Source organism: Paenibacillus sp. M-152 (genome assembly GCF_003856555.1).
Lineage (GTDB): Bacteria > Bacillota > Bacilli > Paenibacillales > Paenibacillaceae > Paenibacillus > Paenibacillus polymyxa_C.
On sequence record NZ_CP034141.1, the window covers coordinates 4369972 to 4427642 of the forward strand.

General features: G+C 46.4%; 42 protein-coding genes and 2 riboswitches (1 of these 44 running past the window's edge). Of the genes, 9 read left to right on the forward strand and 33 right to left on the reverse strand.

Annotated features, from left to right (window positions below; all coding sequences use genetic code 11):
- A protein-coding gene (locus EGM68_RS19030) for a hypothetical protein (RefSeq protein ID WP_025365581.1) crosses the window boundary here: on the reverse strand, positions 1–1895 show its 5' portion. It extends 274 nt beyond the left edge of the window; the window shows 1895 of its 2169 coding nt (coding positions 1–1895); it begins with the start codon at positions 1893–1895; its stop codon lies off the left edge, out of view.
- 625 nt (positions 1896–2520) lie between these two features.
- Between EGM68_RS19030 and EGM68_RS19035 the strand changes: the two genes are divergently transcribed.
- On the forward strand, positions 2521–4623 hold the full coding sequence (locus EGM68_RS19035; RefSeq protein WP_025676113.1) for a vWA domain-containing protein: 2103 nt from the start codon (positions 2521–2523) through the stop codon (positions 4621–4623).
- Between the two features lie 40 nt (positions 4624–4663).
- Here EGM68_RS19035 and EGM68_RS19040 read toward each other — a convergent pair whose 3' ends face one another.
- From EGM68_RS19040 to gcvH, 16 genes are all read right to left on the reverse strand, one after another.
- Positions 4664–5575 carry a serine/threonine protein kinase gene (locus EGM68_RS19040; protein ID WP_025676114.1) on the reverse strand — a complete coding sequence of 304 codons (912 nt, stop codon included), beginning with the start codon at positions 5573–5575 and terminating at the stop codon, positions 4664–4666.
- Positions 5576–5751: 176 nt separating this feature from the next.
- Complete coding sequence (locus tag EGM68_RS19045) at positions 5752–7005, reverse strand: L-lactate MFS transporter (protein ID WP_025676115.1); 1254 nt, start codon at positions 7003–7005, stop codon at positions 5752–5754.
- A gap of 189 nt (positions 7006–7194) precedes the next feature.
- On the reverse strand, positions 7195–7959 hold the full coding sequence (locus tag EGM68_RS19050; RefSeq protein ID WP_013372559.1) for a LytR/AlgR family response regulator transcription factor: 765 nt from the start codon (positions 7957–7959) through the stop codon (positions 7195–7197).
- Positions 7956–9617: a sensor histidine kinase gene (locus EGM68_RS19055; RefSeq protein WP_013372560.1), complete on the reverse strand. Its 1662-nt coding sequence runs from the start codon at positions 9615–9617 to the stop codon at positions 7956–7958. The genes EGM68_RS19050 and EGM68_RS19055 overlap by 4 nt, the downstream gene beginning before the upstream one ends.
- A 45-nt stretch (positions 9618–9662) precedes the next feature.
- Positions 9663–9911 carry a hypothetical protein gene (locus tag EGM68_RS19060; RefSeq protein ID WP_013372561.1) on the reverse strand — a complete coding sequence of 83 codons (249 nt, stop codon included), beginning with the start codon at positions 9909–9911 and terminating at the stop codon, positions 9663–9665.
- A gap of 42 nt (positions 9912–9953) precedes the next feature.
- Positions 9954–10940, reverse strand: a complete 987-nt coding sequence (locus EGM68_RS19065; RefSeq protein WP_025676116.1) for a S66 family peptidase — start codon at positions 10938–10940, stop codon at positions 9954–9956.
- Positions 10941–11122: 182 nt separating this feature from the next.
- Positions 11123–12619 (reverse strand): methyl-accepting chemotaxis protein, encoded by a 1497-nt coding sequence (locus EGM68_RS19070; protein WP_129549818.1) that lies wholly within the window; start codon positions 12617–12619, stop codon positions 11123–11125.
- A 208-nt stretch (positions 12620–12827) separates the two neighbouring features.
- The gene (locus EGM68_RS19075; protein ID WP_013372564.1) at positions 12828–13469 is read right to left on the reverse strand and encodes a 50S ribosomal protein L25; all 642 of its coding nucleotides are present in this window, start codon (positions 13467–13469) and stop codon (positions 12828–12830) included.
- Positions 13470–13705: 236 nt separating this feature from the next.
- Positions 13706–16237 (reverse strand): type I pullulanase, encoded by a 2532-nt coding sequence (gene pulA / locus EGM68_RS19080; RefSeq protein ID WP_129549819.1) that lies wholly within the window; start codon positions 16235–16237, stop codon positions 13706–13708.
- Positions 16238–16546: 309 nt separating this feature from the next.
- Positions 16547–18202 carry a thiol reductant ABC exporter subunit CydC gene (cydC, locus tag EGM68_RS19085; RefSeq protein WP_129549820.1) on the reverse strand — a complete coding sequence of 552 codons (1656 nt, stop codon included), beginning with the start codon at positions 18200–18202 and terminating at the stop codon, positions 16547–16549.
- Entirely contained in the window at positions 18195–20348 is a 2154-nt protein-coding gene (locus EGM68_RS19090; protein WP_129549821.1) for a DUF454 family protein, read from the reverse strand. Before EGM68_RS19090 ends, cydC begins: the two co-directional genes overlap by 8 nt.
- 208 nt (positions 20349–20556) lie before the next feature.
- Positions 20557–21702 (reverse strand): mannitol-1-phosphate 5-dehydrogenase, encoded by a 1146-nt coding sequence (locus EGM68_RS19095; protein WP_129549822.1) that lies wholly within the window; start codon positions 21700–21702, stop codon positions 20557–20559.
- Positions 21699–22133, reverse strand: coding sequence for a PTS mannitol transporter subunit IIA (locus tag EGM68_RS19100; RefSeq protein WP_013372570.1), 435 nt, complete (start codon positions 22131–22133; stop codon positions 21699–21701). Before EGM68_RS19100 ends, EGM68_RS19095 begins: the two co-directional genes overlap by 4 nt.
- Positions 22130–24208 carry a BglG family transcription antiterminator gene (locus EGM68_RS19105; RefSeq protein ID WP_129549823.1) on the reverse strand — a complete coding sequence of 693 codons (2079 nt, stop codon included), beginning with the start codon at positions 24206–24208 and terminating at the stop codon, positions 22130–22132. The genes EGM68_RS19100 and EGM68_RS19105 overlap by 4 nt, the downstream gene beginning before the upstream one ends.
- An 83-nt stretch (positions 24209–24291) precedes the next feature.
- On the reverse strand, positions 24292–25770 hold the full coding sequence (locus EGM68_RS19110) for a PTS mannitol transporter subunit IIBC (RefSeq protein WP_129549824.1): 1479 nt from the start codon (positions 25768–25770) through the stop codon (positions 24292–24294).
- 425 nt (positions 25771–26195) lie between these two features.
- Positions 26196–26594, reverse strand: coding sequence for a glycine cleavage system protein GcvH (gene gcvH, locus EGM68_RS19115; RefSeq protein WP_040103084.1), 399 nt, complete (start codon positions 26592–26594; stop codon positions 26196–26198).
- A 300-nt stretch (positions 26595–26894) separates the two neighbouring features.
- Positions 26895–27087, forward strand: a riboswitch (glycine riboswitch).
- A riboswitch (glycine riboswitch) is annotated at positions 27088–27184 on the forward strand.
- Positions 27185–27263: 79 nt separating this feature from the next.
- On the opposite strand from gcvH, the gene gcvT reads away from it, so the two are divergent.
- The 3 genes from gcvT (at position 27264) to gcvPB (ending at position 31336) form a co-directional block, all read left to right on the forward strand.
- Complete coding sequence (gene gcvT, locus EGM68_RS19120) at positions 27264–28364, forward strand: glycine cleavage system aminomethyltransferase GcvT (RefSeq protein WP_129549825.1); 1101 nt, start codon at positions 27264–27266, stop codon at positions 28362–28364.
- A gap of 123 nt (positions 28365–28487) precedes the next feature.
- A complete protein-coding gene (gene gcvPA, locus EGM68_RS19125) occupies positions 28488–29843 on the forward strand; it encodes an aminomethyl-transferring glycine dehydrogenase subunit GcvPA (RefSeq protein ID WP_058830101.1) in 1356 nt (451 codons plus the stop codon).
- Positions 29840–31336 (forward strand): aminomethyl-transferring glycine dehydrogenase subunit GcvPB, encoded by a 1497-nt coding sequence (gene gcvPB / locus EGM68_RS19130; RefSeq protein ID WP_090738516.1) that lies wholly within the window; start codon positions 29840–29842, stop codon positions 31334–31336. Before gcvPA ends, gcvPB begins: the two co-directional genes overlap by 4 nt.
- 128 nt (positions 31337–31464) lie before the next feature.
- On the opposite strand, the gene ptsP is transcribed toward gcvPB, so the two are convergent.
- The 10 genes from ptsP to EGM68_RS19180 all read right to left on the reverse strand — a co-directional run bounded on the left by ptsP (position 31465) and on the right by EGM68_RS19180 (position 44360).
- Complete coding sequence (gene ptsP / locus EGM68_RS19135; RefSeq protein ID WP_129549826.1) at positions 31465–33177, reverse strand: phosphoenolpyruvate--protein phosphotransferase; 1713 nt, start codon at positions 33175–33177, stop codon at positions 31465–31467.
- Complete coding sequence (locus tag EGM68_RS19140) at positions 33170–33445, reverse strand: HPr family phosphocarrier protein (RefSeq protein ID WP_013372579.1); 276 nt, start codon at positions 33443–33445, stop codon at positions 33170–33172. The genes ptsP and EGM68_RS19140 overlap by 8 nt, the downstream gene beginning before the upstream one ends.
- Positions 33446–33555: 110 nt before the next feature.
- Positions 33556–35601 (reverse strand): glucose-specific PTS transporter subunit IIBC, encoded by a 2046-nt coding sequence (gene ptsG, locus EGM68_RS19145; RefSeq protein WP_013372580.1) that lies wholly within the window; start codon positions 35599–35601, stop codon positions 33556–33558.
- Between the two features lie 239 nt (positions 35602–35840).
- Complete coding sequence (gene glcT, locus EGM68_RS19150; protein WP_013372581.1) at positions 35841–36713, reverse strand: glucose PTS transporter transcription antiterminator GlcT; 873 nt, start codon at positions 36711–36713, stop codon at positions 35841–35843.
- 192 nt (positions 36714–36905) lie between these two features.
- Positions 36906–38441 carry a flotillin lipid rafts scaffold protein FloT gene (locus EGM68_RS19155; RefSeq protein WP_025676129.1) on the reverse strand — a complete coding sequence of 512 codons (1536 nt, stop codon included), beginning with the start codon at positions 38439–38441 and terminating at the stop codon, positions 36906–36908.
- A gap of 48 nt (positions 38442–38489) precedes the next feature.
- Complete coding sequence (locus tag EGM68_RS19160) at positions 38490–39008, reverse strand: NfeD family membrane protein (protein ID WP_013372583.1); 519 nt, start codon at positions 39006–39008, stop codon at positions 38490–38492.
- Between the two features lie 172 nt (positions 39009–39180).
- Positions 39181–40344 (reverse strand): iron-containing alcohol dehydrogenase, encoded by a 1164-nt coding sequence (locus tag EGM68_RS19165; protein WP_025676130.1) that lies wholly within the window; start codon positions 40342–40344, stop codon positions 39181–39183.
- Between the two features lie 185 nt (positions 40345–40529).
- Complete coding sequence (locus EGM68_RS19170) at positions 40530–42173, reverse strand: UDP-glucose--hexose-1-phosphate uridylyltransferase (RefSeq protein ID WP_013372585.1); 1644 nt, start codon at positions 42171–42173, stop codon at positions 40530–40532.
- Positions 42174–42190: 17 nt separating this feature from the next.
- Positions 42191–43180 (reverse strand): UDP-glucose 4-epimerase GalE, encoded by a 990-nt coding sequence (galE, locus tag EGM68_RS19175; RefSeq protein WP_013372586.1) that lies wholly within the window; start codon positions 43178–43180, stop codon positions 42191–42193.
- A gap of 1 nt (position 43181) precedes the next feature.
- The gene (locus tag EGM68_RS19180) at positions 43182–44360 is read right to left on the reverse strand and encodes a galactokinase (RefSeq protein WP_040103840.1); all 1179 of its coding nucleotides are present in this window, start codon (positions 44358–44360) and stop codon (positions 43182–43184) included.
- 220 nt (positions 44361–44580) lie between these two features.
- Between EGM68_RS19180 and EGM68_RS19185 the strand changes: the two genes are divergently transcribed.
- Entirely contained in the window at positions 44581–45447 is an 867-nt protein-coding gene (locus tag EGM68_RS19185) for an AraC family transcriptional regulator (RefSeq protein WP_013372588.1), read from the forward strand.
- A gap of 206 nt (positions 45448–45653) precedes the next feature.
- Here the strand turns inward: EGM68_RS19185 and mgrA are convergent, their stop codons facing one another.
- From mgrA to EGM68_RS19205, 4 genes are all read right to left on the reverse strand, one after another.
- Complete coding sequence (gene mgrA / locus EGM68_RS19190; RefSeq protein ID WP_013372590.1) at positions 45654–46673, reverse strand: L-glyceraldehyde 3-phosphate reductase; 1020 nt, start codon at positions 46671–46673, stop codon at positions 45654–45656.
- Positions 46674–46758: 85 nt separating this feature from the next.
- On the reverse strand, positions 46759–47499 hold the full coding sequence (locus EGM68_RS19195) for an NAD-dependent protein deacylase (protein WP_013372591.1): 741 nt from the start codon (positions 47497–47499) through the stop codon (positions 46759–46761).
- Positions 47496–48266, reverse strand: coding sequence for an HAD family hydrolase (locus EGM68_RS19200; protein WP_013372592.1), 771 nt, complete (start codon positions 48264–48266; stop codon positions 47496–47498). Before EGM68_RS19200 ends, EGM68_RS19195 begins: the two co-directional genes overlap by 4 nt.
- Positions 48267–48280: 14 nt before the next feature.
- Complete coding sequence (locus EGM68_RS19205) at positions 48281–49087, reverse strand: alpha/beta fold hydrolase (protein ID WP_129549827.1); 807 nt, start codon at positions 49085–49087, stop codon at positions 48281–48283.
- A gap of 314 nt (positions 49088–49401) precedes the next feature.
- On the opposite strand from EGM68_RS19205, the gene EGM68_RS19210 reads away from it, so the two are divergent.
- The 3 genes from EGM68_RS19210 (at position 49402) to ilvD (ending at position 52889) form a co-directional block, all read left to right on the forward strand.
- On the forward strand, positions 49402–50436 hold the full coding sequence (locus EGM68_RS19210) for an acyltransferase family protein (RefSeq protein ID WP_129549828.1): 1035 nt from the start codon (positions 49402–49404) through the stop codon (positions 50434–50436).
- Between the two features lie 174 nt (positions 50437–50610).
- Positions 50611–50859, forward strand: coding sequence for a KGG domain-containing protein (locus tag EGM68_RS19215; protein WP_013372595.1), 249 nt, complete (start codon positions 50611–50613; stop codon positions 50857–50859).
- Positions 50860–51200: 341 nt separating this feature from the next.
- Positions 51201–52889, forward strand: coding sequence for a dihydroxy-acid dehydratase (ilvD, locus tag EGM68_RS19220; protein WP_016324645.1), 1689 nt, complete (start codon positions 51201–51203; stop codon positions 52887–52889).
- A gap of 85 nt (positions 52890–52974) precedes the next feature.
- Here the strand turns inward: ilvD and EGM68_RS19225 are convergent, their stop codons facing one another.
- Positions 52975–54423 (reverse strand): polysaccharide deacetylase family protein, encoded by a 1449-nt coding sequence (locus tag EGM68_RS19225; protein WP_013372598.1) that lies wholly within the window; start codon positions 54421–54423, stop codon positions 52975–52977.
- Between the two features lie 178 nt (positions 54424–54601).
- Between EGM68_RS19225 and EGM68_RS19230 the strand changes: the two genes are divergently transcribed.
- Positions 54602–55756 carry an AI-2E family transporter gene (locus EGM68_RS19230; RefSeq protein ID WP_129549829.1) on the forward strand — a complete coding sequence of 385 codons (1155 nt, stop codon included), beginning with the start codon at positions 54602–54604 and terminating at the stop codon, positions 55754–55756.
- Here EGM68_RS19230 and EGM68_RS19235 read toward each other — a convergent pair.
- Positions 55744–57513: a peptidoglycan D,D-transpeptidase FtsI family protein gene (locus EGM68_RS19235; protein ID WP_129549830.1), complete on the reverse strand. Its 1770-nt coding sequence runs from the start codon at positions 57511–57513 to the stop codon at positions 55744–55746. The genes EGM68_RS19230 and EGM68_RS19235 overlap by 13 nt on opposite strands.
- Between the last annotated feature and the right edge of the window lie 158 nt (positions 57514–57671).

Sequence of the window (57671 nt, forward strand, 5' to 3'; positions counted from 1 at the left end):
AGCGTTTTGTAGATGGAGTCAAAGCCGTCCTCGGACATCGCCATGCTTCTTGCCTTGTAGACAGTAATCCGGCGGATATCCTTATCCTGAATCTGAGCATTCTCAGACGAGAATACAAAGCCAAAGTTTTTACGGTTGATGGCATCCTTGATCGTGTTGGTGAACCCAGTGATTTCCTTGGCCATCGTCGTCACCGTGCGCAGACTGTTGTCTCCAGCTTCAATGTCAAAGCGTACACCAGGGAAGTTTTTATTGACCGTTTTGAACGTCTCACGCAGGTATTCAGGACATTGATAAGAAGCGACCAAGCCAGCAGCCACGTAGGCAGCGCCTACATATACGCCCTCGATCCACAGCTTGAGAATATCTTCTTTTTCCTTGGAAAGTTGCACACCGTCTTCGGTCTGTAGCATTTTGCTATCAATAATGACACCCGATTTATCCTTCGGAATAATGGTAAAGTTCGGTACACAAGGAATCGCAAATTCGCTATATTCTCTGCGCACAAGACTGGCGCATTTATCGACATACTTGTCGATGCCTGCTGTCGCCATACTGTTGAAGGTCGTCTCTTCACCGGATTCAAAGTTAAAGAACATTTGAATTTTGTAATCCTTCACGACTTGCAGCAGCATCGAGAGCGATTCCATTGAATTTCCGCCCTGTTTTACGACCTTCTCGTTGCCCTTAAAGCGTTCACGAGACACCTTCACCTTACCGGCTGCTTCCAGCTCAATAGATGGAACGATCCCGAACCAGATGGTGTCGCTGAATTCATTTTTGGCATTTACGGTATTCAGGTACGTTTCCAGACGTGGAATATTGCTGCTTTTCACCAGCATGTCCAGTTTGTTATTCGCCACCAGCATTGTCGGCAGCATTCCTTTGCTCTTCGTCGCATATTGGTCGAAGAACATTTTGACACCGAGGATTTTTTCTACCAGCGGCTTAACCGCCTTTACGAAATCATCCTTGGCATTTTTATAGAACTCCAGATACGTATTGTAGTTCTGAACTTCAACCGCTGTGTCAACCTTGGTCTGAACAGCTGGAAGTGGCACAAACGTGCGAACCACCAAGTCCTTCACATAGTCAGAAGGCGTATCTGTGATAGAGTTATAATCTTCTTCGAATACTTGGGAGAGATCACCAGTGCTGTTCTCATCCAACAGCATCAGCTCAGTACTTTCGCTCTTCGGCGCTTCAATAATTTTCAGTTCGCCGCTTTCCCCAATGGAGAGCATACCCACCTGGATCAACTCACCGGCGTTTTCCTCTTGGGCGCCACCGAGCAGAAGACGGGTTTTGATGTCCTCAATTGCCAGCGGCAGCATAGCCATAACGTTGTTATAGTTCTGGCTCGCTTCCTCGAACATGGCATTCAGCTTGTCACCCATGTCGAGTTTCTTCGGATCGCCATCATCCAGCTTGTCGTATTCACCGTACATATAGTGAATTTCTTTGCGGACTTGACGAATATCGTCCATAACCTTTTTCGGTGAAATCATATCCAGCAGATTTTCAAATTTGAAATCTACATTGGTGATTCCTTGACTGCGCTTAGTATCAATGAGCGTAAACAACATTTTCAGAAAATCATTACTTTGATTGATACGAATTTCAGAAATGCTATCCTCATCAATTCCCTCAGGCTTTTTAAGGGTGTAGACGACCTTTTGATTGGCCGCGTTAAAAAATGAATATACGGTCGGTGAAAACTTATCCAAAAATTCGTCAAAGCTACGCACCAGAAGGTGCTGATTAATTTCCTTGATCTTCTCATCGCTCAAGCTGTCGATACCCTTCACATCACCTACAATGGTGATCAGATCCAGCTTTTCCGGGTTAATCTCTTCAAAAAGCATTGTCCGGTTGGTTTGATAAATGATTTCCATCGTTGTCGGCAAATGAATAAAGTATGAGTTATAGGTCCATTGCTCCATATACGGACACGGGATGTCCAATTGAAACGGACGAATATTCATTTTTAGTTCATTTGCCTCCTCCCCCCTACTTAACATTTAAATTCGTCAAAGGATTGAGCATATACCACATTTACGGTACAGGCATATAACCTCGAAAATCGGTCCGAAGCGCTATTCGGCTTTTAACGGCAAGGCATTCAAATGAGAGAAAATTCAAAATCAAAAGTCATATAACACAGAAATTTCAAATTTATGATTTCGTATTCCTAACTTCAATCCCAATTTTTGCCGTTGATACGAAAGCTATCATACAAAGCACCCTTCAGTTTTGTCAATTTCTGTAGTCTCAGATTGAAACAGGGCATTTTGACTCATTTTATGCGTAAGTATGTAATTTTTATGATATGTTAGACCTGTTTCTTCAGGGAAATATTCACAAATGGAATCCAATGACCGATAGAAGTTCATTGGATATTTCTGAGAAGCGTAAAAGTATCAAATTCATGGCTAATGTGAGGTTTTTCAGCTGTTTTGATCCTTTATCCCTTATATCCCAAGGATTAGGAGAGTTGGTACGCCCACATTGGTCTCGCCGATGGAGGAGCTTATGTTCAGAATAAGGAAACTAGGAATTATCACTTTCATGACTTTTGTACTATTTTTTCAAACGGGCTTAAACGGGGTCATTTGCACTGTAAATCAGGCTAATGCAGCATCTTTGGGGACTGCTTCGATCGAGGGTTACGATGCTGTTTTTGTACTGGATACCAGCTATTCCATGAGAGACACGGATCCCGAGGGTATTGCCGCCGAAGTCATCAGTATGTTTATGGACTTGAGTGATGCAGACCGTACACGTGTGGGTTTCGTCGCCTACAACCATCACGTTGTCGCCTCAAAACCACTGACTTCGATTGGCGTGGCAGCGCAAAAATCGCAAATCCAGCAGGAAATCAGAATGTTGAACCGTTCTGGTTATACAGATTTGGGACTTGGACTGCGTAAAGGCTCGGAACTGCTAGCCGCAGGAGCAACCCAAGGGCGTCAGCCTTTTATGATTTTATTGTCAGATGGAGAGACTGATTTTGGTGCCTCTTCTGGTTCTCGGTCCAAGGGTGACTCGAATAACGATGTATCCTCTGTCATCAAATCTGCACAGACCAAGGGATACCCGGTGTATACGATTGGTCTGAATCATGATGGCACGGTAAACCGGCAAGAACTCGAACGGATCGCTTCTCAAACGGGAGGAGCTTCTTTTATTACCAGTAGTGCTGAGGATCTGCCCGAAATTCTGAACCGCATTTTTGCCAGTCAAATTCGTTCCAAGCTCGTTCCAGTTGCTGCAATTACAACCACTGGCGAGATGCAAGAATTAGCTGTGACCCTACCGGACTCTAGTATGGAGGAAGCCAATCTGGTGCTTTTGTCGGAGCATCCCCTGCTGGAAACCCAGCTATACTCCAATTCAGAAAATATCCGCAGATACAAGTCAAGCCGATATGCGATTTTGAAAATTGAGCATCCACAAGCAGGTAAAGTGAAGTTGAAATTACGAGGCATACGCGGAGATTTGGTTAAAATCAATCTACTTGGCAGCTATCGACTGGAAGCTGAAGCTACTATAGGGGGAACGCAAACAACAGCAACTCATGGCGACAAGCCTATGCAATTGCTGAAGGGTCAAGCGACATCGTTTCAAGCTCAGCTCGTGTTACCGGATGGCCAAAAGCTTACAGATGAAGCTGTATACACATCTCTCCAAGCCCATATTATAGTTACCCCTGTAAAGGGCGGTACAGCTAAAAAGGTGCCTATGACCTATAAGTCAGGAGCCTTTTATACCGAATATGCGTTCCCCCAAACGGGTGATTATACATGGCAGCTATCCCTGGATAGTCCGCAGTGGTACCGTAAGGGAACTGTACATAAGGTTCACGCCACCAATGCAGCACCACAAGCTTTAAAAGACCTGACGATTCGCCTGGTTAAAGAAGACGGTGATTCCCGTCGAAGTTTATCAGACTTTATTGTTGATCCCAATCATGACAAGCTGAACTATAAGCTGGATTCAGGAGCTTCTGACGATACGATTAATGCCGAGATTAACGGTAATGATCTGCTGCTATCCGAGCTTCACACAGGTGACACGAAGCTAAAGATTACCGCTACCGATCCAGAAGGTGCATCCAGTAGCGCTACACTGACCGTTTCAGTCCAATCCCGGTATACAGCCATTAAATGGACGGTAGCCATCAGCATTGTGATAGCTGCTCTTCTGTATTGGTTCTTGCAACCGAAGCCGCAGTTTGCTGGAAGAATCGAAGGTTATTTTCTCGCTACAGCGAGTGGGCAGGAGATTCCGGTAAAATCTTGGCCGCTTACCTCCTTTCCGGGTCATAAGGTCAGCTTGCAGGAGTTATTCCGTACGCTTGACGTTCACGAACCATTACCAGAAGCGGAACGAATCCTATTTTCCGCAGGTAAAAAAGGGACTCTGATCGTGAAACATGATACACGCTGCGCCCTGCAGCATGGAAAAATCAGATTGATCCGCAACAAAAAAGCGGTCATGGCGTATGGTGACAAACTATATATCACATTTGAGGATGGTGTCACTGAAATTGAGCTGCGCTATAAAGCGATTAAGCCGAATACTTCAGTCTACACCGACCATATTCAAGCTCCGACAGGATAACATCGTCGGAATAAAAAAAGAGAAGCGCCGTCTCTTACGGTTAACGAACCGTAAGAGTAGGGCGCTTCCCTTTTTTTATCCAATATTCCGCACGTAGGGCGGCTTTAAACCATCGAAGTGAGCGGCAACGCTTGGTAGCCTGTACTTCCAGACCGCGCCTAATAACATACGGCAGTAGTGAAATCCCTGCATTTTCGATCCGAATCCGTTCGGTCCGATCTGCAAATAATCTGCCTGGCACATCCGGTGGAGGTGATCCTTTTTGGCAATAATACAGCGTGGCGGCCAAGCTATAAATATCCGACACAGGCCCCTGCCGCGAACGGTTAGAGTAAAATTCCAGCGGAGAATAGCCTGCCGTGGTGAAGATCGGATGCTCCTTGCCTTCAAAATGCACAGCAGAGCCAAAATCAATCAGCTTGATGTTGCCATGTTCCCCAATCATAATATTGCCTGGCTTAATGTCCCGATGAATAATTCCTTTGTTGTGAATATACTCCAAGGCATCAATTAAAGGCAGCAACGTTTGGTACAGAAAAGCAGGATCAGACGTTGGCACAGCCTCTTCTTGCATCATTCGATCCAGCGTTTTGCCTGCACAGTATTCCATGACCAGATAAGCAGTTCCATTTTCCTCAAAATGATCTATATAACCGACAATTCCCGGATGACTTAACTCCTTTAACATTTGCCCTTCACGCAAAAAATAATGCATAAATTCCACGTATTTGTATTGCATCGTAGCGCTACAAGTGACCGTTTTTCGATCTGTCCCCCGTAAAGCCAGTGCATTCGGAAAAAATTCCTTCACAATGACCTTTTCTCGGTTATCCAACAGCCTTGCCGTATACACGATGGCCAGCTCACTGCGGGACAAGGCGCTTCGAATTTGATATGTATTTCGCAGCTTCGTATTGCGGGCAAGCAGACTCCCGCTTGTATCCACGATCATGACTCGTCCTCCTGTCAGGTTCTTAGCTTATGTCTTTTGTATATATCGGCTTATTACACATCTTTTTATTATAGCGTAAAATAGGTTATTGGAAAAACAAATAACCTGCCATAATCTCCCTTAGAGAATGATGACAGGTCTTTTGGCATTCATCTGGTCCTATTTTCTCAAATCGTTTAACCTAATTTTGTACCTGGCTTCATGCTGCGTACACCGTTGGCATTTTTCTTCCGTTCACTGCGCAGTTTGCCTTTACCTTGTTCTGGGGTGCGAATGGTGAGGGCAATCAGGAACGATACGACGCATAGCACAGCAATTGTGGTAAATGTTGCGATAAATCCGCCGAGCAAGGCAGCGATAAATGACCCCGCCAGCGCACCAAGGCCAAAGCCCTGATACACAATACCATAGTTTTTGCTTTGGTTCTTCAGACCGAAGAAATCAGCTACGATGGCAGGAAAGACTGTAATATTGCCGCCGAAGCAAAAAGCAATCCCTGCTACACAGGCAAAGAACAAACCAAAATTCAGGGGTACCAGACTCAGTACTGTAACTGCAACTGCTGTTGCTAAAAGTGCACCTGCTACCACTTTCAGACGACCTACCTTATCGGATAGCGCACCTAATATAATCCGACCCGCCGTGTTAAAAATAGCGACCATAGCGACCGCATTAGCGGCTGTTGCTACATCCAAACCAGCCATCCGTACGCCGATATCTTTGACCACTCCGATCAAGTAGAGACCACTCATACAAGCGGTAAAGAACATGACGAACAGTAGGTATGCCTGCTTGGTGCGCAGCATTTCTTTAACGGTGTAGTCCCGCTGTACAGCCCCATTTTGTACCGAAGGCTTATTCATGACTACTGCTTCTTTCACCAGGAAAGAACCCCCGACGATCATGATCAGCACGATCATTCCCCAATACAGAAACGCTTGCGATACGCCAACAGACTGAATCAGCGAACCATTAATATACTTGAATATCAGACTGCCTGTTCCGTAGGCCCCAACTGAAATACCGGAAATAAGTCCTTTTTTCTCAGGAAACCATTTAATCAGATTCGACAGTGATGTAATATATGCCGTTCCATCCGCAAAACCTACGATAATACCCGCCAAAATGTACAGTAAGGATAACGAAGTTACCTGTGAACTGAGCATGAGCCCTGCCCCTAACACGACACCTGCACACAAAATCAGACGACGTAGTCCCCATTTATCCTGTAGCTTGCCTGCAAATAACGTAGCAAACGCCAGTGCAAAACTGGTAATTGAAAATGTAATAGCGACCGAACTGAGGTTCCAGCCAAAGCGGTCCACCAATGGTTGATTAAATAAACTCCATGTGTAAATGGTACCTAAGCCCATCTGGACAATAATCGTTCCAAGTACGACCAGCAGGCGATTTCCGCTGTTTGATTTCATATTGATCTCCTCTTTTCATTCCGGCTCTACAGCATCCATTTGTTATAATGATAACCGTGAATCCAGTACGCTTTGCGTCTGTGAAAGAGCAAGTCTGTAAGGATCCTGTCTACACGGTTATTATAACCCTGCATGTCAGCCAGAAATCGTTTGAGGAATGAAATGCACATATAGCGGAATGAAATGCCTTTAAAGTCGCATAATTTGCCGGAATTCCTTGGCCTTACTGCGACTCACCGGAATTTCTGCTTCTAGTCCACGCAAGCGCAGGAGATACGTATGATTGAACCAAGGTACAATCTCACGGATCTGCGACAGATTCACCGTGTACGATCGGTGACAACGGAAAAAGTCCTGCTGCGGCAGCCGGGCATGAAATTCCGAAATGCTCATCGGCATCGTATATTCTTCGTGCCTTGTAAAGACACGAGTTACCTTTTCCTGCGCACACGCATAGTAAATATCGTTCGCATCCGTTACGATAATTTTGTCATTTTTCAGCAGATTAATACGTCCTGGAGCAGCAACGGTACTGGTTTCAGCAGCTCGGGGTTGCCCAGCCTGAACAGGCTCCTGTATTTGAGCGTTTCGCTGCTCATAAGCATTTTCGAGCTTATGTAGCATGGATGCGATCCGTTTTTCATCATATGGCTTGAGAATGTAGTCGAACGCCTCCAGTTCAAAAGCCTGCGCCGCATGTTCTTTATAGGCGGTCGTAAAAATAATATAGGGCTTTTTAGCAAATTTGCTAATGTTCTGTGCCAACAGCATCCCGTCCAATGAAGGAATGTTAATGTCCAGAAAGATCGCATCCGTTTCCTGATCTTGCAGAAACCGGAACACATCCAGCCCATCCTCAAAACTATCGGTCACCTCAATGCTGCTATGAGTCTGAATAAGATACTCCAGCTCTTCACGTGCTGGAAGTTCGTCTTCTACAATTATGGCCTTCATGACTTCTCCTTTGGTATGTCAAAATAAACTTCGGTGCCTGGATCATGTTTAAGAATAATTACTCCTTCACCATACATAAGCTTGAGTCTTCTGTGCACATTGTACAAGCCGATCTGTTTAGCTGGAACTTGATCATGATATAGGTTATCCACAACATCGTCCCGTATACCCACCCCGGTATCAGCCACAGAAATACGCACTTTTTCGCCACGATCCTTTACAGAAATGGTTACTGTACCTGGTCCCTTTTTCTTGAGGATTCCATGATTAATTGCATTCTCAACCAGGGGTTGGATAATTAGGCTCGGAATACGCACTGACACCTCATCCATTACATACTCCACCTGAAGCCGATTGCCGAAGCGCGCTTTTTCAATTTCTACGTAATCCGACACCTGCTGAAGCTCCTTGTGAATTTCGATCAAATCATCATTCAACTCCAAATTATAACGCAGATAGCCTGACAAATTGATGATCAGTTCTCGCGCCTTGTCCGGTTTGGTGCGCGTCGTTGAGGCAATGGCGTTCAATGCGTTGAATAGAAAATGAGGATTGATCTTCGTCTGGAGTGCCTTTAACTCGGCCTTATTCGCCGCTTCCTTAATTTGCTCCACACGCGACACTTCCATTAACGTGGAAATGATCTGAGACAAGCCAATCGCCATCGTCTGCAGCGGATACGTAATTTTATAAGCTTTTCGGTAGTAAATCTTCAGGGTTCCGGTTACTTCTCCCCGCTCCTCTAACGGGATAATGAGCAGAGACTGGATTTGGGGCGTTTTGTCGTCAGCGATATGGTTGCGGATCGTGATTTTACCGCTACGGATCGTCGATTTAGTCACATCGCTAATGATTTCATCCCCGATATGATAGCGTTCTTCGCCAAAACCGACGTAAGCCAGCACATCTCTGGTATCCGTAATCGCCACCGCATCTGCCTTGATGTCTTCTTTTATAATTGAGCAAATCGTATGCAAGGATTCCGCATTAATGGAACGAAAATAAGGCAACGTCTTGTTGGCAATATCCAATGCCAGCTTGGCCTGTCTGGCCGCGATATTCTCCTTTTCCCCTTCCACACTCTGGATTAATAGTACGATTAAACCGATACTGACTTCTCCGATAATCATGGGTAGACCGATCTTGGAAACGATGTCCACACCAAGACCATGAGGTTGGGCCATCACCAGAATGAGCAGCATCGTCAACGCTTCACAGACCATACCTGCGGCGATACCGACCAGCCATCTCTTGGAACGATTGACCCGGCGACCGATATATCCTGACACCACACCTGCCAGAATACTTGTAATCAGACACGGAATCGAGGTGATTCCCCCGATATCAATCAGATAACGATGAATCCCAGATACAATACCTGTAATGATCCCAACCCAAGGTCCAAATAAAATTCCGCCCGCCATAATTGCGATAATCCGAACGTTAACCAGCGAGCCTTCAACTTCAATCCCGGTGTAGGTACCAAACAGTGCAAACATACAGAAAATCAATGTTAGTAACGTCAGCTCTGCCGGAGAATGACTGTTCTTCTGCAAGGTTTCCTTAAACCGGGGGATACGTGTAATAAAAAACAAACAAATCAGCAACAATGCCGCGCGCTCAAATAGCTGCATCAGCATTTCCAACAAGGCGTTCACATGCGTTCCTCCCAAATAAAAACGGATATGCCTTCTTAGGTTGTGTTATCGTGTACGTCGTTCATACACACCATACCCGAGTATCATCAAGCCACATACGAATAAAATAATAACAAATATATTGTCAATAAAACTCGGCATATCAGGTTCTGAATTAGATATACCTGAACTATTCAATTTAACAGGGACGGAATTCGCAGCCCATTGAATGACGGATATAAAGCGCTCCATCGTATATATCACTCCACTACCCAATAGGCTTAACACGCCGATTAACAAATATTTAAGCTCCATAGGAATTTCTCCCCCAGTTCGATAAATTCTATCACTCTATCATTATTCACATATTTCAATCCCCACCCTGCTATTACGGGCACGAATAAGCGCCTTTCCGCCAATCGGATATGTAAACTGCGGCGTGGTGTGACCAAAATCGGCATCTGCAATCACCGGTATAGAGGCCAATTCTCTTTTTGAGCGAATGATTTGCCGCAGCAATTCTTCTGTCATATGAGACGCCTTCTGAAATCGTCCTATGATGATTCCTTTAACCTGATCAAATCCGGGCTGGTGCAACAATGATTGCAAATCCCGGTCAAATGTAGCGGGAGAGCTTTCGTAATCATCCTCAACAAACACTATGGTTCCTTTTAGACTTGGCATGTATGGGGTTCCCTGTAACAAATTCAGGGTACACAAGTTTCCACCCACAATCGTACCCTCTGCTTCTCCTTCATGAATCGCATATGGACCCGCATTATGGTGAAAGCTTCTTTTATCCTGATCCAGATACCAAGTATCGTCACTCCACTCCGGTGAAGATTGGATTTGAATGCTGCCCTCTTCCAACATTAACCTTTGGAAATAAGTCATCGTATACTCATTTCCTCGCAACATGGCGAACGTCAAAAAATGAGGTCCCGCATACGTGATAAGCCCCGTCTTAGCATAAATCGCATGGCTTAACACCGTTATATCCGAATAACCACAAAATCGTTTAGGATGAGCGCTGATCAGATCATAATCCAGATGGGCAAGGAGCTGATTGGCATTATAGCCCCCAATTGAGGTCAGGATGCCCTTTACCTTCGGATCGATAAAAGCTTCGTGCAAGTCAGCTACTCTAGACTCTATCGAAGAAGATGCAAAATCATCGTTTTCCAGCACATGCTGTGAAAAGCTCACTTTAAACCCAAGCGCCTCCAGCCTATGCTGGGCAATCAGGCGATTTTCCTCAGAAACAATAGACAAGCTTCTGGATGGCGAAAGAATGCGTATCTCGTCTCCAGCTTTTAATTTAGGTGCTTGCTTTCCCATCATCATAGCCACTCCCCCTTGTTACAAAGCATTTAAACTGCCACAAATTATACCATCAACTTCCATCTAATTATAGCTTCTAAAACTTCCCACTTCATTTCCCTTCTTCTTAAACACAGTAAAAAACCGGGGATACCGCTTGTTAGCGATAAGCCCCGGATCTCTAGTCCGCTGATGAAGCTTTTCGGTTATTTACTTTTGCTGATTTTGCTAGAACTGCCGCCCTCATTCTGATCATGCACCAGCTCTTTCAACTGAATAATCAATGCCTCCAGCTCACTAAATCCCGCCACCATATTGGAGGTTATATTTTGCTGCTCCTCTACTCCAGCCAAAATTAGCTCTGACGCTGCACTTGCTTGTTCTGTCGCACTGGAAAATTCCATCATCTCTTGAACGACCTGAGACGAAAATTGCTGCATACTATTCGTACTGGACTCTACCTCCACGGCCTGCACCAATACTTTATTGGCATTTTGCAGGATATCCTCCAGTACAATTTCGGTCGAATGTGCCGACTCCATACTTTGCTGTAATCTTTCCTGTCCCATGTCAAATTGACTTACAACAGAATCCATCTGAGTTCTCAGCTGCTCCAAAATACCTTCCATCGCCACTGAGGTGTTTCCAACCATTTCAGCCAAATTACGCACTTCTCCAGCCACGATCGCAAACCCTTTTCCATGCTCTCCCGCTCTGGCAGCCTCAATGGATGCATTCAAGGACAGCAAATTGGTTTGCTTTGAGATTTGAGTAATTTCTTTAAGCATGGAAGACATATTGTCACTCTGCACTTTAAACTCATCTAATTCTTCTTTGGTACGACTCATCACCCGACCCAAATCCTTAATTTGAGATGTTAGTGCAAGTAGTTGACTGCTCCCTCTACCCCCGGCATTTTTCGTATCTTCGGAGAGCTGCTTCAGTTCTCGGGAATGATCGGCAACCTCGCGCACGTGCTGATCAGACTGAGCCAAGTTATCCGTGACCTCAGTGATATTCGAAGCTTGCATTTCTACCCCTTTGGCAACCTCCTGAAACCCGATAGCGACTTCATTCGTCACGTTGCCTGTAGCATCCACTTGATTCCTGAATCGTTCTGTAAAGCTATGCAATCCAGCTACAGCTTGTCTAACTTGCTCAAACAGGAATTCAATCCGTTGCCTTGTGGCCTCCATATCTTTATTTTGCTCTTCCGTTTTCTGAAACTGCTTTTGATTTAACACCGATACCACTAACAGTAGCAAACCAATCAGTAAAACAATGATAAACTCATGCACATAACGCAAAGAACCGGTAGCCTGGGGAGTTGCGGGCGTACCGATCGTAACTTGTACAAAAATATTACACAGATTTAAGGTCATGGTTACCAGAAAATATCGGTAAGATGGGTAGAGCAACAACAACGAGCAGATAAAGATCGAAACTACTACATCCACGCTAGACAAGTTCACAAATATACATATTAATGCACTATAAAATGTAATAATCCAAGGAATAAGACGGATTCCTTTCTTTTTCATATTCAGAATTGTCAAAACTGCCGCGACTACAAATCCTACACCACTAGATACCCACATCGAGGGATTAGATACTGCCGGGATGATGCTGCTCAAAGTCATAATCCAAAAAATAATGATCACCAATTTGTTTCTTTGCCACAACAATTCATTCGTTCTGTCCATGATTGCGTACGCGCTCCTTAGATATATATTAGGTATTTATAAAATAAAAATGTAAATGCCATACTATATATATCGTCATATCAGAACGCGTATTGAATGATGGTCGTGCTTTAAAGAGAAAAACCGCCCCCTAACAGGGAACGGTTTTTAGCTCACGGTTTGATCATCTTCTTTAATCAGCCAACGTTCAATATGCCTGCTGACTTCATTAAGATTCCTTGTTTTCGGAAGCCTCTTCAGCGCCTTCAGTTGCCGCTGCATCACCTTCCACAGCAGCATTCTCTACCTCGACTGCACGCGGCACGATCACGGATGCCAGTAGCTCCTCTTCAGAGACATGCAGCGTCACACCTTTAGGAAGCTTTAAGTCGCTTGCGCTCAGCTTGTCGCCAATATCCAGTGCGGATACATCCACTTCAATTGTGGACGGCAAGTCAGAAGGCAAACCTTCAACTTCGACTTCTGTTTCTTGAACTTGCAGGATACCGCCTGTTTTTGTACCTACAGGGGTTCCCTGATAATCAATAGAAACACGCACGCGAAGCGGTTTGTTTTTGGAAATTTTTAAAAAATCGGCATGCAACCATTGGTTGTCACGCTGTTGATAATCTTTAATAATTACTGGGATCGTTTCTCCGCCTTCTACTGTGAGATTAAAAACCTCTGAACGTCCGGTTCTGACTACTTTATTAAATTCCTTGGCATCGACATGTACAGGGGTTCCCTCGATTTCAGAGCCGTAAACCACAGCTGGAATCCGTCCTTTTAACCTTAATCCACGAATGGCCGAACCCTTCTTCTCTGTTCTCGGCTGGGCGGTTAGTTGAATACTTCCTCCATTAGAACTCATGATATACAACCTCCTTCAGGTTACCTTACAAATGATTTTCCTCCAAGAATCTTGCTTGGTTTACCAGTCGTACTACAGAATATGAGCCAGCAAGCTGGCAAAACTAAACAAGTCCATAATTCTATTTTACCCCTTTTTTCTGAAAGTGACGCACATTTGCATAAAAAAATAGCATTTCTCGAAACGATCGAAAAATGCTATTTTCTCGTGTATATATGGCAACCAGGCATACAAGGTTATCCTGCCCGGTTATCGTTAACCAGTAATAAATATTCCTCTCTGCCACTATGAATCAATACCTGCATCACAGACTGGGTCAGATCTACATCAATATATCGATCTGCCTCCACATCCTTGGCATCCCAGTGATTCAGGCGGACAATGTAGCCAATTCGCTGTACATCAGGAGCCACCCGAATGCGGGCTATTGCCCGGCCGTCATCTAAATCTTGAAATTCAACATGTCCGTCACGGTACCCAGTGCCCCATATCCACACATTCCAGCCAGAGTATTGCCGATCTGCACGCTCGTAGATCAATTCAATTGTGCGGAATGGAATAACCTCTCTATCGTTTCCTAGCTGGGCATCTGTCATTGCTGTACCTGCAATCTCTTGATTTGTCCCCTCATCCAAGCCTTTCGTTTTGTTATCCACTTGCTCGTTAGCTTGATGATCATGCTCTGTCAAAAAGGAGGCTTGGGGAGGTCCATCCTGATCGTACAACACCATCATCGACCAGCGCGATACCGTCACACGATGACCTACCACTTCATACCGTGTCTCAATCCCGGCCCCGTGTGCATCCACGACTACATGCCAACGGTCCGATTCCGCAGGCAATGATATGGTCTGCTCTGTATCCGAACCGTTATAAATCACTACAATATGATTCCATGCATCGCCGTTAGCATGGTGTCTCAAAGCAAAAGCGACCACATGCCCACTGCTTTGCAGGACTTCCATATGCTGCTCCACCAGCTCACGCTGATCCATACGGAATGCCGGGTGACTGCGTCGCAAAGCAATTAAGCCCTGGTAGTAATCAAACACAGGTCGAAACCTCGCCTTGTGATTCCAACGGATGGCGTTCACCACATCAGAGCTTCGGTAGCTGTTATGGTCTCCATATTTGGAACGCAGCAGTTCATCCCCTGCATGGATAAAAGGAATGCCTTGCGATGTCAGAACCATTCCGTTAGCTAACAGGGACTTACGTACAGTTTCGTTTTCAAGTAGGTTACTTTTCTCCATCTCCTGATACGGGTCTGCTTCGGCTACGGCTTGTTCGGCTGTCCTTCCATCTTTGGGGTTCCCCTGCTCCCATTGCGGAAAACGACAATGCTCCCGCAAATGTCTCACCGTCAAAATTTTATCCCACAAATTGAGATTATCGTGGGCCGTTACATAATTGACGGTCTCTGATGGCTGAGCTGTGAAATCATAAATAGCTCCAAAAGCACCTTGAAGTACCCGTTCCTCCTGATTTTCCGCACCCGTAGCAAACCCGCTTCCTGTACCGTCGCTATCTCCCTTAATGGCAGAACGGTAATTGTCGTTAAAAACGGCAAAACCCTTATCCCGCTGCGTTCCTTTTAATGTAAGCAAAGGCTGGGGGGACTCTCCTCCTGTCCAAGGCTCACCATAGATCAGCAGATCGGGACGTATCTCAGAGCGAAGTTCTCGGGTAAGCTGCTCTACAGTCGGTGTATCAATCAACGCCATCAAATCAAACCGGAAGCCATCTATGTGATATTCCTCTGCCCAATAGCGTAGTGAATCCTTGATATACTTGCGCACCATCGGACGTTCGGTTGCCAACTCATTACCTACACCTGATCCATTGGTGAGCTTCCCTTGCTCATCTGTACGGTAATAATATCCTGGTACAACTGGCTCAAACGGACCCTTTTCCACCGAATACGTATGATTGTACACGACGTCCATAATGACACCGATGCCGGCCGCATGCAGAGACTGTACCAGCAATTTCAACTCGCGTATACGCGCCTCCGGATCAGCTGGATTGGAAGAGTAGGACCCCTCCGGCACATTATAGTGCTGCGGATCATAGCCCCAGTTATATTCAGTTCCTAATTCCGAAAAGTCATTCACCGTATGAAAGTCAGCCACGGGAAGCAAATGAACATGTGTAATGCCGAGCTCCAGCAAATGATCCAGTCCGATACGGTTACCCTCGGAATCCGTTAATCCCGTATACGTAAAGGCTGCAAACCGCCCCTGAGCGGCAGATAAATCTTTTATACCCGTATTAAAATGGGGGGACATCGAAAAATCGCGCACATGAAGCTCATAGATAATGGCATCTGTCGCACGCTCAAGTACAGGCCCCTCATCCTGTTCCCATCCATCCGGGTTGGTTCGATCCAAATCAATGATAGCCGTACGTTGCCCGTTGGCTGATACCGCTCTGGCATATGGATCGGCAGCATAATGAATGGTGTGGTCCACCCACTCCAGCCTGTACATGTAATAATATCTGTTCCAGTCGCCTTCCAGTTCGATAGACCATACACCTTGATCATCACGGCTCATTAGAAATTCCTGACCACCACCGTGCTCCTGAACGATTCCTTCCTGATCGTATACCCCTGCGTCGGTATACAACGCTATATGAACCTGCTGTGCAGTCGGTGCCCATACCTTAAATTTGCTGCCCGCAGGCGTATAAGTAAGACCCAAATCATAGCCTTCATATATGGGATATGCTGTGTGCTCAAGTCCCTTGAGCTGATTGAAATCAGACATTCCTGTTCACCACCCATTTTTATACATCGGCTTATAGCCTCTGTTCATCCATCATTTATGATGTTTATGACTTGTCAATATACCTCAGGATTTGCAAAATCCTCACCTCATAGGCTATCAAAATAAGACAAGCTTGAAAAGCTGGATGAATTAAATAAGGATGACACTCTCATTTCAACACGCACACTCCATTTTATGACAAAACGATGAACAGGCTACAGCTTTCGCCTCCAAAGCATCACATTTATTTTCTAGCTTTTATCACTTATAGACTAGACTGAAAAAAGCATGCTAAACCATGTACCATTTTCAGGAGAGTCGGCGGTTATCCATTTGAAAAATTTCGTCAGCCATTCGCATGGTAGAGCTTCGATGCGATACAAGGATAATTGTTTTATCTTGCTGCTGTTCTTTTAACGATTTTAAAATAATCGCTTCGTTCAAACTGTCCAAATTGCTAGTTGGTTCGTCCAGCAGTAAGAGGGGCGCATCATGAACAAAGGCTCTGGCCAGTCCCAAGCGCTGACGTTCTCCACCAGACAGCCTGTCCCCCAACTCTCCAACTCGGCTGTCATATCCTTGAGGCAATATCATAATAAAATCGTGCACTGATGCCTTACGGGCTGCTTCTACAACCTGTTGATGTGTAGCATCAGGCTTTCCAATTTTGATATTAGCTGCAATGGAATCATCAAACAGGAATGTATGCTGATCGACATAGCTTTGCAAGCTTCTTAAATGTCGGGTCTCAATGTCCTTTAAATCGTGTTCAGATAGCAAAATTCCACCTTGTTGCGGGTCCCTGAATCGCATCAGCAACTTCAACAACGTTGACTTGCCGGAGCCGCTTTTACCCTGAATACCTATAATTCGTTTGGGCGGTATCGTGAGACTTACGTCCTTCAGCACCGTTTGACCATCGTATGCAAAAGTCACCTTATCTATCTGCGCTCCAGTAAAGCCAACAGTCATTCCATCCATATTTTCTTCTACCTCCGGGGTCTCCTCCAGCAGACTCAGCACTCGTTCCCCGCTTGCCAGCGTCTGAAGCAAATTGTTAGACAAATTGCTCAGCGCGACCACCGGACCAAATGAACTAAACAGGGCAATGACTGAAATCAGCATACTTGTAAAATCCATCTGCCCCTTAGACATGCCATACAATCCAGCTAGCAGCATCAAGAATGAAAATCCGACTACAGCCGCATCTGTGATCGCTCTTGTGATGCCTTCGTGATGCTTCAAGTCCTTCTGCTTGGCATCCAACTGATCCGTACGACGGTTAATTTCATTTAATCGTTGTTCCCCTTGCCCATATTGAACAATTTCCTTCATCCCGCGTAAGCTGTCCAAAAAATAACTACTCAGCTGGCCGAAGCTGCTCCGGTATTCCATCCCTTGGCGCTTACCCATACGTGACGTAAGCAGAGGAATGAACAAACCGACGGTTATGTAAGCAAGCGCAGCGATCCCGCCTAGTAAAGGCTCATAAGAGCTTATAAAAAACACCATAATCAGTGAAGTAATAATGCCGATCATAACAGGCGATATCGTATGCGCATAAAATACTTCCAATAGCTCAATATCACTTGTAATCAGCGAAATCAGATTCCCTTTGTCTTTGCCTTCAAGCTTGGCTGGAGCCAATCTGCGCAAGGCTTGAAGCACCTTGTCACGCAGCACGGCCAGCAGCTTGAAAGCGAGATAATGACCGCTCATTTGCTCGCCATAACGAAATACGCCGCGTAATACAGCACATAGCACGATGGCAGTCAGCAAAAATGTCATGCTGTAGCCTGTCGTGATGCCCGTTGCTGTCAGTAAGGCAAGGGCCCCATACACAATAATGCCAATAGCACACACAAAACCAAGCACTCCTGTAACAATCGTAATGAGCAGCACAGGTAAAAGAGGCCCTGCCAAGACCAACAATTGACCCATAATCCGTAAACCGTGTCTACGCATATACAGCACCTACTTTCACAAACTGTTCCATCCTATGCTGACTGAGATACATCTCCGCATAATGTCCCTGCTGGCTCAACAGCTCCTGATGCGTTCCGGATTCTGCCACCAAACCATTTTGTAGCACATAAATGCAGTCAGATTGGATCACGTTTTCCAGTCTGTGAGAGATGAGAATCACTGTTTTTTGACCTGCCAGTGCATGTATGACCTCCATGATGCCTTCCTCACTCTCAACGTCAATGTTAGAGGTGGCCTCATCAAAAATATACACATGACTATCGTGCAGCAACGCTCTGGCCAGTGCTAGCCGTTGGCGCTGTCCTCCTGACAGATTCGCTCCCTGCTCCTCTATCTCTGCTTCCAGTCCCCCTTCGGAGAGAATAAAATCATACAGCTTCACTTGCCGCAACGCTTCCAGCATTTGTTGCTCATCCGCGTGCTCATTCCCCATTCTCAAATTCGCTTCTACAGTGCCTTTAAAAATGTAGCTGTTAAAACCGATCCAGGTCATATGACGCATGCGGCTTTCTTCCGTAATGGAGGTCAGTTCGGTTCCTCCGATCTTCAGGCTTCCTTGATAGCCCTCATGATGTCCAACGATCAATCCGGCTACCGTACTTTTACCTGAACCTGATTCTCCAACAATGGAAACAAAGCTCCCTTGAGGGATATTCATGGATATATTTCGTAAGGTATCTCTTTCATCGTAAGCAAAATTTACCCGTTCCAGTTGAATGTCTGTGGCTTCTATGCTTTGTTGTCCTTGTATAAAATCCTCTGTACTCAACATTTGGAATATTTTATCACTTGCTGCCATTCCGTTCATGGCGATATGAAAGTAGGAACCGAGCAGACGCAGCGGAATGAAAAACTCTGCCGACAGCAAAACAATGATGAGCGCTCCCGCCAAGCCAATATGACCTGAGGAATATTCGCTTACCGCGACCAGCACACCTGCGGCGGCACCACCAAATGCGATAAGATCCATGACAGCCACGGAGTTTAACTGCATAGTCAGGACTTTCATCGTCATTTTGCGAAAATCCTCAGCCGCTGTGTTCATCTCCTGATGTTTATCCTGGTCTGTCCCGTAAATTTTGAGCGTGGTCAGACCTTGTACATTTTCCAAAAAGCTGTGACCCAAATTGACATAGCTGCCCCAATATTTTCGAAACAGCTTTTTAGCCATCCTCATAATGACAATAATGGACACTGGAATTAAGGGAACGCAGATTAATAGAATAATAGCCGCTTTGAAGCTGACAAAAGAGAGGGTGATGAACAACGTTACAGGCGCAAGCAGACTATAGAATAGCTGAGGCATATATCTTCCAAAATAGGTCTCAAGCTGCTCCACCCCTTCTACAGCAACCTGAATAACCCCCGAAGTGGAAGTATGATCTGTATAAGAGGGTCCCAGCTTTAGCAGCTTGCTGTAAATCTGCGAGCGCAGCGTTTTTTTAGCATTGATTGAAGCCCGATAGGACAACATACTGGCTGCATAATTACTCAGAAAGCGAACTGCAATGGCAGCCATAACAATGACCGTCATGAATAGAATCAGCTTGCGAGTCACTTGTCCCTCCCATGCTTGCTGCATCACAAAGGCCATAGACAAAACAGCGGCTATACTCCCTAAAAGACCGATCCACTGTACAAGCACACCCAAGATGATATATTTTCGAGAATGCTCCACCAGGCCTAACAGACGACTGTCGACCATTTTAGATCTTTTTTTTGGAGTAGGAACGGCTTCAGTTGAAGTCAGAGTTTCCGCCTCAGCTTCTCTCACAGTTCCGACTCGGAATATAAAGTAATAATATTTAAAAAGGATGACTAAGACGATGAGCGTTTTGCCCCATATATTAGGAGTAAAGATAAATCCTGTAATCAGCATAGCTGACGCTAAGCCCAATGACGTAATTTTTGTGGACAGCTTCAACGACCTGGTTTGAACAAAACTTTCCAGATATTTTTGATACAGAGACGTATTTGAAAACCACCGATGAATCCTTTCTGACCCCCGCATAAAGAAAAAGGTTGCCAGCAGCAAAAACGGTGTAGTCGGCAGCAACGGCACCACTACGCCAATAACTCCAAGCGCCAAAAATAAAAACCCTAAGGTAATATAAATCGGTTTCACTATAATCCCCCTAATATATATACTGTTAATGATATTTTATAGATAATGATAATCATTATCAATATATATAATTTAGTCAGGTTGTTATGTGATGTAAATCACGCATATAAAAATCCTCTTGAAGCTCAACTCTACAGAACACTTTTGTGCTCATGTAGATTTGGTCTTCAAGAGGATGATTGAGATAAGTGCGTGTTATTACGTTGTTTTATGAACTTATAATATCATATTGCTCCAATACCTGCCGATGTAACGGGTCATCTGCAGGTATGGACGTATAACGTGTCAGCGCTACACTCACCCCTTGGCTGCGAATCACCTGCTGAAGCTCAACTGCTTCGGGGTCTTCCGTAATATCAAATTTGCAGGCAGCAGCCATTCCTAACGCCAGATGATCGGTCCGGATACCATACTCCTGTGCTTGCAGCGCGGGACGTACAAGACGGTCATTGGGAGACAGCTTGCGAAGCGGTGAACGTCCGACCCGAGTAACCTCGTCTGTCAGATTAGGATTGCGGAAGCGATCCAGAATCTTAGAGATGTACTTCTTATGCTCCCCTTGATTCAAGCCGAATCGCTTTACAAGCACCGCTCCTGTTTCCTCCAGCGCCCCTTGGATTGAATCTACCACCTTGGTATCCTTCATGGCCTCCTGGATCGTGGCATAACCTGCGGTATAACCAATATAGGCCGCCACGCAATGCCCCGTATTCACCGTAAACAACTTGCGTTCAATGTAAGGCTCCAGATCCTGCACGTAAAGAATGCCTTCGATTTCTTCATGGTCAGCTGCCATCTGCGAGCGATCCACCACCCACTCGTAAAAAGGCTCTACCTGCACATGCAATGGATCCTCATGATGCTGGATCGGCACAATCCGGTCTACAGCAGCATTGGGGAAATATACCGAAGCCTCTGCCTTGGCACGAGTCGCCTCATCCAGTAGCGCAAAAACATGCTCTTTCAGTTGGGTGCTGCCTCCAATTGCATTTTCGCAAGCGATCACATGCAGCGGGCCTGCCCCTCGCTCCACCCGCCGCGCTATCCCCTCGGCAATACCTGCTGCAATATGCCTGAGGATGCTAACCCCGACTGCGGTCGTTACCAGATCAGCATGATTTACTGCATCCGCTACAGCGGATGCATCTCTGCCGTCAATCGCGGTTACATTCGTTACCGTCTCCGTATCCTTCGTATCATTCGCCAACTCAACAGTATATTGCTTGCGGCGGCGTAACTCAGATACAAGTGTCTCGTTGACATCTGAAAAAACAACCTCATAGCCTGCACGCGACAGAATCAGCCCAATAAAGCCGCGACCGATATTTCCTGCTCCAAAGTGGACGGCTCTCATAGCTCCAGCTCACTTTCGAACAGATCTATAATTTCCTGTGGGATCACCGCGTTGCGAAGTTTGTCCATGTTTTCTTCCTCCGCACATACCACAGCGATACTTGTCAAAATCTCCATATGATCGCCGCCTTGGGCTGCAATGCCGATCACCATGTATGCTTTTTCTTCCCCGAAATCTACGCCTTGCGGGAACTGAACGATGGAGATGCCAGTGGATTGAACAAGTGTCTTAGATTCCTTGGTACCATGTGGAATAGCCAGCCCGTTCCCGATATAGGTGGATACAATCTCCTCGCGTTCAAGCATCTTGTCAATGTACTCAGTTGTAATATGTCCTGCATCCAGCAGGATTTGTCCTGCCATACGAATCGCCTCATATTTGTCTTTGGCGGTTGCGTTCATTTTTATTTTGTCTATCGTCATAATACTCACGGTAGGTTCCTCCCTGTCCCTAATTTACTGTGAAAAAATTCAGCCAGCTCAGTCGATATATAATTGGCAATCTGATCTCTACTACCGTGTTCCAGTAGTGTAATCATGTCTTCCTGCAGCAGTAATGCACTAATCTCGCTCAATACCTCCAAGCTTTCTTTCGGTAACTCACGAGGTCCCAACATCAGCAGAACGCATTCCACTTGTTCGTCTACATCCGCCAACAGCGGCTCAGCCAGCCTATACAAGGCCAGCGAAGGCTGGCGAATATAGGGACTGCGTGTATGAATTAAAGCAACGGAGGTATCAGCAATCACCTGACTACCTTGGCGCTCTCTTTCCATAAGCTGTTCAGCAACAACAGAAGGCTCTGTGACATTTCCCCGCCCTGCCTCCAACATGCATATAGCCTCTATGGTAGCTGGCATATCCATCCCTTGATTTTCCAGTGGATACACTTGAAATTGCTGTACAATGTGCACAATCTCCTCAAGACTTTTCCGTAGACCAGTAAGCCACTCCATGCCCTGGCCGGAGAGTACAGCCTGTTCCTGACGATGATCACTGAGTTGATTGAGTGTAATATGCTGAATGAAATGACGCAGGCGGTCACTCTCCTCTTGCGTCAGCAGCGGGCTGATTTTGAGATACCGATCCGGCTCAAGCGGTAGCTCCACTGTCGAAATGATCAGATCATAATCCTCCTTGGGAATCCGCGTTGCCTCGTACCATGAGGCCCTATCCACGATTTTGATCTGTGGCAGCTCCTTGGCCAGTCTTGTTGCCAGAAGTCTGGAAGACCCAATTCCGCTCGTGCAGACTACGATTGCTCGAACCTCCCGCTGCAATTGTCGCAGCCGCTCCAACGAAGCGCCAAAATGCATGACCAGAAATCCGATCTCTTCATCTGGTACTTCCATTTCCGTCATATCCGCCGCAGCCTTTTTGACCGAGTCGAACAAGCTGCCGTAATCCTTGCGAATTTGCTGAAGGAGAGGGTTGCGGATCGCTCTCCCTTCCCTCAAACGTTTGAATACTGGAGCCATATGGGCAATCAGCCCTTCACGCAGGACACGATCCTCTGCTAATGGTGTGCCTGTCTCTGCCTCTACACGACGAATCAACTCATGAACCGACTCCAGCAGTACAAGATCATCCAGTGGCAGCAAGCGGGTGGAATGATCCTCAGCATCACGGAACAGCAACCCGAAATAACATCGTTCCGGTTCTGGAAATTCAATATCCAGCGCCGCTGACAACTCTGCGCATATACGCTCCACCATAGCTGTGCGCAGCATGATATTCTCCTCTGAATCTGTTTTCGAATACGAGAGACGATGATCCACAACGTACCCAAGGCGCAGACGTGCCAGAGAAACGCAAATTTGAATCAGCAGTTCCATATATTTGCTTTCCACCATGTTTTTCAGCCATTGATCATGAGGCTGCCAGAGAACATTCTCCACGGTTAGCAGATTCTCTCTGCCAATCATCTCCAGCAATTTTTCTGTGACACGTGTTACGGGACGAAGCTCCTCTCGGCCGGAAAACAGATCCGATTCATCCAAATATTCGAGAGCAAGCTCAGAAATCGCCCGTCTTTTGTCTATCTCCCGGCCTGTAATCTCGACACCGTATCCCCGTCTGCGCACAAGCACGAGCCCTCGATCTGCGATCCAGCCTTGTAATTCGTCCAGATCATGACTGACCGTAGTTACTGTGACTCTCAAATCCGATGCTAGCGCCAGCAGCTTGATCGGCTCCTGTGTATCCAGCAGCATGCACAGAACTACAATTTTTCTCTCCTCAGCCGAGTATTCGTCTGACTTCGTATGCAGTAATTGCTCCCGCAGACTTGCAAGCTGAGTCGGGCCGGCATCCACATAGATACCGATCCCTGATTTTTTCTCCAGCTTTACCTCATGAGCCGCCAACCAACACTCAACTGCGCCAAGTTCCCGATGAACCGTCCTTGTGCTGACATTGATCTTCTCAGCAATTTCCCCGGCCGTAACCTCTTGGGGCTGCTCCAAAAGATACTCTACGATGTCAGATTGTCGTTTCGTAATATTCATAAGCGCATACCGTTCCTTCCCAAGCTCTCATCCCTTCCAGCAGGAAATACAAACTGTATACAGCCGGCCTGACTTTATGGGGATTAAGAATCGGATTTTAGCCGTTCAACTAGCGCTTCGTATTCAGGGCTCTTCAGGAAATTGTCAATGGAAATGTGCTCAGCATTCGGGGCTACCGTTTTAGCCCGGTCTGTCAACGTTTTTTGTGTAATGACAATATCCGCATCCTGTGGAATTTCACTGATTGCCGTATTCGTTACCGTAACGCCCACGCCCGCCTGTTTCATTTTTTTGCGCAAAATTGAGGCTCCCATGGCGCTTGAACCCATACCTGCATCACAGGAAAAGACAATTTTATTCACCTCGGATTTATCCTTAAGCGATCGATCTGCGGCAATCTCGGCAGCACGATCGGATGCGCGGTTATCTTCCATTACAGTGGCGTTAGCGCTTGCACCCTTGCTTTGATTTTTCATATCTTTCAGACGGGATGCAGCTTCCTCCAGCCCCTCTTCCTTTTGCTTACCAGTTTTGAGTAATATTGCGGCAACCGCAAAGGATACGACCGCAGCTGCGATTACTCCGCTCAGCATCGGCAAATATCCGCCTTTGGGTGTCATCAGGAAGTAAGCAATGATACTGCCTGGTGAAGGAGCAGCAACCAGTCCGGCACCTGTCAACATAAAACAGAAGGTTCCCACAACGCCCCCTGCTATAGCAGCGAGAATCAGAATCGGCTTCATCAAAATATAAGGGAAATAAATTTCATGAATCCCGCCGAAAAAATGAATAATGACTGCACCAGGAGCAGACGACTTCGCAGAGCCTTTACCGAACAGGCAATAGGCCAGCAAAATACCGAGTCCCGGGCCAGGATTGGATTCAAGCATGAACAAAACGGATTTTCCTGTTCTTGCAGCTTCCTCCAGCGCAATCGGACTCAATACTCCATGATTCAGTGCGTTGTTGAGAAATAATACTTTTCCGGGCTCAATAATGAGATTGACAAGCGGCAGTAGCCCTGCGTTCACGAGGAACTGTACCCCTGTCGACAACACTTGACTGATGGTTTGCACGACCGGGCCGATCGCCACATGCGCTAGTAATGCTAGAATGGCACCGATAATCCCAGCCGAGAAATTATTGACCAGCATTTCAAAACCTGATTTGACTTTGCCCTCAATGGCCTTATCGAACTTCTTCAATATCCATGCAGCCAGCGGACCAGCTACCATCGCGCCCAGGAACATCGGGATATCGGCCCCCACAATGACCCCCATCGTCATAATGGCACCGATCACACCTCCACGCTGTCCGTGAATCATCGTGCCTCCCGTGTAACCGATCAGCAGTGGCAGCAAATAATTTTTCATCGGATCAACCAGTTGTGCAAAACCCTCATTTGGGAACCACCCGGTCGGAATAAAAAGGGCCGTAATTAATCCCCATGCGATAAAGGCTCCCATATTGGGCATAACCATACCGCTGAGAAAGCGGCCAAAACGCTGTACGGCGACACGAGCGCCACCGTTTGAACTGGACTTTGTGTCCACTGTGCTCATATTCATATCCTCCTTGTGAGTAAATAGCATCACTACCTTTTCTTAAAATTCATACTAAATGACAGCGCTATCTTCATCAACGAAATGAAAACGTACTTTCGTCATGAACGTTGATGACAACATTTAAATTTAAAGTAACGACAAGGCATTATACCTGCATAATTCTTCTTAATATGGCCGATAACAATAGAAATTAGTCGAAAAAACACTGTTGTAAATCTGTGCAATTGTATAAAGAGGCTCTCTTCTAAGCCTGCGTAAGCAACGTAAATACGTCTTCTAAAAGACAACAAAAAAATAGCCGCTATGTCAGGCATAGCGACTATTTTATACAAAAACTGAGCGGACTAACGATGCTCTTATTTAATTCAATATCCATATAAAAAATCAGAATAAAGCGCTATTATTTCATGCTGTATTGCTCATTATTGCTCATCCGAAATCAACTGCTCGTACTGCTCCGCAGACAGCAACTTGCCCAGAGCTTCCTCGACATCATTGCTCATCTCTACTTCGATCATCCAACCCTCTTCATAGGGTGATTCATTCACCAGCTCAGGTGTACTTTCCAGAGCTTCATTTACTTTCAAAACGGTTCCCGTCACCGGAGCAAAAAGATCGGATACGGTCTTCACCGATTCAATTGTACCAATCTCCGTCCCCTGTCCAATCGTTGTTCCCGCCCCAGGTAATTCCACAAAAACAATATCACCCAATTGATGCTGTGCAAAGTCTGTAATGCCGATCCGCAACGTCCCATCCACTGTGCGCTGAACCCACTCATGTTCGTCTGTATACCAAAGTTGCTGTTTCACTTCACTCATCCTGCTTCGCCTCACTTCCACATGAATAAAATGCTTTTGATCACCTGTATTAGACAAGTTAAGATTATGACAATAAGAACATCCATGTCAATAATACTAACAAAAATACTCCATACCAACTCATATAGCGCAGTCTATAAAAAAATGATAACTTGTAACAAACGCTTACATATCCTTATTTATACAATAAATGTTTTTAGGTTGTTTTATATGACATTTTTATTGACATTTTAAATGGATTTGCGTATTAATGGGTTATAGTAATTGCTTTTGAAAATACCTCGACAACTGCAAACGCGGATGAACGCGGAGGGAGAGACTACCAAAAAAGATTCGCATAGCTGTTGTCGCTTGTGAGACAGTTGTACACGCGAATCGGGTCAAGTTGTTATCTGCAAAACCGGGTAACATACCGTTGATCCAAAAGGTAGCGCCGAAGGAGTAAACTTGCATTGCAGGTGAATCTCTCAGGCAAAAGGACCTCTGCCGGACGCATCTCTGGAGAGCATCCGTGAAAAGAGCGGATCACCCAAGGGGAAACCTGGTTCACACCGGGGTAACTTTCTGGTATCAAGGACAGAGCTGAAAGAAGAGTATGGACTGCCGTCTATACGTTTCTTTTAGCCTGTCTTTTTTGTTTAGCCGATTACACTGGATAGGAGTGAAAAAATGTCTAATTTGCGAAGAACACCACTATATTCGTCCTACGGGACGCAGCCCGGGGTTCGTTGTATTGACTTTGGCGGGTGGGAACTCCCCGTTCAGTTTAGCGGCATTCAAAAGGAGCATGAGGCCGTCCGACAACATGCAGGTTTATTCGATGTATCGCATATGGGCGAGTTCTTGGTTGAAGGCAAAGAAGCTGAGGCTTTTTTGCAACAGGTAACTACGAATGATGTCAGCCAGTTGGAACCGGGCCAAGCACAATATTCACTCCTGTGTTACCCCGATGGAGGCGTAGTGGATGACTTGCTTGTATATTGCAAAGGACCAGAGCGCTACATGCTCGTTGTGAATGCCTCCAACATCGACAAAGATTGGGATTGGCTCATACGCCACGTACCAGCATCGATTCATCTGGAGAATGTGTCTGATGCGATAGCATTGCTGGCATTACAAGGACCGGAAGCAGCACGTATTACCGCAGCCGTGACAGATACAGATATTACGAATCTGGCATCTTTCCGATTCCATGAGAACGTGCAATTGTTCGGAGCAAAAGCACTTGTCTCGCGAACTGGATATACCGGCGAAGACGGTTTTGAATTTTATATCCCTGCTGAGGAAGCACCCGCCGTGTGGGATGGTTTACTTCGTTGCGGTGAATCGTATAGACTGATTCCCGCTGGACTTGGTGCTCGCGATACGCTGCGCTTCGAGGCACGGCTACCGTTGTACGGACAGGAGTTATCTGCCACAATTTCACCGTTTGAGGCTGGTTTAGGTTTCTTCGTCAAGTTGAACAAAGGAGATTTTATCGGCAGGGAAGCACTGCAACGTCAAAAAGAACAAGGAATTCCTCGCAAGTTGATCGGGCTGGAAATGATTGACCGCGGTATCCCGCGCGCTCATTATCCGGTGTTCGCTGAAGGTCAACACATCGGTGAGGTCACAACGGGTACTCAATCGCCCACCTTGAAGCGTAATCTGGGGCTGGCCCTGGTGGACAGTCGTTTTAGCACCCTATCGACACCGCTGGAGGTCGAAATTCGTGGTAAACGCCTGCGTGCGGAAGTGGTCCCAGCCCCCTTTTATAAACGGCTACGCTGATCTTAATCCTCTTCATTATAAAAAAGCGATCATGTCAGATATAAAATTCTGGATTTTCCAATTAAGACTATGTATTAGCTAATTTACTATCTAAATTTTGCTTTTCGAAAGGAGCCAGAACCTATGAAGCAGCATCGCTATCTCCCCATGACCGAACAAGATCAAACTGAAATGCTGCGTGTGGTGGGCGTATCATCCATTGATGATTTATTCAGTGACATTCCAGAGGCTATTCGATACCAAGGGGAACTCCCTCTTTCCTCTCGGCTCGACGAAAGAGCCTTAACCCGCCACATGACCGAGCTGGCCGGACGAAACGCCAATACAGATACACATGCTAGCTTTCTTGGTGCAGGTATTTATGATCATCATATTCCATCCGTTATCCAACACATCACCTCACGTTCCGAATTTTACACAGCCTACACCCCCTATCAGCCGGAAGTAAGCCAGGGCGAGCTGCAAGCCATTTTTGAATTCCAGTCGTATATTTGCGAATTGACAGGTATGGCGGTAGCTAATGCCAGCATGTACGATGGGGCTACAGCTCTGGCGGAAGCGGGCTCATTGGCCGCTTCCGCCACGCGTCGTAAACAGCTTATCGTATCAAGGTCTGTCCATCCAGAGGCACGTCAGGTATTGGCAGCCTATGCACGCGGATTGGACCTGGACATTGTGGAAATCGGCTGTTCGGATGGCGTAACGGATGTCGATGCGCTAGCAACGGCCGTATCGGAACAGACGGCGGCTGTTTTGATCCAAAATCCCAACTTTTTCGGAGCCGTGGAAAATCTGAAGCCGATGGCTGACCTCATCCATGCGCATCAAGGGCTTATGGTTGTTAGTGCCAATCCACTGGCACTAGGCTTGCTAGAGACCCCTGGTAAGCAAGGCGCGGATATTGTTGTAGGAGACGCGCAGCCACTTGGGATCTCATCCTCCCTCGGTGGTCCGACCTGCGGTTACTTTGCCGTTTCCCAGGCGCATATGCGCCGTATCCCTGGACGTATCGTAGGCCAAACCACAGACCGTAACGGCAAACGCGGCTTCGTGCTGACCTTGCAAGCGCGGGAACAGCATATCCGCCGCGAAAAGGCCACGTCTAACATTTGCTCCAATCAAGCGTTGCTCGCTTTATCTGCATCTGTATATTTGTCTGTCATGGGTAGACAGGGGATCAAGGAAGTAGCCGAGTTAAATTTGCATAAAAGCCGTTATGCGTTAGAGCAATTGCTGAGCTTGAAAGGTGTATCTACCTCGTTTAACGCACCAACCTTTAATGAGTTTGCCCTTAAACTGCCTGAGGGTACAGATATGAGCAAACTCCAGGCCGAGCTGCTAGCTGCCGGATTTATCGCTGGCTACGATTTGGGCCGGGACTATGAGGAACTTGCTGGTCACATGCTGATTGCCGTGACGGAGCAAAGAACCAAAGAAGAGATTGACCAATTTGTACACACCTTGGGGGGATTGCTATGACACACACCGGACAGGATCAGAAACAAGAACTGTTAAAGGAACACGATCAAACGCTCATTTTTGAATTGAGCCGTCCGGGTCGCATCGCTTATTCCCTTCCCGATTGCGACGTTCCCCGTCGCCCGGTGGCAGAGCTTTTGCCGGATTATGCGCTGCGCAGCGAACCTGCAGCATTACCCGAGGTATACGAAGTAGATGTTATTCGCCATTATACCGCCCTGTCCCAGCGCAATTTCGGCGTCGACAACGGATTTTATCCGCTTGGCTCGTGTACGATGAAATACAATCCGAAGGTGAATGAGGATGTTGCCCGTTACGCAGGCTTTGCTAAAATTCACCCATATCAGCCGGAGGATAGCATCCAGGGGGCTATGGAGCTGCTGCATACGCTCCAAAATGATCTGGCTGCGTTGACCGGCATGGATGCCGTCACGCTTCAGCCCGCTGCTGGCGCCCATGGCGAATGGACCGGGCTGATGATGATCCGCTCGTACCACGAAGCACGTGGCGAGCGACGTACCAAGGTGCTCGTGCCGGATTCATCGCACGGAACGAACCCCGCCAGTGCAACCGTCGCGGGTTTCGAAACAATCACCCTTCCCTCTACCCCAGAGGGGCTGGTGGATCTGGATGCGCTGCGTCAAGCCGTAGGCAACGACACCGCTGCGCTCATGCTGACCAATCCGAACACGCTTGGTCTGTTCGAGAAGCAAATCACTGATATTGCCGCAATTGTGCATGACGCAGGTGGCCTGCTCTACTATGACGGCGCAAATTCCAATGCTATCATGGGGATTACCCGCCCTGGGGATATGGGCTTTGATGTGGTGCATCTCAATTTGCACAAAACGATGAGTACTCCGCACGGTGGAGGGGGCCCGGGCGCTGGACCCGTCGGCGTAAAGCAGCGACTGATTCCCTTTCTGCCCAAGCCGCTTGTCGTACGTGATCCGCAGGGTAGGTACCGCTGGGATCGGGAGCAGGGAGATTCTATTGGGCGGGTCAAAGCCTTTTATGGCAACTTCGGCATTCTCGTCCGTGCCTATGCCTATATCCGCAGCTACGGTCCTGATGGCTTGAAGCGAGTGTCCGAATGTGCTGTACTCAATGCCAACTACATGATGCATCGGCTGGCTCCGTATTTTGATCTGCCTTATCCCGGGCATTGTAAACACGAATTTGTCATGTCGGGACGAGGCTTGAAGAAGTTTGGAGTGCGCACGCTTGATGTAGCCAAACGGTTGCTTGATTTCGGTTACCATCCACCTACCATTTATTTTCCGCTGAATGTAGAGGAATGCATCATGATCGAGCCGACGGAAACAGAAAGTAAAGAGACGCTGGATGCTTTTGTCGATACTATGATTCATATTGCGCGCGAAGCCGAGGAGAACCCTGAGCTGGTGCTCAATGCCCCCTATACCACTCCAGTCACGCGCCTGGATGAAACCACTGCAGCTCGTAAACCTGTGCTGAATTGCGCATGTAGTTAAGAATAAATTCAACCCAACAATCCAAAGCATACAAAAAAGCCGGTATCTGTTGAGATACCGGCTGCTGTATGTATACAGCAATTTTTGTTGGAAAAAGATATAACCTTTGAAAAATGTGATACCCTTCCTTATGCTTCGATGCTTTGAACCAATTCAACAACCTGCTCAGCTGTTTGCATATCCAGAGCTTTTGCAGCCAATTTCTCCATGTCCGCACGGGACAACTTAGAGATTTGACTACGTGCTGGCAGAATGGAAGTTGCGCTCATGCTGAACTCATCAAGTCCCAGACCCAGCAGCAACGGAATTGCTGTGGTGTCTCCTGCCATTTCACCACACATACCAACCCAACGTCCTTCACGGTGAGCGGCATCAATAACCATTTTCACCAGACGCAAAATAGATGGGTTATATGGTTGATACAGGTAAGAAACTCGTTCGTTCATACGATCTGCTGCCATGGTGTATTGAATCAGATCGTTAGTACCGATACTAAAGAAATCCACTTCTTTTGCGAATTGGTCAGCCAATACCGCTGTGGAAGGAATTTCTACCATGATGCCCAGCTGAATTTCTTCAGATACGGATACACCCTCGGCTACCAACTTTTCTTTTTCCTCCAACAAAACAGCTTTAGCTTCACGGAATTCGTTCAGCGTAGCAATCATTGGGAACATAATGCGCAGGTTACCGTGTACACTTGCACGCAACAAAGCACGCAATTGAGTGCGGAAGATATCCTGGCGATCCAGACACAGACGAATAGCACGGAATCCGAGGAACGGATTCATTTCTTTCGGCAGATCCAGATAAGGAAGTTCTTTATCTCCACCGATGTCCAAAGTACGGACTACAACCGGTTTGCCTTCCATTCTTTCCAGAACCGTTTTGTAAGCTGTGTACTGTACATCTTCGGATGGGAGCTTGTCGCGTCCCATGTACAAGAATTCCGTACGGTACAAGCCAACGCCTTCTCCACCGTTGTCCAGAACACCAGCTACATCGTTAGGCGTACCAATATTGGCTGCCAGTTCGACATGGACACCATCAACGGAAACCGTAGCTTCGCCACGCAGCTTACGCCACTCTTCGCGTTGCTTGTCATATGCCACCTGTTTAGCGCGGTATTCCGCAATGATTTCTTCGGTAGGATTCACGAATACATGACCATCCAGACCATCGACGATAATCAAATCGCCGCTTTTAGCTTGAGACAATATATTTTTCGTTCCTACAACAGCAGGAATTTCTAATGAACGAGCCATAATAGCCGAGTGCGAAGTGCGTCCACCGATGTTCGTTGCAAAGCCTTTAACAAATTCACGGTTCAGCTGAGCTGTGTCGGAAGGTGTCAAATCTTCTGCAAGTACAATCGTTTCTTCGGCAATTTCTGCAGGACTGACAAAATGAACACCAAGCAGATGATTAAGCACCCGTTTGGTTACATCACGCATGTCCGATGCGCGTTCTTGCAAATATGCACTTTTCATGTTTTCAAACATGGAAACAAATTGTGTAGCTACTTCATTCAAAGCATAGTCAGCATTGAGCTGCTCGTCTCTGATTTTAGCTTTAACCGGATCGATCAATTCAGGATCATTCAGGATGAGCAAGTGAGATGCAAAAATTTCTGCTTTTTTCTCACCCAGTTCCCGAAGCGTTTTCTCCTTAATCGATTCCAATTCGGTTTGAGATTCTGCCAAAGCCGCATCCAATCTTGCGATTTCAGCTTCAACATCACCAACCGCGCGTCTCTCTACAGCGTAATTCGGATGCTCCAAGATAAACGCCCGGGCAATGGCTATGCCTGCCGAAGCGGCAATCCCGGAAATTTTAAGCATGAACTTCGCCCAGCCCTTCGTTAACGATTACATTTTCAAGAGCTTTCAATGCTTCAGCAGCTTCAGCGCCTTCGCAGATAATGTTAATAGTATCCCCTTGTTCCAGACCCAGAGACAATACACCCAGAATGGATTTCAAAGTTACTTTTTTACCGTTAGCTTCGGCGAAAGACTCAGCACCGCTGAATTTGTTAGCTGTATTTACCAGCGCAGTTGCAGGACGTGCATGGATACCGTCTTCATCCGTGATTCTAAAAGTTGTTTGCATAATTTGTTCCTCCCACTTTCCTAAAGATAATATTTGTTTACACGCAGTATACCGGGCAGATGACCAGGCGGCTTAAGCCGCCTAATCAACTAATCCGAAACACATAGAGTTTATTTTATCGTAATTATACCATCTTCGCCAGCCTTCAATACTCCAGTTTTGTTTAAAGTTACCGAAGAACCTTCTGGAAGGTTGGTAAAAATGACAGGTGAGACGATGGATTTAGCGTTGGCTTTCACATATTCCAGGTCTACTTTCATGATCGGTTGGCCAGCTGACACAAGATCGCCTTCGTTCACCAAAACGTCAAATCCTTGACCTTTAAGCTTCACTGTATTCACCCCGATATGAACAAGCACTTCTTTACCACCATCGGATTGAATACCAACCGCATGCTTGCTTGGGAATACATTGAATACTTTACCATAGACAGGAGAAACAATTGTTCCATCATTAGGCACAACTGCAAAGCCATCACCTGTCATACGTTCTGCAAATACTGGATCGGGAACTGTCGAAATGTCAACCAATTCGCCGTTAACTGGCATCACGATATCTTCCACAACAATCGTTTGCTTTTGTTCTCCGGCTTCCTTTTCCTCTTGTGGAGCTGGTTCTGAAGGCGCAGGTGCAGGTGTACGACCTGCCATGATATCAGCCATTTGAGTTTTAATTGTATCGGAACGGGTACCGAAGATCGCCTGTACATTGTTACCCACTTCCAGGACACCTGAGGCGCCAAGTTGTTTCAGACGAGCTTTGTCAACGTTTGATTTCTCATTAACTTCAATCCGAAGGCGTGTAATACATGCATCCAGATGCTTGATATTCGATGAACCACCGAAAGCAGCCAAAATGTTATGTGGAAGCTCATCACTGCTACCGCTTGCTGCACCATCCACATTTTCTGTAGCTTCTTCACGTCCTGGTGTCTTCAAGTTGAATTTCCGTATAATGAATCGGAATCCGAAGTAGTAAATAACCGCCAAAATCAGACCGACGATAATTACATACCACCATGGCGTACGGGTTGGAATAATCCCGAAAATCAGGAAGTCAATAAATCCACCAGAGAACGTCATGCCGATTTTAACATTCAAAATTTGCATCGTCATGAATGACAAACCTGCAAATACACAGTGTACTGCAAACAGCAATGGAGCTACGAACAGGAAGGAAAATTCCAGTGGCTCCGTAATACCTGTCAGGAACGAAGTCAAGGCTGCTGAACCCATGATACCTGCTACATATTTTTTGTGTTCTGGTCTTGCTTCATGATACATCGCAAGTGCTGCAGCCGGTAATCCGAACATCATGAATGGGAATTTACCTACTTGGAACGTACTTGCTGTCAGTGCCACGCCGTCGCGAAGCTGACTAAAGAAGATTTGCTGGTCACCGTGAACGGTTTGACCTGCTTTGTTAACATATTCACCAAACTCAAACCAGAACGGTGAGTACCAGATGTGATGCAGACCAAATGGAATGAGCGCACGTTCGATAACCCCGAACAGGAACGCCGACAAGGTCGGGTTGGAATACACCATAAAGTGAGATACTGCGTTAAGCCCTTGCTGAACTGGAGGCCAGATCAGAACCAGTGCCAGTCCAACAATCAGTGAAGATACTGCCGTTGCAATTGGAACGAAGCGCTTACCCGCGAAAAAGCCCAGGTACGAAGGAAGCTCGATTTTGAAAAATCGGTTGTACATAGCAGCGGCCAGTATACCGATGATAATCCCGCCGAACACCCCGGTTTGCAGTGTAGGAATACCCAACACATTCGCATAACCCGGTATTTTTTGAGCAATCAGACCAGGTGTGACTCCCACAGCTGTACCCAGCGTAATGTTCATTACGAGGTAACCGATGATCGCAGCCAAACCTGCTACACCCTCGCCGCCCGCCAGACCGACGGCTACGCCGACTGCAAACAACAGCGCCAGATTATCAAAAACAATTTGTCCGGCATTCATCATGATGGTCGCTACCGATTGAACCCAGCCCGCATTTAATGCAGGGATGTACTGGAGAAAATCAGGGTTGACCAGCATGTTGCCGATACCCAATAAAAGCCCCGCAGCTGGCAAAATGGCTACCGGAAGCATTAACGCTTTACCGACACGCTGTAAAACGCCGAAAAGCTTTTTAAACATACCTTCCACATCCTTCTCTGAAATTTAGAACAGAGGTAAAACAACAAAAAAGGCATGAGCCGATTTAAGTATGTTTGAACACAACCTTGGGATATAGCTTACCCCACTAGGCTGTAAACAATCATAACTTAAAACAACTCATGCCTGATCGAATCAGTAACACGTTAAAATGTTTAGTTGTTGTCTTCCTCATTGCAAAATTGATTATAGCACCACGCTAAATGCGAGGCAATACTTTTTTATTCGGGCTTTATCACGGTTTGTTGCTCTCCCTGCTTGCGTTGGGACAAACGCTGCAGATGCATCGTCAAATAGCTAACTTCAGCTGGATACACCGGTTTACGTAGCCTTTTCTCCATAATCTTCGTAAGTTTCCAGGCCAGCATATACATTTCTGGATATTCTTCATTCAAAAGCTTGTCCAATCGGTAAATCTCCTGCACAATCTCTCCTCGACGTACACGTTCAATCGCAAATCTCAGATGAGTCAACAGACGAGAATAATCAAGGGATTGGAGAGGAATTCGGTAATCCAGCGTCGTCTCGACGACCTGAACCATGTCAGCAATCAGACGAGAATCTTTCCTAACCTCGGAGATATGCTGGTTTGTCATCGCGCTATAAATATGCAGAGCTACGAATCCGATTTCATCTTCTCCCAGATCCACGTCCATCTTATCCTTAATCAAAGCAACAGCCTGCTCAGCCATCTTGTATTCCTGAGGATATATTTCCCTAGTTTCATACAAGAACGGATTATGAATCGTAATCCCCTGTTTATGACGGTTGATGGAGAAGGCAATATGGTCAGTTAAAGCAATTAGTATGTGCTCATTAAGAGGCTTTTTGGCTTGAAGCTGAACAAGATGAAGCACCTCACCGATGACCTCAATGAGCTTTTCATCCAGCTCAGGAAGCAATCGTTTGTATTGCTCCTGCTCTTCATGGCTTTTTAATATAAATAATTTTTCAACTGAATCCAACGGCATTAGATCGCCGGGTTTGCGATTGAAACCGATTCCTTTTCCAATCACGACAACCTCATCATGCTCGGGATGCATCCCTATAATCACATTGTTATTCAGCGCTTTGGCCACTTTTAGGCTGCTCACATCCGCACCTCTTTTATCAGAACCTTGATCCTAAGAATTATAGCATGAAGCTCAGAGGAATCCACGTTAAAGTACCAAATATTCCGCTAAAGGTCAATAAAAAGAAAACGCTTTTCATCACAATTTCCAGGAAATGCTGTGATGAAAAGCGGTCTTTTGGGGGCTGAGAATCTGTTCCCCAAAGGCTTATCGTTATTCTTTATCCGTTAGTGCCACCTCAACCGAGGCTGGATTGTGTAGCTTGTTCGCATCACCGGAGGACGGTACGGAATGAAGACCATTTTTTCCAGTGGTTAGTCCCTTGATCAACTGCTCTACATCAATACCGGATACACTCTTAAGCATCTCAGGAGCCGTCGCCATCAGTTCGGTGACATAATTGCTGACACGCGTTGCTCCTTCCCCTTTACCCGTATCCACAACAGTCAGTTTATCAATGGATGCAATCGGTTCGGCAATGCGTCCTGCCAGATCCGGCAGCATTTTCACGATAATATCGAGCACGGCAGCCTCTCCAAACTTCTGGAACGCCTCCGCCAGTTTTTCTTTGGCCTCAGCTTCCGCGAGACCACGCAAACGGATGACATCTGCATCGGCTGTACCTTTGGCCCGTTCTGCATCCGCTTCTGCTTGCCCGTTTAGACGTTTTTGTTCAGCTGACGCTTTAGCCTGTGTTTCAATCGAGTATTGCAGCGATTCCGCCTCACGCATTTTACGCGATTTGTCGGCTTCCGCCGCTTGTTCTACTGCATACCGATCGGCTTCCGCCTTCTTTTTCACTTCCGCATCATATTGCTTTTCACGTACCTGTATTTCCTTGGCTTGAATATCAATCTCCCGTTCCTTACGTACCAACTCGACTTTCATCTGTTCCTCGACGGCAGTCTGCTTGGCACGGGCCTCCTGAATGTGATAAGCCTGATCGGCTTCTGCCCTGGCTGTATCTTGTTCTTTCTTAAACGAAGCCACCTTCAGTTCCTTCTCCTTGGCTGCCTCGGCAATATTCGTATCCCGCAACAGCTCGGCCTTCTGTCCTTCCTGTTCTGCTCGTGCCTTCTGAATTCGGGCATCCCGCACTGCCTCGGCTTCTGCAATCTCTGCATCCCTTTTCACAGCAGCAATTCTCGGCTTACCGAGCGCATCCAGATACCCATGTTTATCGCGCACGTCTTTGATAGTGAATGAAACGATTTGCAAGCCCATCTTTTTCAGATCGCGCGCAGCCACGCCCTGTACTTCCTGCGCAAACCGATCCCGATTGCGGTATACTTCCTCTACTGTCATGGAGCCGAGAATTGCCCGCAAATGTCCCTCCAGCACTTCTTGAGCCTCTCCCCTAAGAGCTTCCAGTGGCTTTCCGATGAACTGTTCGGCTGCTGTGGCTACATCCTCAATGGAACTGCCGACCTTGATAATCGCTACACCATCCGCAATCACGGGCACTCCTTGCTCTGTATATACTTCCGGTGTGGTTACGTCCAATTTGTGAGACAACAGAGAGATAAATTCGGACTGCTGGAAAATAGGCCAAATGAAGGCGCCCCCACCACGTACAATTTTAATCTTGCGACCAGATTCATCCTCGGAAATATTTTTATTTCCCAGAAAAGAACCTGTCACAATCATTCCTTCATCCGGTCCTACCGTTTTGTAACGGGCCCAAAAAGCAATCCCTAATATGACGATAACAATGACAACAATTCCAGGGACCAACACAATATCTTGCAAATTTGACACTCCCGATCACGCTCCCTTCAAGTTAAGCGAATGCGCCGTCTATGTGTCCAGGTACGCTACGCGGACGACGCCCTCTGCGACCTCAACCACGACAATACGGGTTCCCGCAGCTAGCGGTTTGTGATCAAAGCTAGATGCTGTATGTATGGTGTTGCCTGCACCCAAGCGGATCATAACTTCCCCGTAACCAACCTCAGGTACAGGAATGGTAACCTCACCAATTCTGCCAGTTAGTTCACGCATCGAGAAGCCGCTGGATACCTCTGAATTCGCCATGGGCTTGATAAATGCAAAAAACACTAGCACTCCAATAACAAGTGCAATCCCTAAAGCTAGCACAACAACCCAGCCCATGGTCAGCCCAGTATACTTTGTCAGTAGTACTCCAGCCCCGCCAAAAGCAGTCATAGCCCCAAGTAGAACGACAGGTCTGAACCAATCAAGGCCCGGCAACTCTAACGCCCCATCCAGCCAGCTACCGAGTACATCCCCGATCAACACACTAACCACAGTAAAGATTGCGCCTCCTGCCAACAACCACCAAAATAAGGTTTCCATGCGACTCCTCCTTCCACGTACTTTTCAGTCTGGTTTCCAGTCTATAACTATGTTTACGTATTCAACCTTAAAAAGTTTCAAAATTTACCTCCAATATTCCAAATTAAACCCAAAAAAGCACGTTCGTACGTCTAATGACGCACAAACGTGCCTATTATGATCCAAATGCTGTTTACAGGGATGCTTTGTAAATTTCGACTACATCTTCGCGATTGAGCTTGTTAAAGCCTCCGAAAGGTCCGAATTTCACAGCTTTATCAGCCATTACATCAATTTTGGACGCATCAATATCATAATCAGCCAGACGGCTTGGCGCACCAATCGATTTCCAGAAATCACGCAATGCTTGAATACCTTCCAGCGCTACTTCTTCGTCACTCTTGCCTTCTGGGTTCACATGGAACACATTCACAGCCAGCTGTTTGAAACGTTCAGGCTTCACATGCAAGTTATGTTTCATCCAGTTCGGGAACAGAATAGCCAGTCCTCCACCATGCGGAATATCATAAACAGCAGACACAGCATGCTCAATATTGTGAGTAGCCCAGTCACCTGTCAGCCCCATGTTCAGGAAGCCGTTTAGTGCCATCGTACCACAATACATAATCGTTTCACGCAGCTCGTAGTTTTCCAGATCGTTGACCAGTCCCGGAGCCGCATCTATGACCGTACGCAAAATCGTTTCACACCAGCCCAGTTGAACCGGAGTATTGGATTCCAAATGAAAATAATGCTCGAGCGTATGTGACATCATATCCACAATTCCGTAAACCGTTTGATTTTGTGGCAGAGAGTATGTGTTCACCGGATCAAGAATGGAAAACGCAGGAAACGCATGTACACTGCCCCATCCCAATTTTTCCTGAGTTTTTTCGTTTGTAATAACAGAACCTGCGTTCATTTCAGAACCGGTTGCCGCCATGGTCAGAACCGTACCTAATGGCAAGGCTGCTTGTGGAGCCGCTTTACGCTCTGCAAAATCCCACATGTCGCCATCATATTTTGCACCGACAGCAATAGCTTTGGAGCAATCCAGTACACTACCACCGCCTACAGCCAGTACAAGATCAATTTGATTTGTTTTACACAATTCAACGCCTTTATGTACCGTAGACAAACGAGGATTCGGTTCTACACCAGCCAGTTCTGTTACCTCTGCACCAATTTCACCAAGCAATTTTATTACATTATCGTACAAACCGCTGCGCTTAATGCTGCCGCCGCCATATACAAGCAGTACACGTTTACCGTATTTAGGAACTTCACGCTTGAGAGCCTCCAATTGTCCTTTACCAAAGATCAATTGTGTAGGATTATAAAATTCGAATGCTTTCATCGCAAACGCTCGCCTCCAATATTTCTAAAGTTTAATGTTAAGAAACTACTCTATTATAACCTTTATGGTTACAGGAAACAAATTGCTTTGTTTTCAGAAAAAAAACCATACTCCTTAAGGAGTATGGTTATATTTCACATCTTGGGAGGGTTCTCGTATTGTATTATGTAGCAACACAAGCTACTTTATTCTCCCAAGGTATATCCCAATTGTTTCATAAAACGGCCAAACGCTTGCTGACCGGATGGATTCCGTTTATACACTCCTGCGTGCTCTAAAATTTCACTGAATTTCAGTCCGACCTCATTTTGCACGATACGGACAGCCGTCTCTTTGTCAGACAGACGACCAAACCGGGTATTCAACTGGTAAATCCAGTCTGCATGCTTAAACAGTGGATGTTCTTCTTGCTGCATAGCCACAGCCAATTCATCGTTCCCACACAAAATATCAGCAATTCCATCCAGTTCATCCTTGAGTCGCCCTGGTAAGATGGCAAGCCCCATCACTTCGATTAGACCGATATTTTCCTTTTTGATATGATGCATCTCGCGATGGGGATGAAAAATACCTTCAGGGTACTCTTCACTCGTTCGATTGTTGCGCAGTACGAGATCCATCTGATATCTTCCTTCGGAATCCCGTCGCACAATCGGAGTTACTGTATTATGCGGAATCGTTTCCCCCTCCAGCTCGGTATGAGAGAGAACGTCTACCGATGGATCACTATAACCTTTCCAGGCTTCAAAAGCAGCATTCCCCGCCTCCAACAGTGCCTCGGCATCTGTTGACGTAAAACGAATGACCGACATTGGCCAGTTTACAATACCTGCCGTAACCTGCGGAAATGCTTCATTATGGTATACGCCGTCCACACCCGCTTTTTCAATTGGGAATGTATGACGACCACCCTGAAAATGATCATGAGTCAGGATCGACCCTCCGACAATGGGCAGATCCGCATTAGAGCCAATGAAATAATGCGGAAACGCTTTCGTAAAGGCCAGCAACCGCCGTAGCGTATCCTTTGTAAGCTTCATGGGTACATGATCATGATGGAACACAATGCAATGCTCGTTGTAATACACATAAGGTGAATATTGAAAAAACCACGGTTCCCCATTCAATTCTACCGGAATGATACGCAAATTTTGACGGGACGGATGATTTACCCTCCCCGCGTATCCAACGTTTTCACGGCACAATTGACATTTGGGATAAACAGGCGGCGGCAAAAGCTTCGCCATTGCAATTTCCTTAGGACTCTTTTCTGGCTTGGACAAATTAATCGTAATTTCCATATCTCCGTAAGGTGTTGACTGATTCCAGTACACATTGCTGGCTACCCGATCCATACGAATGTAGTTCGAATCAATGGATAATTGATAAAAAGCATCTGTAGCCGCTTCTATACCAAGTTCAGCCTCCGTTTGATGAAAGTCACGGATGACTTCAGACGGTCTCGCCATTAGCTGCCCCATGATTTTGGAATCCAGCAAATCACGATACGTATCCGTGTTTTCAGGGATAAGCCCTATGGCAAAACCATAATCTATCAATACATTAAGCACAGGCTGGAGAGCTTCGGGGGCAATAATGCCCCCTGCTTCCCCACCAGAATAAGGCTCCGAAAACCCGAACTGCTCTAATAACAGATTACGGCTGTAATCTGTATCTTGCAGACCGATCAAGCCCTTTTTTTGCGCGAATGCAACCAGTTGTTCCACCGCATATAGAGCCGATTGCTGTACAGTTTCGTCGATGTCATGGGCCAAGTGCCGGGAAAGTTCCCGGTCTTGGTCTTTATCTACGGATTGGCGCTCGCTCATATGTCATCGTCTCCCGTCTATTCGTCGCCGTAGCCTTGAGGGTGTGACTGATGCCATCCCCATGCTCCGCTAATAATATCCTCCAGTTGGGTACGTTTTGGGCTCCAGCCCAGCACCGAACGGGCCTTGTCAGAAGAGGCAACCAATATTGCTGGATCGCCTGCACGGCGGGGTTCTGTAACAACTGGAATGTCGAGCCCAGTGACCTTGCGTGCCGTTTCAATAACTTCCTTTACAGAGAAGCCCTGCCCGTTGCCCAGATTAAATATGTTGCTGTCATTACCTTCACGCAAGTAATTCACTGCGCGCACATGAGCATCCGCCAAATCACTTACATGAATGTAATCACGGACACACGTTCCGTCCGGTGTCGCATAATCCTCACCAAATACAGCGATATGTGGACGCTGTTTTAACGCTGTCTGGAGCACCAATGGGATCAGATGGCTTTCTGGACGGTGATCTTCACCGATCTTGCCACTCTCATGCGCACCAGCCGCATTAAAATACCGTAAAGATACGTATTTGATGCCTAATACTTTATCAAACCAGGACATCATGCGCTCCATCATCAGCTTTGTTTCACCATATACGTTGGTTGGCTCTGTACGGTCACCTTCTTCAATCGGCACCTTTTCCGGTTCGCCGTAGGTAGCCGCAGTCGAGGAAAATACGATCTTGCTTACGCCAGCATCTTTCATCGCCTCCAGCAAGCTCAACGTACCAAATACGTTGTTGTCATAATACTTTCCAGGATTTTGCATGCTTTCCCCAACCAGCGAGTTGGCTGCAAAATGAATAACTGCGTCGATATTATTTTCAGAGAACAGTTTGGATAGAAGTTCTTTATCCCTCAAATCGCCTTCATACAACTTGCCTCCAAGCAATGCTCCTTTGTGTCCGGTTTGCAAGTTATCCAGCACAACAACTTCTTCTCCCAAATCCAACAATTCTGCTACGGTATGTGAACCAATATATCCAGCTCCACCTGTGACTAAAATGGCCATGTTATTCGTCCTCCTTCAGTTCTTTAACTCCGTCCCCTGCCTTGCATACATAAAAGCTGGCTTCCAGCCCTGTACGGGTCTGATAAGCTTCACCGACTTCCTTTACAAAACGATCCACATCATCCTCATGAACCAATGAAACCGTACAACCTCCAAACCCAGCCCCTGTCATACGAGCACCCAGCGTGCCAGGAATGCGTCGTGCTTCTTCGACCATAACATCTAGCTCAGTGCAGCTGACCTCATACAAGTCACGTAATGAATCGTGAGAAGCGTTCATTAACTGACCGAAAGCTGCAAGTTCATTCGCCGCGAGAGCTTCGACAGAGGCCAGCACACGAGCGTTTTCCTCCACCACATGCTGTGCCCGGCGACGGACTGTTTCATCAGCAATATGATGCTGAAGCTCTCCAAACCGAGCCTCATCCAGCTGTGCGAGGTATTCCAGTGACGGCTCCTGCTGCTGCAAAATGGACAGTGCTTCCGCACATTGACTGCGACGCTCGTTATAGGCTGAATCCACCAAACCGCGGCGCTTATTCGTATTGCCGATTACAAGCTTATAAGCTCCTGTGCGGAATGGCACTTTACGGTACTCCAGCGTATCGCACATCAGCAGGATTGCATGATCAGCCGCTCCGTTCGCTACAGCGAACTGGTCCATAATACCGCAATTGACACCCACGTAATTGTTTTCTGCCCGCTGGGACAACAAAGCGATTTCGACTGTGTCGGTTTTCTGCTTTTCGGTAGTCAGGAAAGCGTAGCCTGTCACGACCTCAATCGAGGCTGAGGAGGATAATCCGGCTCCGTTCGGTATTTCTCCATGATAGAGCAGGTCGTATCCTCTAGACGGATAAACACCCTTTTCAGCCAACTCCACCAGTACACCCACCGGATAGTCCACCCACTCATCCGTTTTGCTTTTTCCTATCTCTCCGCGGGGGATAGACACTTCATACGACAGGTTTGTCGAAGCAAAATGAATTTGATCATCATTGCGTGCACGAAGAATCAACGTCGTACCAAATTCCAGCGCAGCCGGGAGTACATAACCACCATTATAGTCGATATGCTCTCCAATGAGATTGACACGGCCAGGTGCATGAAATATCAGCAGTTCATTGCTGCTTTCACCATATTTTTCAATAAAATGTTTCTTTAATTCAGTAGAGTTCATACCCGCTTCCACCTCATTCACCGTTAGTAAAAGTCTCCCTGATTTCCCTGTAATATCTTAATCAGGTTGACATCTCTTATGATTTCAGTATAAATGAAAGCGTCACACAATGTAATGCATCCATGTGTTTAAGCTATGGATAAATGTGACTTGGACATGTACAATGTAAGTATACCGCATCCACTAAACTATTCACAAATGCAGGAAGGATGACCCTATTTTGCAAGCGCATTCATATAGTTATGCTGTCGCCTCTAATCCGGTGTTTTATGAAAATAGCCCGCTGCATGTGCTTTTTGCAGGAGAGAGCCAGACCAAATCCGGTCATGCCGTAGGGCCGAAAATCTATGATTATTATCTGCTTCACTTTGTAGAGTCGGGCAAAGGCATCTTTCGAACAGAACAGCACACATATCAGCTTAAAAAAAACGATTTTTTCCTTATTCATCCCGGTCAGCTGGTGAGCTACACCTCTGATGAAGAGGAACCGTGGCGTTATCGTTGGTCTGCCTTTACCGGACACCATACGGAGCAGGTGGTGCAGGAGGCAGGACTGCGTGTTCATCAGCCTGTTTTCCATGCTGCTGATCAAAGCCCCATTCCTAGTTATCTGGAGCAAATGCAATTGGCCTTTTACAGCAGAAAATCTAGTTCTCATCTTTCAGCCTTGGGCTATTTGTACCTGATTATGGGAGAAGCAAGCAATTACCTTAGTGACTGGACTGATCCATCTGGGGCGGATTCGCAAATTCGACGTACAGTCAAGCAGATGGTTCAATACATGTCCACTCAGTACGCACACCCCGTTTCCATTGAGCAAATGTCTGAAGGACTTGGTTATAACCGTGCATACTTATCACGGATATTCAAAAAGGAAACGGGCATCTCCCCCGTCACCTATCTGCTTAAGCTACGGATCGACAAATCACGTCAACTGCTGCGCGAACGTCCTGAGCTGTCGGTTGAACAAGTGGCTGCATCTGTAGGATTAACCGATGCTCTATATTTCTCACGTCAATTCAAACGCTTCTGTGGGCAGTCTCCAACCGAGTACCGAAGCAAGGTTAAGCAGTATCCACAGTCGTAAAGTAAGCTTTAAGAGGCTTTACGAAGCTGCTGCTTCCAACAGACGGTTGATCTTCTTTTACAGGGGATGCTGGACAGGGCATTGGTTTCCCCTGCTCCCAGCCATAACGCAAACAGCCCGCATCCTTCAAATGGATGCGGGCTGTTAAGTATATATTTATAAGAGCATGTGAAATTAGGCCGATAACTCTGGAATATCTTTTGTCATTAGGCTGTGCCGCCGTCTTGTCCGTTCCCGGCATTTAGAATCGAATCAATCCGATCCAACTCCTCCTGTGAAAACTCCAGATTGGATAAAGCTTCAACATTTTCTTCGATTTGGCTTACACGGCTAGCCCCAATCAGGACAGAGGTCAGACGTTCACCGCGTAGAGCCCATGCCAGTGAGAATTGAGCCAAACTTTGTCCACGTGCAGCAGCCATCTGATTCAAGGCGCGCACCTTGCGCAGAGTTTCGGGCGTCACATGGTTCTCATTCAGGAATACCGATGTGCTTGCCGCGCGTGAATCCTCGGGAATTCCGTTCAAATATTTATTGGTCAGCAGTCCCTGAGCCAGTGGACAAAAGGCAATGCTACCTATCCCGTTTTCGTCCAGTACATCTTGTAATCCATTTTCAATCCAGCGGTCAAGCAGAGAGTATCTCGGCTGATGGATTAACATCGGTGTTCCAAGCTCCTTCAAAATGCGAGCTGCTTCTGCCGTTTGCTCTGCACTATAATTAGACACGCCCACATACAGCGCTTTGCCGGAACGTACGATATGGTCCAGTGCTCCCATCGTTTCTTCCAGCGGCGTATTGGGATCAAATCGGTGAGAGTAGAATATATCGACATAGTCCAATCCCATTCGCTTCAAACTCTGATCCAGACTGGATATCATATACTTACGAGATCCCCAGTCACCATAAGGACCTGCCCACATATGGTAGCCTGCTTTGGTAGAGATGACCAATTCATCCCGGTACGGTTTCATATCACTGGCTAACACTTGTCCGAAAAATTCCTCAGCTGAACCTGCGGGAGGACCATAGTTATTAGCTAAATCAAAATGCGTAATGCCCAGATCAAAGGAGCGAGTAATCATGCTGCGACCATTCTCCGCGTTGTTAATCCCGCCAAAATTGTGCCACAAGCCTAGCGAAATTGCGGGCAGTTTAAGACCCGATCTCCCTGTACGGTTATATTTCATACTTTCATAACGATCTTCGCCAGCTAAATAAACCATGCTATCACAGCCTCTCTCGAAACATTGTTATGTCCATTACAACCATCATCATAGCGCTTTTATCCGGGCGTTGACAAGAAAACGATTACAAGTCCAATTGATGAGCAAGTTTTTCCATAACTTTACCGATCGGTTCAGTGATCAAAAGATCCGCCTTGTGATCATACGAGGTGGGGTCTGTATTCAGCAGCACTGTATGTTTACCATGAAAATAAGTAATCAAGCCCGCCGCAGGATGAACTGTCAGTGACGTTCCTCCAATTAACAGCAGATCTGCTTGAGAAATGGCCTGAATGGATTGAATAAGGGTATCCTGATTCAACTCTTCCTCATATAAAACGACATCCGGTTTGATAATCCCTCCATCTACCGGACATTTAGGTACAACCTCGGAACTGTTCATCACTTCATTTAGCCCGTAAAAGCGGCCGCATTCCATACAGTAGTTGCGATGTACCGAACCGTGAAGCTCCAGTACATTTCTACTGCCTGCAGCCTGATGTAATCCGTCAATGTTTTGCGTCACAACCGCTTTAAGACGGCCTTGCTTTTCCAAAGACGCGAGAAAATGATGACAGCCGTTCGGCTTCGCATCGGGATGCAGCATTTTGCTGCGATAGAAATCGAAGAATACTTCAGGATGCTTCACAAAAAAAGAGCGGCTAAGCATAACCTCAGGAGAGTAGGGCAATTTTTCCTCACTCTGATACAAGCCTGCTGCCGAACGAAAATCTGGAATACCACTTTCCGTTGATGTCCCTGCTCCGCCGAAAAAAACAATATTCTGTGATTGCTGTATCCATTCCGCCAATGTATTAACTTTCATGCTCTACGCACCTCCAGCTCTTCATATCCACGAACCACCTTATCCGCATCCAGCAAATGACTGGAACGTTCCGATGCCGGCGCAAATCCAATGGCTAGCCGTACTCCAGCACGCTTGCCCATCTGCATATCCCCATTACTGTCTCCGATCACTACCACGTCCGCCGGCGACAGTCCTAGTAACGCGCAAGCTGTTTCAGCCATTTCCGGATCAGGCTTGCCGTATGTAACCCTATCATGTCCAATGATCTCGTCAAAATAGGATGTCAGCCCCATCCACTCCAAATGCTCTTGTGCAGCCTCTGTACTGTCAGAGGTCACAACCGCCAGCTTCATTCCGGCATGGCGACTTTGCTCCAATAAGGTCCGTAACCCTGGAAACACCTTCGCTGCCCGATGTCGGCGGACGTCAGCCATCGCTGTTTTATTAAATTCGCGGACAAGCCGCACAGCTTCATTCCACGGAACACCAGCAGTATAAAGCTGCCAAGCCAGTACACCCGTACTTTCGTCCACCGTTCCCATTGCCAGCGGGCCAGAAGGATCGTAACCGATCACATGTCCCTCCCGATCGTGAACAGTACCTAGAACGTTGCCTTTTTCCATTGTAAAACCGGCTCCCGCCACGACAAGATGCTGCTCCATCATATCCAGTATAGAACGAGCCCAGGGGCCCCACAACTGAATAAAATCCAGCAGCGTGCCATCTTTATCGAATAAGATGCCACGGCATGGGTATCGCTTCCCCTGCACGATCAGCTCAGACATGCATTACACCTCCTTTACGGGTTCTTAGAAGCTGAATCCACACTCTCTTTCATCCAATCCTGTAAAGCCGTTACCGTCTGGTTCCATTGCTCAACGGCGCTAATTTTCGCAGGATTATCCCCTTTCTGGGCACCGTAACTGCCAAATTGGGCATGGTTCCCCCCTTCGACTGTAAAATACAGCGTGTTGGCAGGTAAATAAGTTCTCCCACTTTGGACATTTTTCATCTGGATGACACCATCATCACTTCCTAACAGAGAAATAACTGGCAGATTTTTATCCTTTAAATTACCCTTGTTATCCGGGTAGGAAGCAAGGAAAAATACACCTTTGATCTGATCAGAATGTGCAGCTGCATATCGGGCCGCCATCACACCACCTAACGAATGACCGCCAATAACAAAGGCTTCCTCCGGATACGCCTTCAGCACTTCATTCGCCAAATCCGGTGAGATCAATGCAAGGTTCAGTGGCATTTTTCCAATAATCACATGATGTCCCTTTTCTGCCAAACGGCGTGCCAAGGGCGCATAACTTTCGGGTTTAACCAACGCCCCTGGGTACAAAATGACTCCTGATCCACTTCTTTTGGCAGGCTCAAAACTTAACCAATGCTCTTGCTCATTTACTTTCACAGTATCCGCTATTTCAGCTAATGCAGCAGCAGCCGTCTCGTCAGGCTGATAAGGCGTAAATACCTTCCATGCTCCCCAACCCGCGATTAGCACGATGACAATTAGGATGCCTAAAAGAATTTTCCATATTTTCTGAGAACCGCGTGTCCCATAAGAATTGTATGATCTTCTTGTTCTTCTTCTCATTATAAAAGTTCCTTTCGTCTTTCGTACCTCGTAATTCTTAGCTTGAATATAAAAGGTTTCGCTGTATTCGATAGCATAGCTATAACCCTGTTAGGGTAACATCGTTGCACATACAGGGTCAAATGAGCACACGTTTCCAGACATGAGCCCATCTTTATTCCGTGTTCAAGCTTTCGCCACATAAAAAGGACATGACAGCGCTTACTGTTGTGAATAAAATCACAATGTTGAGGTCCAGAGTATCGTACCTTGTTCCTTGTAAAGAATTATTTTTTAAATAGTTTAATCGGCAGAAGCCGTTCGGAGGGAAACACATGACGACAAGCCATGATGTACAAGGGGAAAGCTTCTTTCTCAATTTGCGATTTCTGTTGATTATATGCGTATTTGCAGGAAACGCCCTGGAGCCATTAGTCGGTTCATTTCATCTTGCCCAACAATGGTTCATCTGGATATTCATGTTTCATATGCCGTTGTTTGTACTCGTTACAGGCTACTTTGCCAAAACCACTTTGACAGGTCTCGCAGGACAAAAAGTTCTGCTTCAGATCGGTATGCAATATCTGATTTTCCAATCCCTTTATTCAATCTTGGATGTCGTAATCTTTCACGTTCCCCACATCCATCATTCTTTTTTTGCTCCTTATCTGCTGCTTTGGTTCCTTGCCAGCCACATCTGCTGGAGACTGTTAATGCTGTCTTTTCAGAAAATACCACCAGTCTTCCAACTGGGTATATCCGTGCTACTGGGTATTCTTGTCGGATATCTCCCCGTAGACGGTATATGGCTAAGCGTATGCAGAACCTTTGTTTATTTGCCTTACTTTGTAGCAGGTTATCATTTGAATTATGCGGACGTTCGACGCTTCTTCACAACACCTGTCCGTATAATCGCCGGCATTGTATCTCTTTTGCTTATGGTACTGGCGGGAACGTCGTATTTTGGCATCCCGGCTGGCTGGCTATATGGCAACATGACTTATGGTGAACTGGGCCATACCGAATGGTACGCAGGGATTTACCGTATCGGCATTTATGGAGTTCAATGGATAGCATCTATGGCGTTTCTAAGCTTTGTTCCAGCCGTCATAGGGCGTATAACCGAGATGGGACGGCGTACATTATATGTCTTTTTGCTCCATGGCTTAATCGTCCGTTCCGTTGTTGCAAAAGGAGTCTACGAGTATATAGATACTCCTGTGGAAGTCATGTTGATTCTAGTGTGCGCCACAGGTCTGTGCTGTCTGTTGACCATGCCTTGGGTTCGAACTGCAACACGGCCTCTGATTGAGCCACAAGTAGAGTGGATGTTGAAGCCAGCTCCTTATCTTTTTAGACGTTCTGCGTAATTTTTTATCCATTTATATTTCACAATCAGCACGCGACAACCCGCTTACAGACGAAAATGGAAGTGGGTCTTCCCCTCTTTACTTCACGCATAGTGCCTGTTTCATACAGGCAAGATGTGGTAAGTAAAAGATACGCGCAACAAAAAACAACTTTTTCATAAGGAGTGATTTGTCATGGCACGTAATCAAAATCAGGGTAAAATGAGTCGCGAAGAAGCAGGCCGTATGGGTGGAGAAGCTACTTCCAAGAAGCACAACAAGGAATTTTATCAGGAGATTGGAAAAAAAGGCGGACAAGCAACCGCAAACTCACATGATAAGGAATTTTATCAGGAAATCGGCAAAAAGGGCGGCGATGCTACAGCTGAGTCGCATGACAAAAATTTCTACAGAGACATCGGTCGTAAAGGTGGCAGAAATTAAAATATAGTTTCATATATCCCCCTCCTTTAACATAAAAACAAGCCTGAGCCCATCCGCTTTATTGCGGCATGGGGTTTTCCTATTTATCCGATAAGCTAACATATCAGAATATCAGAGTTTCGAAGCTTCCAATTCAAATCCTCGGAGATGCAATATATAGATAAATAAAACTGTTCATATCTATATATTGTTGCTTACAGAACACTTCTATACTTTTTCAAAATCCTCATATATGTAGAAAAATGCGCACAACTATGATAGACTCTTTAGAAAACATCTGCGCTATTACGGCGTTCATTGAACGCCATACCATTTTTATACTTTGGGGGGAAACCAGCATCATGACAGCTAAGACGAAAATGCGTTCCGATATGATTAAAAAAGGCTTTGACCGCGCTCCTCACCGCAGCTTGCTGCGCGCAGCGGGTGTCAAGGAAGAAGATTTTGACAAACCGTTTATTGCGGTATGCAACTCGTATATTGACATCGTACCGGGCCACGTCCATTTGCAGGAATTTGGCAAAATTGTCAAGCAGGCCATTCGTGAAGCAGGCGGTGTACCTTTCGAATTTAACACTATTGGTGTAGATGATGGCATTGCCATGGGACACATCGGTATGCGTTATTCTTTGCCAAGCCGCGAAATTATCGCAGATTCTCTGGAAACTGTCGTTTCCGCTCACTGGTTTGATGGCATGGTATGTATTCCTAACTGCGATAAAATTACCCCTGGTATGATGATGGGGGCATTGCGTGTTAACATTCCGACTATTTTCGTCAGCGGCGGTCCTATGAAAGCTGGTAAAGACAAGAACGGACGCTCTATTTCCCTGACTTCCGTCTTTGAAGGCGTAGGTGCATTCCAAGCGGGCAAAATCGATGATCAAAGCTTGCTTGAGCTAGAACAATACGGCTGTCCAACATGCGGTTCCTGTTCAGGAATGTTCACAGCGAATTCCATGAACTGTCTCGCAGAAGCGATGGGACTGGCTATGCCAGGTAACGGCACCATCCTCGCTGTAGCAGAAGAGCGCAAAGAATTCGTCAAACAATCTGCACGCCAATTGATGGAATTGATTAAGCTCGATCTGAAACCACGTGATATCGTGACTAAAGAAGCTATTGATAATGCATTTGCACTGGATATGGCAATGGGCGGTTCTACGAATACAGTATTGCATACATTGGCACTTGCCCATGAAGCTGAAGTTGACTACCCTATTGAACGCATCAATGAAGTTGCAAACCGTGTACCTCATTTGTCCAAATTGGCACCTGCCTCCGACTATCACATTGAGGATGTTCATAATGCAGGCGGCGTAAGCGCTGTGCTGAATGAACTATTGAAGAAACCAGGCGCATTGCATGGTGACTGCATTACTGTAACCGGAAAAACCATTCGTGAAAATGTAGAGGGGCAGGAAATTCTGGACACTAACGTCATCCACAAATTGGACAACCCTTATTCCGAGCGCGGCGGTCTAGCTGTATTATTCGGCAATTTGGCACCACAAGGTTCCATTATTAAAGTCGGTGCGGTTGATCCTTCTGTTGGCGGTTATCACAAAGGTCCTGCCATCTGCTTTGATTCACAAGAAGATGCGCTGGCTGGCATTGCTAACGGTAAAATCGCCGAAGGACATGTTGTTGTTATTCGTTATGAAGGTCCTAAGGGCGGACCTGGTATGCCTGAAATGCTCGCTCCAACTTCACAAATCGTGGGCATGGGGCTTGGTGCCAAGGTTGGTCTGATTACAGACGGACGATTCTCAGGTGCTTCCCGTGGTATCTCCATCGGTCATATTTCCCCTGAAGCAGCAGAAGGCGGACCTATCGCTTTTGTTGAGGACGGCGATATCATTGAGCTGGACCTGAACAATCGTAAGATTGAGCTTCACATTACGGATGAAGAATTCGACCGTCGTCGTGCCAACTGGAAAGGCTTCGAGCCGAAAGTGAAGACAGGCTACCTGGCGCGTTATTCCAAGCTGGTGACGAACGCAAGTAACGGCGGAATTATGAAAATCTAAGTGCTTTTGCCAAGATAGATTATTGTATGAACCACTAAAAACCTCTCGACTCCTACAAAGGATCGAGAGGCTTTTTTTTATAAGGTCAACTGCTTGATCCTGTATCCGCTGTTTGTGAAGCCCTGATCGAAGTATGCATAGGCTCCCCTTCTTCGGTCATTTCACTGTTGAGTGTATGAACCACATCCCTTTGATCAGTTGGTTCAAAAACCTGGTCTGACCGGTGCGAATCTCCCGGTTGAAAACGTTCAAACAAGGTATCAATGGGCATCACGATTAGTTTCGGTACCATGACCTCTTTTTTTTCACTCAATTGCTCTGAACCCGAAGGATGGATAATACGAAATAACAGCTTTAAATATACAGTAGACACATGCTTAAAAAGTCCTTGGGGAAGCTCCTGAACTTGAAAGCCTAATTTTTCAGGCCCTCGATGAATCATACTTACTGCATAGATCGCCTTTACACCCTTCATACCAGAATCATGTACAACCCGTTGGGTAAGATCAGGCAGTTGTCTTTTCACAACTCGAATCAATTGAATCGCTAGATGGACCAAGGACTTTGCCGTCGCTCCCAATTGAAACAACATTTTATTGTCAAAATGAAGCTCAATTATGGGGTCCCCTTTTTCCAGCCACCTACCGTTCTCCATGTTTATATTTGGTCCATGATAGATACGGCGACGATAATAAAAGATCGTATTATCCTTGCTGACAGGACGAAGACGGAACAAGGCATGAAAAAGTCGCTCGTATTGTAGCCATCCGAATACCATCGTTCTTTTAATCCAATCTGTACTGGACAAGCTAGAGACAGTGGATTGATTGCCAGACTGACGGCAAAACAATGTGTCCACGCGGACGCTGCGTAATTGCTGTTTCTGGGCGACCCTCAATAGCTTCTCTAGTGCAATGAGCATGTTCTGTGGCGCTTCTGCGTCAGCCCCCAATGTCGTACCACAGTCATGGAGCAGCATCACCTCGCCACCCCTCAGCTTTTTGAGCATTCTTTCCGCTAGTTGTTTCGCTCCAATGCTGGCCTTCCAGTCACCAAACATGGAGGACCATAATACGATTCGACGACCATTGTTTTTGGAAATATCAAAAAAGTTCACAATCCCCCAAGGTGGACGATAAAAGGTCGTTCCTTCGCCAGTTACTCGACGAATGACTGACTCTGTCTGGGTAATTTGTCTTCTAACCGTAACAGGCCGCATGAGCCAATTCGATTTGTGCACATAATTGTGGATGCCAATCAGATGACCTTCATCATGCATGCGCTTCAGAAGCTCAGGGTGTTTTTCGGCATTCATACCTACAACAAAAAAAGTAGCCTTGGCATCAAAACGCTTGAGTAAATCGAGCAACTGTGGTGTATAGACTGGATCAGGACCATCATCAAAGGTTAGCGCATATTCTTGGTCACTTTTGCCGCGTCGGAACACCCGGAAACCAAATATACGACTAACCAGCGCCGGAATAAAAGCATAAAAAGTTGAAATGTAAAACATCCATAACAGCAAAGTCTGCACGTTTTATCCCCACTTTTCTATTCTGAACTTCCAAGCAGGCCTCCTGAGTAAAACTCACTTACTTATATGTTATCACAATGACGTAAGCATGCCGAGATTTCGCCCTTGCTTATGGTCAGCATTGAGATTCAATTTAGTGTACAATAAATAAAAATCTTAAAGGAGTCGTTGTATACATATGCTTCCATTGTACAAAAAATATTGGCGTACTGTTTTTGATATCGGTCTGATCGTATTAACCGTGTATTTAATTATGTTCGTATCCAGCAAGCTGTATCAGCTAGCAGCACCTGTGTTCCTTTCATTCGTTGTGTTTTGGTGCATTGAACCTGCTGCCCGTTATTTTCATCGCAAAGGCATGAAAAAAACCTTTGCCTCCGCACTCTCCGTATTGCTGTTTATCATCTTATTACTGGCTATTTTTTTCGGATTGGGCCTGATCCTGGTTACTCAATTTACAAAAGTCGCGCAAAACCTCCCACATTATACCCAGATTATCCAAACGGAATTCACGCGGATTCTTCATCTATCTCAAGATAAAATTGCTGCCTTGCCTTCGGGTGTTACCGAACGTGTAAATGATTATTTTGCGACTGCTACCACCATTGCTACGAAATGGGCACAGCTAGGGTTATCCTTTTTCATTCAATTTCTCAGCTCTTTTACCGTTTTTATGGGCAACTTTGCGGTTGCCATCATTTTAGCGTTCTTTTTGAGTATGGAAATTAATCTCTGGAAAGGAATTGCCCGCAGTAAAACACCGAAGACACTAAAAACAGCATATCTTTTTCTAAAAAATCATGTACTTAAAGCCATTTCTGCCTTTCTCAGGGCTCAAGCTCTACTGGTAGGAATTACCTTTGTGCTCGTATTTATAGGTTTACTCATTTTGCAAGTGGATAATGCCCTATCGTTGGCGCTCGTAGCAGCTTTGTTTGATATTCTGCCATTGTTGGGTGTGCCTGTTATCTTTATTCCATGGGCAGTGTATTTGTTCATCACGGGCAATACCGGCTTGGCTGTAGGCTTACTTATTGTCATGGCTGTCACCGTGATTGTGCGCCAGTTGGCAGAGCCCAAAATTACTGGTAATTCTATCGGCGTTTCATCTGCCTATCTAATGCTTTCCTTTGCCATTATATCGTTATCCATCTTCGGATTGGCTGGATTAATCCTATCCCCCATTCTGATCATTTTGCTCAAGGAATTGTGGCAGCAAGGTTATTTGCAGCAATGGATTCGGTTTCCGACTGAGGAATTTGACGAGCCTCCGTTTATCGTCAAAATTCAGGAGGAAGAGCGTGAAGCTACTCGCGGAACTCAGGAGGATTGAGCTAGCAGATCCATGACTTGACCGAACAGTGCTGTGGCCTGATTTGCAGCATGCGCTGAAGCATTTTGCACTAAGACGGCAACCGCATAACGTGGCCGCTCTATCGGACCGTAACCAATAAACCACTGGTGATTTATAGGGTGACCGTTTTTTAAAGCTTGGGCCGTACCCGATTTACCAGCCAGCTTCCAGATTTTATTGCGCAAGGAGGCACCTGTACCGTGTGCCACAACCTGTTCCATTGCTTCACGCAGCGTATGAGCCGTGGATGTGCGAATCGAGCGGCTGCCTTGGGGTAAAGGAGCGGCGTGAGCAGGTAGCTCCAGCAAGGTGCTTCCGTCTGCGTAGCTGATGCCTTTTACGATACGCGGTGCATGTACTTGACCATCGTGCAGCAAGGTGACGATGAGGTTGGCTGCTTGGAGAGGCGTCACCAGCACATCACGCTGGCCGATAGCTGTCTGCACACGTACGCCTGGATCAGATGCATTCGTATAGGAGCCGAATACGGTTCCCTTTTCTTCGTGATCTAGCGGTCTGAATTGAGGCAGGCCTGCAAGATTCCGGTCCTGCCAGCCCACGGTTCGACTCAATCCCAGTGCAGAGGCTGCGGCCTGAATTTGCTCAGCGTTAAGCCGTTCGCCGAGATGAGCGAACACACTATTACAGGATACGGCAAGCCCTTCCTCCAGGTTCAGGGTTCCGTGTCCTTTTTCTTTCCAGCAAGACAATCCGTACTTGCCATAGGCTCCATGACAATGAAATTGCTCCTGTGGTTGAACCACACCTGATTCAAGTGCAGCCGCAGCCGTAACCAACTTAAAAATAGAACCAGGCGTTACCGCTTTGAGGGCACGATTAGACCAGTCTGTTTTTTGCTGCGGATCAACATGAATGGGATTATAAAAAGGCCGAGACACCATCGCCATAACATCCGCGTTGCCTGCGTCAAGCACAACCACTGCACCTTCTGTCAAATGATTAGATTCTGTCAGCTTCTCAATCTGTTCCTGCAACGGGAGATCAATTGTAGTCTGCACCTGTAATGGATAGTGACTATTGGATGGAGCACTGACACGAAGCGGGACATGAGTCAATGGACGACGTTGCGCATCTACAGACCGAGAGACGAACGTCTCACCAACGCCGCTTAGCAGTGGCTCGAGCGTTCTTTCCAGGCCAGCTGCCCCCATCGGCAGTTCACTTGCTCGTTCACCACGTTCATACAGAAAACCAAGCCATTGTCTGCCATTGGGCATATCCCTATAACGCTGCGCATACGGTACAAGCTCTATGAGCGAAGGGGCTAACCTCAGCAGTCTCCCCGCTTCATTCGGATGGATTTGTACAGGCTCTCCGCGTCCATCCCGCCATATGAGTGGAGATTGCAGTTCCTTCCATCGCGTCAACAGTTGCCCTTTACTCGTATGCAGTAGCTTGGCCAGTTCTTGTCCATGCAAAGCAGCTTGGCCATCTACATCGGGAAAAAGCACTGGCGTCCATACGACTCCTCCAGTCAAGGGCTGCCCGTGTCGGTCTGTAAACTGTCCCCGCCCAGTATCAATAGCGATTCCTTCCTGTCGCTGACGTACTGACATTTCTTTAAGCGAATGCCCCCCATAAAGTGACAAATGAATACCCGCTGTCCCCTGAATCCAAGCCAGTCGGAAACATAAAATCAGTAGTAATACCATGATCCCCAGGGCTATATATGCAATTCGACGTTGACGAATGAAACTGCTATGACGCCTAGACACATTTATCCTCCTTTCATCATTTTTCCAGTAGTATGTCCGGTGATGGAAAAAGAAAACCCACTCAACATGTAATGTCGAATGGGTTACCGAATTTATGGGATATCTAGTGAGGAATATGGGCTCCAACCTAAAATTTCGTCTAACGAATAATAGACCGT

Bases quoted from the DNA above. Each gene is read 5' to 3' on its own strand.
- EGM68_RS19035 (WP_025676113.1), top strand. From the start codon at position 2,521: ATGGAGGAGCTTATGTTCAGAATAAGGAAACTAGGAATTATCACTTTC.
- EGM68_RS19040 (WP_025676114.1), bottom strand. From the start codon at position 5,575: ATGATCGTGGATACAAGCGGGAGTCTGCTTGCCCGCAATACGAAGCTG.
- EGM68_RS19045 (WP_025676115.1), bottom strand. From the start codon at position 7,005: ATGAAATCAAACAGCGGAAATCGCCTGCTGGTCGTACTTGGAACGATT.
- EGM68_RS19050 (WP_013372559.1), bottom strand. From the start codon at position 7,959: ATGAAGGCCATAATTGTAGAAGACGAACTTCCAGCACGTGAAGAGCTG.
- EGM68_RS19060 (WP_013372561.1), bottom strand. From the start codon at position 9,911: ATGGAGCTTAAATATTTGTTAATCGGCGTGTTAAGCCTATTGGGTAGT.
- EGM68_RS19065 (WP_025676116.1), bottom strand. From the start codon at position 10,940: ATGATGATGGGAAAGCAAGCACCTAAATTAAAAGCTGGAGACGAGATA.
- EGM68_RS19070 (WP_129549818.1), bottom strand. From the start codon at position 12,619: ATGGACAGAACGAATGAATTGTTGTGGCAAAGAAACAAATTGGTGATC.
- EGM68_RS19075 (WP_013372564.1), bottom strand. From the start codon at position 13,469: ATGAGTTCTAATGGAGGAAGTATTCAACTAACCGCCCAGCCGAGAACA.
- pulA (WP_129549819.1), bottom strand. From the start codon at position 16,237: ATGTCTGATTTCAATCAGCTCAAGGGACTTGAGCACACAGCATATCCC.
- cydC (WP_129549820.1), bottom strand. From the start codon at position 18,202: ATGCGTAGACACGGTTTACGGATTATGGGTCAATTGTTGGTCTTGGCA.
- EGM68_RS19095 (WP_129549822.1), bottom strand. From the start codon at position 21,702: ATGAGAGCCGTCCACTTTGGAGCAGGAAATATCGGTCGCGGCTTTATT.
- EGM68_RS19105 (WP_129549823.1), bottom strand. From the start codon at position 24,208: ATGAATATTACGAAACGACAATCTGACATCGTAGAGTATCTTTTGGAG.
- EGM68_RS19110 (WP_129549824.1), bottom strand. From the start codon at position 25,770: ATGAGCACAGTGGACACAAAGTCCAGTTCAAACGGTGGCGCTCGTGTC.
- gcvH (WP_040103084.1), bottom strand. From the start codon at position 26,594: ATGAGTGAAGTGAAACAGCAACTTTGGTATACAGACGAACATGAGTGG.
- gcvT (WP_129549825.1), top strand. From the start codon at position 27,264: ATGTCTAATTTGCGAAGAACACCACTATATTCGTCCTACGGGACGCAG.
- gcvPA (WP_058830101.1), top strand. From the start codon at position 28,488: ATGAAGCAGCATCGCTATCTCCCCATGACCGAACAAGATCAAACTGAA.
- gcvPB (WP_090738516.1), top strand. From the start codon at position 29,840: ATGACACACACCGGACAGGATCAGAAACAAGAACTGTTAAAGGAACAC.
- ptsP (WP_129549826.1), bottom strand. From the start codon at position 33,177: ATGCTTAAAATTTCCGGGATTGCCGCTTCGGCAGGCATAGCCATTGCC.
- EGM68_RS19140 (WP_013372579.1), bottom strand. From the start codon at position 33,445: ATGCAAACAACTTTTAGAATCACGGATGAAGACGGTATCCATGCACGT.
- ptsG (WP_013372580.1), bottom strand. From the start codon at position 35,601: ATGTTTAAAAAGCTTTTCGGCGTTTTACAGCGTGTCGGTAAAGCGTTA.
- EGM68_RS19160 (WP_013372583.1), bottom strand. From the start codon at position 39,008: ATGGAAACCTTATTTTGGTGGTTGTTGGCAGGAGGCGCAATCTTTACT.
- EGM68_RS19165 (WP_025676130.1), bottom strand. From the start codon at position 40,344: ATGAAAGCATTCGAATTTTATAATCCTACACAATTGATCTTTGGTAAA.
- EGM68_RS19170 (WP_013372585.1), bottom strand. From the start codon at position 42,173: ATGAGCGAGCGCCAATCCGTAGATAAAGACCAAGACCGGGAACTTTCC.
- galE (WP_013372586.1), bottom strand. From the start codon at position 43,180: ATGGCCATTTTAGTCACAGGTGGAGCTGGATATATTGGTTCACATACC.
- EGM68_RS19180 (WP_040103840.1), bottom strand. From the start codon at position 44,360: ATGAACTCTACTGAATTAAAGAAACATTTTATTGAAAAATATGGTGAA.
- mgrA (WP_013372590.1), bottom strand. From the start codon at position 46,673: ATGGTTTATTTAGCTGGCGAAGATCGTTATGAAAGTATGAAATATAAC.
- EGM68_RS19195 (WP_013372591.1), bottom strand. From the start codon at position 47,499: ATGAAAGTTAATACATTGGCGGAATGGATACAGCAATCACAGAATATT.
- EGM68_RS19200 (WP_013372592.1), bottom strand. From the start codon at position 48,266: ATGTCTGAGCTGATCGTGCAGGGGAAGCGATACCCATGCCGTGGCATC.
- EGM68_RS19205 (WP_129549827.1), bottom strand. From the start codon at position 49,087: ATGAGAAGAAGAACAAGAAGATCATACAATTCTTATGGGACACGCGGT.
- EGM68_RS19210 (WP_129549828.1), top strand. From the start codon at position 49,402: ATGACGACAAGCCATGATGTACAAGGGGAAAGCTTCTTTCTCAATTTG.
- EGM68_RS19215 (WP_013372595.1), top strand. From the start codon at position 50,611: ATGGCACGTAATCAAAATCAGGGTAAAATGAGTCGCGAAGAAGCAGGC.
- ilvD (WP_016324645.1), top strand. From the start codon at position 51,201: ATGACAGCTAAGACGAAAATGCGTTCCGATATGATTAAAAAAGGCTTT.
- EGM68_RS19230 (WP_129549829.1), top strand. From the start codon at position 54,602: ATGCTTCCATTGTACAAAAAATATTGGCGTACTGTTTTTGATATCGGT.